Annotated in this window: 52 protein-coding genes and 1 pseudogene (1 of these 53 only partly in view); 27 read left to right on the forward strand and 26 right to left on the reverse strand. The window is 40.0% G+C overall.

Annotated features, from left to right (window positions below; translation table 11 throughout):
• Positions 1-188: 188 nt before the first annotated feature.
• A complete protein-coding gene (gene rpiA / locus G0029_RS08685) occupies positions 189-860 on the reverse strand; it encodes a ribose-5-phosphate isomerase RpiA (protein ID WP_078188646.1) in 672 nt (223 codons plus the stop codon).
• A gap of 107 nt (positions 861-967) precedes the next feature.
• On the opposite strand from rpiA, the gene ilvA reads away from it, so the two are divergent.
• From ilvA to G0029_RS08705, 4 genes are all read left to right on the forward strand, one after another.
• Positions 968-2,506 (forward strand): threonine ammonia-lyase, biosynthetic, encoded by a 1,539-nt coding sequence (ilvA, locus tag G0029_RS08690; RefSeq protein WP_180106451.1) that lies wholly within the window; start codon positions 968-970, stop codon positions 2,504-2,506.
• Between the two features lie 194 nt (positions 2,507-2,700).
• Positions 2,701-3,168 carry a hypothetical protein gene (locus G0029_RS08695; RefSeq protein ID WP_180106453.1) on the forward strand — a complete coding sequence of 156 codons (468 nt, stop codon included), beginning with the start codon at positions 2,701-2,703 and terminating at the stop codon, positions 3,166-3,168.
• Positions 3,169-3,272: 104 nt separating this feature from the next.
• Positions 3,273-3,932, forward strand: a complete 660-nt coding sequence (locus G0029_RS08700) for a potassium channel family protein (protein ID WP_078188649.1) — start codon at positions 3,273-3,275, stop codon at positions 3,930-3,932.
• 52 nt (positions 3,933-3,984) lie between these two features.
• Positions 3,985-5,322 carry a TrkH family potassium uptake protein gene (locus G0029_RS08705; RefSeq protein WP_168378596.1) on the forward strand — a complete coding sequence of 446 codons (1,338 nt, stop codon included), beginning with the start codon at positions 3,985-3,987 and terminating at the stop codon, positions 5,320-5,322.
• A 64-nt stretch (positions 5,323-5,386) separates the two neighbouring features.
• Here G0029_RS08705 and G0029_RS08710 read toward each other — a convergent pair whose 3' ends face one another.
• The 4 genes from G0029_RS08710 to G0029_RS08725 all read right to left on the reverse strand — a co-directional run bounded on the left by G0029_RS08710 (position 5,387) and on the right by G0029_RS08725 (position 11,037).
• A complete protein-coding gene (locus tag G0029_RS08710) occupies positions 5,387-6,544 on the reverse strand; it encodes a phospholipase A (protein WP_180022830.1) in 1,158 nt (385 codons plus the stop codon).
• A 19-nt stretch (positions 6,545-6,563) separates the two neighbouring features.
• Positions 6,564-9,503, reverse strand: a complete 2,940-nt coding sequence (locus G0029_RS08715) for an insulinase family protein (protein ID WP_180106455.1) — start codon at positions 9,501-9,503, stop codon at positions 6,564-6,566.
• A gap of 141 nt (positions 9,504-9,644) precedes the next feature.
• Entirely contained in the window at positions 9,645-10,412 is a 768-nt protein-coding gene (locus G0029_RS08720) for a hypothetical protein (RefSeq protein WP_373685907.1), read from the reverse strand.
• Between the two features lie 175 nt (positions 10,413-10,587).
• Positions 10,588-11,037: a GNAT family N-acetyltransferase gene (locus G0029_RS08725; protein WP_078188654.1), complete on the reverse strand. Its 450-nt coding sequence runs from the start codon at positions 11,035-11,037 to the stop codon at positions 10,588-10,590.
• A 277-nt stretch (positions 11,038-11,314) separates the two neighbouring features.
• Here G0029_RS08725 and G0029_RS08730 point away from each other — a divergent pair, with 277 nt between their 5' ends.
• The 3 genes from G0029_RS08730 to G0029_RS08740 are packed head-to-tail and all read left to right on the forward strand — an operon-like array spanning position 11,315 to position 13,270.
• A complete protein-coding gene (locus G0029_RS08730; protein ID WP_180109708.1) occupies positions 11,315-12,319 on the forward strand; it encodes an adenosine kinase in 1,005 nt (334 codons plus the stop codon).
• Entirely contained in the window at positions 12,319-12,645 is a 327-nt protein-coding gene (locus tag G0029_RS08735; RefSeq protein ID WP_180041404.1) for a Rieske (2Fe-2S) protein, read from the forward strand. Before G0029_RS08730 ends, G0029_RS08735 begins: the two co-directional genes overlap by 1 nt.
• A 16-nt stretch (positions 12,646-12,661) precedes the next feature.
• Positions 12,662-13,270: an OB-fold-containig protein gene (locus G0029_RS08740; protein WP_168378601.1), complete on the forward strand. Its 609-nt coding sequence runs from the start codon at positions 12,662-12,664 to the stop codon at positions 13,268-13,270.
• A gap of 98 nt (positions 13,271-13,368) precedes the next feature.
• Here G0029_RS08740 and G0029_RS08745 read toward each other — a convergent pair whose 3' ends face one another.
• Both G0029_RS08745 and G0029_RS08750 read right to left on the reverse strand, forming a co-directional pair.
• Complete coding sequence (locus G0029_RS08745) at positions 13,369-13,995, reverse strand: YidB family protein (protein ID WP_180106459.1); 627 nt, start codon at positions 13,993-13,995, stop codon at positions 13,369-13,371.
• Positions 13,996-14,106: 111 nt separating this feature from the next.
• Positions 14,107-14,577, reverse strand: coding sequence for a DUF6231 family protein (locus G0029_RS08750; protein ID WP_180106461.1), 471 nt, complete (start codon positions 14,575-14,577; stop codon positions 14,107-14,109).
• Positions 14,578-14,611: 34 nt separating this feature from the next.
• Here G0029_RS08750 and G0029_RS08755 point away from each other — a divergent pair, with 34 nt between their 5' ends.
• A complete protein-coding gene (locus G0029_RS08755) occupies positions 14,612-15,481 on the forward strand; it encodes a DUF2797 domain-containing protein (protein ID WP_180023994.1) in 870 nt (289 codons plus the stop codon).
• A gap of 78 nt (positions 15,482-15,559) precedes the next feature.
• Here G0029_RS08755 and G0029_RS08760 read toward each other — a convergent pair whose 3' ends face one another.
• The 4 genes from G0029_RS08760 to G0029_RS08775 all read right to left on the reverse strand — a co-directional run bounded on the left by G0029_RS08760 (position 15,560) and on the right by G0029_RS08775 (position 19,649).
• On the reverse strand, positions 15,560-16,486 hold the full coding sequence (locus tag G0029_RS08760) for an alpha/beta fold hydrolase (protein WP_180106710.1): 927 nt from the start codon (positions 16,484-16,486) through the stop codon (positions 15,560-15,562).
• A gap of 255 nt (positions 16,487-16,741) precedes the next feature.
• Positions 16,742-18,607 (reverse strand): SurA N-terminal domain-containing protein, encoded by a 1,866-nt coding sequence (locus G0029_RS08765; protein WP_180106463.1) that lies wholly within the window; start codon positions 18,605-18,607, stop codon positions 16,742-16,744.
• 132 nt (positions 18,608-18,739) lie between these two features.
• Positions 18,740-19,012, reverse strand: coding sequence for an HU family DNA-binding protein (locus G0029_RS08770; protein WP_078188662.1), 273 nt, complete (start codon positions 19,010-19,012; stop codon positions 18,740-18,742).
• A 166-nt stretch (positions 19,013-19,178) separates the two neighbouring features.
• The gene (locus G0029_RS08775) at positions 19,179-19,649 is read right to left on the reverse strand and encodes a phasin family protein (protein WP_180007822.1); all 471 of its coding nucleotides are present in this window, start codon (positions 19,647-19,649) and stop codon (positions 19,179-19,181) included.
• Positions 19,650-19,854: 205 nt separating this feature from the next.
• Between G0029_RS08775 and G0029_RS08780 the strand changes: the two genes are divergently transcribed.
• From G0029_RS08780 to fdx, 8 genes are all read left to right on the forward strand, one after another.
• Positions 19,855-20,502, forward strand: coding sequence for a hypothetical protein (locus tag G0029_RS08780; protein ID WP_180106465.1), 648 nt, complete (start codon positions 19,855-19,857; stop codon positions 20,500-20,502).
• 112 nt (positions 20,503-20,614) lie between these two features.
• Positions 20,615-21,088 carry an Rrf2 family transcriptional regulator gene (locus tag G0029_RS08785; RefSeq protein ID WP_078188665.1) on the forward strand — a complete coding sequence of 158 codons (474 nt, stop codon included), beginning with the start codon at positions 20,615-20,617 and terminating at the stop codon, positions 21,086-21,088.
• 1 nt (position 21,089) lies between these two features.
• Positions 21,090-22,307 (forward strand): IscS subfamily cysteine desulfurase, encoded by a 1,218-nt coding sequence (locus tag G0029_RS08790; protein WP_078193480.1) that lies wholly within the window; start codon positions 21,090-21,092, stop codon positions 22,305-22,307.
• Between the two features lie 104 nt (positions 22,308-22,411).
• Entirely contained in the window at positions 22,412-22,798 is a 387-nt protein-coding gene (iscU, locus tag G0029_RS08795) for a Fe-S cluster assembly scaffold IscU (protein WP_078188667.1), read from the forward strand.
• Positions 22,799-22,835: 37 nt separating this feature from the next.
• Complete coding sequence (gene iscA / locus G0029_RS08800) at positions 22,836-23,156, forward strand: iron-sulfur cluster assembly protein IscA (RefSeq protein ID WP_078188668.1); 321 nt, start codon at positions 22,836-22,838, stop codon at positions 23,154-23,156.
• 104 nt (positions 23,157-23,260) lie between these two features.
• The gene (gene hscB, locus G0029_RS08805) at positions 23,261-23,776 is read left to right on the forward strand and encodes a Fe-S protein assembly co-chaperone HscB (protein WP_180034816.1); all 516 of its coding nucleotides are present in this window, start codon (positions 23,261-23,263) and stop codon (positions 23,774-23,776) included.
• A gap of 39 nt (positions 23,777-23,815) precedes the next feature.
• On the forward strand, positions 23,816-25,675 hold the full coding sequence (gene hscA / locus G0029_RS08810) for a Fe-S protein assembly chaperone HscA (protein WP_180106467.1): 1,860 nt from the start codon (positions 23,816-23,818) through the stop codon (positions 25,673-25,675).
• Between the two features lie 16 nt (positions 25,676-25,691).
• Complete coding sequence (gene fdx, locus G0029_RS08815) at positions 25,692-26,030, forward strand: ISC system 2Fe-2S type ferredoxin (protein WP_078193483.1); 339 nt, start codon at positions 25,692-25,694, stop codon at positions 26,028-26,030.
• A 175-nt stretch (positions 26,031-26,205) separates the two neighbouring features.
• Here the strand turns inward: fdx and G0029_RS08820 are convergent, their stop codons facing one another.
• The 5 genes from G0029_RS08820 to aspA all read right to left on the reverse strand — a co-directional run bounded on the left by G0029_RS08820 (position 26,206) and on the right by aspA (position 34,158).
• On the reverse strand, positions 26,206-27,672 hold the full coding sequence (locus G0029_RS08820) for an adenylate/guanylate cyclase domain-containing protein (protein ID WP_078193484.1): 1,467 nt from the start codon (positions 27,670-27,672) through the stop codon (positions 26,206-26,208).
• A gap of 61 nt (positions 27,673-27,733) precedes the next feature.
• The gene (locus tag G0029_RS08825; protein WP_067762788.1) at positions 27,734-28,168 is read right to left on the reverse strand and encodes an HIT domain-containing protein; all 435 of its coding nucleotides are present in this window, start codon (positions 28,166-28,168) and stop codon (positions 27,734-27,736) included.
• Positions 28,169-28,390: 222 nt separating this feature from the next.
• Positions 28,391-31,858 (reverse strand): transcription-repair coupling factor, encoded by a 3,468-nt coding sequence (gene mfd, locus G0029_RS08830; protein WP_180106712.1) that lies wholly within the window; start codon positions 31,856-31,858, stop codon positions 28,391-28,393.
• Between the two features lie 179 nt (positions 31,859-32,037).
• A complete protein-coding gene (locus G0029_RS08835) occupies positions 32,038-32,394 on the reverse strand; it encodes a hypothetical protein (RefSeq protein ID WP_180007827.1) in 357 nt (118 codons plus the stop codon).
• Positions 32,395-32,709: 315 nt separating this feature from the next.
• Positions 32,710-34,158: an aspartate ammonia-lyase gene (gene aspA / locus G0029_RS08840; protein WP_180109709.1), complete on the reverse strand. Its 1,449-nt coding sequence runs from the start codon at positions 34,156-34,158 to the stop codon at positions 32,710-32,712.
• Between the two features lie 423 nt (positions 34,159-34,581).
• Here aspA and putP point away from each other — a divergent pair, with 423 nt between their 5' ends.
• Positions 34,582-36,084, forward strand: a complete 1,503-nt coding sequence (putP, locus tag G0029_RS08845; RefSeq protein ID WP_180109710.1) for a sodium/proline symporter PutP — start codon at positions 34,582-34,584, stop codon at positions 36,082-36,084.
• 61 nt (positions 36,085-36,145) lie between these two features.
• Here the strand turns inward: putP and G0029_RS08850 are convergent, their stop codons facing one another.
• Positions 36,146-36,640 carry an Lrp/AsnC ligand binding domain-containing protein gene (locus G0029_RS08850; protein WP_180063832.1) on the reverse strand — a complete coding sequence of 165 codons (495 nt, stop codon included), beginning with the start codon at positions 36,638-36,640 and terminating at the stop codon, positions 36,146-36,148.
• Between the two features lie 133 nt (positions 36,641-36,773).
• Here G0029_RS08850 and putA point away from each other — a divergent pair, with 133 nt between their 5' ends.
• The 4 genes from putA (at position 36,774) to G0029_RS08870 (ending at position 42,803) form a co-directional block, all read left to right on the forward strand.
• Positions 36,774-40,505, forward strand: a complete 3,732-nt coding sequence (gene putA / locus G0029_RS08855) for a trifunctional transcriptional regulator/proline dehydrogenase/L-glutamate gamma-semialdehyde dehydrogenase (RefSeq protein ID WP_180109711.1) — start codon at positions 36,774-36,776, stop codon at positions 40,503-40,505.
• A gap of 229 nt (positions 40,506-40,734) precedes the next feature.
• A complete protein-coding gene (gene trmA / locus G0029_RS08860) occupies positions 40,735-41,817 on the forward strand; it encodes a tRNA (uridine(54)-C5)-methyltransferase TrmA (protein WP_180109712.1) in 1,083 nt (360 codons plus the stop codon).
• Positions 41,818-42,069: 252 nt separating this feature from the next.
• Positions 42,070-42,294, forward strand: a complete 225-nt coding sequence (locus G0029_RS08865) for a hypothetical protein (protein WP_168378613.1) — start codon at positions 42,070-42,072, stop codon at positions 42,292-42,294.
• A gap of 260 nt (positions 42,295-42,554) precedes the next feature.
• On the forward strand, positions 42,555-42,803 hold the full coding sequence (locus G0029_RS08870) for a hypothetical protein (protein WP_168378614.1): 249 nt from the start codon (positions 42,555-42,557) through the stop codon (positions 42,801-42,803).
• 56 nt (positions 42,804-42,859) lie between these two features.
• Here the strand turns inward: G0029_RS08870 and G0029_RS08875 are convergent, their stop codons facing one another.
• On the reverse strand, positions 42,860-43,636 hold the full coding sequence (locus G0029_RS08875; RefSeq protein WP_227591800.1) for a phosphodiester glycosidase family protein: 777 nt from the start codon (positions 43,634-43,636) through the stop codon (positions 42,860-42,862).
• Positions 43,637-43,771: 135 nt separating this feature from the next.
• On the opposite strand from G0029_RS08875, the gene G0029_RS08880 reads away from it, so the two are divergent.
• A complete protein-coding gene (locus G0029_RS08880) occupies positions 43,772-44,308 on the forward strand; it encodes a lecithin retinol acyltransferase family protein (protein ID WP_111883727.1) in 537 nt (178 codons plus the stop codon).
• 139 nt (positions 44,309-44,447) lie between these two features.
• Here G0029_RS08880 and G0029_RS08885 read toward each other — a convergent pair whose 3' ends face one another.
• Both G0029_RS08885 and G0029_RS08890 read right to left on the reverse strand, forming a co-directional pair.
• On the reverse strand, positions 44,448-44,906 hold the full coding sequence (locus tag G0029_RS08885) for an SRPBCC domain-containing protein (RefSeq protein ID WP_373685906.1): 459 nt from the start codon (positions 44,904-44,906) through the stop codon (positions 44,448-44,450).
• A gap of 83 nt (positions 44,907-44,989) precedes the next feature.
• The gene (locus tag G0029_RS08890; protein WP_180109714.1) at positions 44,990-46,051 is read right to left on the reverse strand and encodes an aldo/keto reductase; all 1,062 of its coding nucleotides are present in this window, start codon (positions 46,049-46,051) and stop codon (positions 44,990-44,992) included.
• A gap of 96 nt (positions 46,052-46,147) precedes the next feature.
• On the opposite strand from G0029_RS08890, the gene G0029_RS08895 reads away from it, so the two are divergent.
• Positions 46,148-47,071, forward strand: a complete 924-nt coding sequence (locus G0029_RS08895) for a LysR family transcriptional regulator (RefSeq protein ID WP_180109715.1) — start codon at positions 46,148-46,150, stop codon at positions 47,069-47,071.
• A gap of 9 nt (positions 47,072-47,080) precedes the next feature.
• Here the strand turns inward: G0029_RS08895 and G0029_RS08900 are convergent, their stop codons facing one another.
• Positions 47,081-47,992, reverse strand: coding sequence for a bestrophin family protein (locus tag G0029_RS08900; RefSeq protein WP_180109716.1), 912 nt, complete (start codon positions 47,990-47,992; stop codon positions 47,081-47,083).
• A gap of 135 nt (positions 47,993-48,127) precedes the next feature.
• Complete coding sequence (locus G0029_RS08905) at positions 48,128-49,855, reverse strand: glutamine--tRNA ligase/YqeY domain fusion protein (RefSeq protein WP_180106484.1); 1,728 nt, start codon at positions 49,853-49,855, stop codon at positions 48,128-48,130.
• 168 nt (positions 49,856-50,023) lie between these two features.
• Between G0029_RS08905 and G0029_RS08910 the strand changes: the two genes are divergently transcribed.
• Both G0029_RS08910 and G0029_RS08915 read left to right on the forward strand, forming a co-directional pair.
• Positions 50,024-50,533: a peptidylprolyl isomerase gene (locus G0029_RS08910; protein ID WP_078193500.1), complete on the forward strand. Its 510-nt coding sequence runs from the start codon at positions 50,024-50,026 to the stop codon at positions 50,531-50,533.
• A gap of 138 nt (positions 50,534-50,671) precedes the next feature.
• Positions 50,672-51,391 carry a UDP-2,3-diacylglucosamine diphosphatase gene (locus G0029_RS08915; protein WP_180106486.1) on the forward strand — a complete coding sequence of 240 codons (720 nt, stop codon included), beginning with the start codon at positions 50,672-50,674 and terminating at the stop codon, positions 51,389-51,391.
• Positions 51,392-51,625: 234 nt separating this feature from the next.
• Here the strand turns inward: G0029_RS08915 and G0029_RS08920 are convergent.
• Positions 51,626-52,885, reverse strand: a pseudogene (locus G0029_RS08920) (acyl-CoA dehydrogenase family protein).
• Positions 52,886-52,897: 12 nt separating this feature from the next.
• Positions 52,898-54,145, reverse strand: coding sequence for an SfnB family sulfur acquisition oxidoreductase (locus tag G0029_RS08925; protein ID WP_180106488.1), 1,248 nt, complete (start codon positions 54,143-54,145; stop codon positions 52,898-52,900).
• A gap of 304 nt (positions 54,146-54,449) precedes the next feature.
• On the opposite strand from G0029_RS08925, the gene G0029_RS08930 reads away from it, so the two are divergent.
• The gene (locus G0029_RS08930) at positions 54,450-55,859 is read left to right on the forward strand and encodes an LLM class flavin-dependent oxidoreductase (protein WP_180106490.1); all 1,410 of its coding nucleotides are present in this window, start codon (positions 54,450-54,452) and stop codon (positions 55,857-55,859) included.
• 51 nt (positions 55,860-55,910) lie between these two features.
• Here G0029_RS08930 and G0029_RS08935 read toward each other — a convergent pair whose 3' ends face one another.
• Complete coding sequence (locus G0029_RS08935) at positions 55,911-56,129, reverse strand: transposase (RefSeq protein ID WP_111883736.1); 219 nt, start codon at positions 56,127-56,129, stop codon at positions 55,911-55,913.
• Between the two features lie 327 nt (positions 56,130-56,456).
• Positions 56,457-57,251 carry a 4-hydroxy-2-oxoheptanedioate aldolase gene (hpaI, locus tag G0029_RS08940; protein ID WP_180106492.1) on the reverse strand — a complete coding sequence of 265 codons (795 nt, stop codon included), beginning with the start codon at positions 57,249-57,251 and terminating at the stop codon, positions 56,457-56,459.
• 252 nt (positions 57,252-57,503) lie between these two features.
• Here hpaI and nfsB point away from each other — a divergent pair, with 252 nt between their 5' ends.
• On the forward strand, positions 57,504-57,671 hold the beginning of the coding sequence (gene nfsB / locus G0029_RS08945) for an oxygen-insensitive NAD(P)H nitroreductase (protein ID WP_078193507.1). It continues 486 nt past the right edge of the window; only the first 168 of its 654 coding nucleotides appear in the window; its start codon is at positions 57,504-57,506; the stop codon falls past the right edge of the window.

Here is a 57,671-nt window from a genome sequence, read left to right on the forward strand (position 1 = left end):
TAATGCATAAAATTGAATTTTAAATATTTTCAAAAATATATTAGGAGTCCCTTCTCCCTTAGGGAGAAGGTTAGGATGAGGGGACTTTTAAATTGACCTCTCCCTAACCCTCTCCTCAAAGGAGAGGGAACTTCCATTAGAAATTTAATATAAATCGAAACTCAATTTACAATTAAATTTTCTATAGATTAAACCGCAGTACGCTCTTCAATACCGTTATCGGTCGCAACAACAGCAATATCCGCTTTGTTTAATGCAAAGATACCGTTACACACTACACCTGGAATGTCATTCAAAGTCTTTTCAAGCTCTAAGGCATTCAGGATATTTAAGTTGTGTACGTCTAAAATTACATTACCGTTATCTGTAACTACACCTTCACGGTACACAGGGTCACCGCCTAAAGAAACGATTTTACGTGCCACAGCAGAACGTGCCATTGGAATCACTTCTACAGGAAGCGGAAATTCACGTGCCAATTGATCAACCCATTTAGAATCATCTACGATACATACGAATTTTTTTGCAATTGAAGCAACGATTTTTTCACGAGTCAACGCAGCACCGCCGCCTTTAATCATGTGCATATGACGGTCAATTTCGTCAGCGCCATCTACATAGGCATCTAAACCGCCAACGTGGTTCATATCAACCACTTCAATGCCTAATTTTTTCAAACGTTGTGCAGTTGCTTCAGAACTCGCAACAGCAGCTTCGAGTTGAAGCTCTGGCAATAATTCGATGAGGAAGTTCACAGTACTTCCTGTACCAACACCCAAAATACCGCCCTTTGGCAAATGCTTTAATGCAGCTTTTGCGGCAGCTTGTTTCTTTTCATCTTGGGTAGCATACAGACTCATAACTTGGCTCAACTATTTTTTGACATTTGTTGCTGATTTTACAGCCCAAATGTACGGGTGTTTGTTACAATGAACGCTTATTTTAAACTGTTAGATGGAAAATTAACATGCTGTCTCGTTTGGTTCGACAAATATTACAGGCAACGGTCTATGACGTTGCAATCGAAACCCCACTCGAAGCAGCGCCACGAATTAGTGAAAAACTAAACAATAACATTCGCTTTAAGCGCGAAGATTTACAACCTGTCTTTTCTTTCAAGCTACGCGGTGCCTACAACCGTATTAGTCAATTACCGAAATCTCAGTTGGAACGTGGCGTTATTACTGCTTCTGCAGGTAACCATGCTCAAGGCGTGGCTTTATCTGGTAAAAAGTTAGGTATCCGTGCCATTATTGTTATGCCTAAAACCACACCAGACATTAAAGTACAAGCGGTTAAACGCTTAGGCGGTGAAGTAGTTCTGCATGGTGATTCTTTTGACGTAGCCAATAAATACGCAATCCAATGTGCAAAAGATGAAGGTATGACATTTATTCCACCTTATGACGACGAACTCGTTATGGCCGGTCAAGGAACCATTGCCAACGAAATTTTGCGTCAATGGCGTGATGTAGACTATGTATTTGTTGCTGTGGGCGGTGGTGGTCTCATTGCCGGTGTAGCTGCTTACTTAGGTGATGTGGCACCGCATGTTAAAGTCATTCCTGTTGAATATGACGAATCAGCATGTTTAAAAGCAGCCTTTGAAGCTAATGAACGTGTCATTCTTCCATCTGTAGGTTTATTTGCCGACGGTACAGCAGTTGCTCAAATTGGTGAAAAACCATTTGAAGTGATTCAGCTACAAAAATCAGATAACTCAGGCCCTATTGTTGAGCGTGAAGTTGTACTGGTAAATACCGATGAAATCTGTGCAGCGATTAAAGATACCTTTGATGAATGCCGCAGCATTGTAGAACCGTCAGGTGCAATGGCGCTTGCAGGTATCAAGAAGTATGTTGCAGAGCATGGTCTAGAAAATAAAAATATGGTGTCGATTGTATGCGGCGCCAATATGAACTTTGACCGTCTGCGCTACATTGCAGAACGTACCGAACTGGGTGAACGTAAAGAAGCGATTTTTGCTGTGACTATTCCAGAAGAAAAAGGTTCATTCCTCCAATTCTGCCGCGCACTACAAGGCCGTAACATTACTGAATTTAACTACCGCGCAAGCAACTCAAGTGCCGCTCAAGTATTTGTGGGTATTAGTCTCAAAAATGGCGAGAAAGAACGTCAGGAAATTTTTGAAACTTTAAAATTCCAATACGATGTAGACGATCTTTCCGATGATGAAGTGGCTAAACTGCATATCCGTTATTTGATTGGTGGTCATGCCGATATTGAAAATGAACGCCTATTCCGCGTGGAATTCCCCGAACGTCCGGGCGCATTACTCACTTTCTTAGAACGTCTAGGCCCAACGCATAACATCACCCTATTCCATTACCGTAATCACGGTGCTGCTGAAGGTCGTGTATTGGTGGGTATGGAAGCAACGGATGCGAAACAAAACCCAGATGGTTTAATTGAGACATTGGAAAATATTACCTATCCATATGTTGAGATTACCAATAACCTCGGTTATCAACGTTTCTTGAAATAAATAAAACGTCTATATGAAAGCTGGGATCTAGGTTCCAGCTTTTTTATTTGCATCAATTCTTTCCTGAATCAAAATAAATAAATTCATCAAATTAATTCATCAACGCTGTCATTGTTGTTAATTTAACCATACCCTATAATCCATTGAAAATAAAACAAAATGGATATTTAAAATTGAATTTTTATGCCTTATTTATGATCGCTATTGTGGGTTTAGGCGGATATTTTTATGCATATCCGGCTTATCAACTTAAGCAAGAGGAAGATAAGATTCGTCAAAGTATGAAACAAATTCCAAATCAGTCCCGTACGCAAAATCTAGAAAATATTTACGGATATACCGCGCAGGCTGAAATGCTGAATCAATATCCAAATTATATTGTATATATTCGCTTTGATGAGCTAAATGATCAAACCGCTCCAGAACCTGTTCAAGCCATCATCCGTGAATTTTCATGCGATGGCTTAAACCGTTTAAAGAATAATTCCGAGCTTGTTCGTAAAGCCACTCTAAATGTCATTAAAGAAGATCAACATCAATTTCAATATATTCTAAAAAATAAACTAGGCTATGAAATTTTTAAATATCAACAAGTTATGGATAATTGCCCCAATATTGCTGAACTTTATGCCTATCAAAACACTGAAGAAATTAAAAATTAGAGCTTTTCGGTTTAGATGGATTATGTAAATTTTCATAGCCGCTCTAGGCTGAACAAGCTAACATCAACATATTCAATACCTTTAGAATAATTTAGGAATACGGCATGGCTCAATTCGCTGTGATTGGCTTAGGAAGTTTTGGCGCAACTGTTGCCACTGAACTCATGGGTTTAAAACACGATGTCATTGGAATCGATAGCAACAAAAAGTTTGTTGAAAGTATTTCGGACCAACTGACCCATGCAGTGATTGCTGATGCAACAGATGAGCACGTTTTACAAGAACTCAATATTCAAAATTGTGAAGCCGTCGTAGTCGCAATTGGTGAAGATATTGAAGCCAGCATCTTATGTGTGCTCCATCTTAAAAACATGGGGATCAACAAAATTTGGGCCAAAGCCAAGTCCAAAGCGCATCACATGATTTTAACCCATTTAGGCATCAGCAAAATCATCCATCCTGAAGAAGATATGGGTGTCCGTGTTGCTCAGTCACTAAGTTATCCAATGGTGAGCCGCTACATGGTGCTCGAAGATGACCATTATTTGGTGAAAGTTGAAATTAAAGAGTCACAACAAGGCACGCGTTTAAATCAAATTATGGATCATGTCCCAGAAGTGAAGACGATTTTGCATAAACGTGGCACCGAGCTTCAATATAGTTTAGATCCGAACCTGATTTTACAAACAGGCGATATTTTAGTGGTTGAAGGTTTACTCGAACATTTACGTCGACTGGCTAAACACTTTAAAGCAACTTTGTAATCAGCGTCGAGCTCCTTTTGCACATAATCACGCAAGATGACAGTAAAAAAACATGAAACTTCACAATAAACAGCGTAATACCATTAATCTCAGCCCACCCAGTATTTTGGCATTGGGTTTTCTTGGGCTCATTATCATTGGCACCTTGCTGTTAAAACTCCCTTATTCACATCATGGTGATTTAAGTTGGATCAATGCCCTCTTTACAGCGACCTCAGCCGTGACCATTACAGGACTTTCGGTTGTAAATGTCGGCGAAGCCTATACTGTGTTTGGTAAAGTCGTGATTATGGGGTTACTACAATGCGGCGGTCTCGGCTTTATGACCTTTGCGATATTGGCCGCTATGAGTTTGTCCCCTAAAATTGGGCTAAAACAACAAATTATGGCTCAAGAAACCATTGGACAAACCAGCCTTGCCAAAGTGACCATGACTATTAAAGGCGTACTGCTTTATTCGCTATTTTTTGAAATGGTGGGAACGGTTATTTTGACCATCGCTTGGATGCAAGAATACAATTTTAACCAGGCCCTGTTTTATGCTGCTTTTTATAGTGTTTCAGCATTTAATAATGGTGGATTTTCATTATTTCCCAATAGTTTAATGAGCTTCGCTGACCGTTATTTCATTACGTTTACCATCAGTATGCTTTACATTATTGGGGGTATCGGCTTTTTGGTACTGATGGACATTAAGCGCAATAAAAGTTGGAAAAAACTCAGTACCAATAGCAAGCTGATTTTATCGACTATTGCAGGTTTAAATGTCTTTGCCTTCATCACCATTTGGTTATTAGAAGCCAATAATGCTGCAACCTTAGCCACGATGTCACTTGGTGACCAAGCCCTCAACGCGTGGTTCCATGCAACTGTTCCACGTTCATCCGGTTTTAACAGCTTACCCATGGAAAGCATGAGCGATGCATCATCACTCGTCACGATGTTACTAATGTTTATTGGAGGTGGTTCTCTCAGTACAGCCGGTGGCATTAAAGTCGGGACGTTTATCATTGTTGTGCTCAGTGTAGTCAGCTTTTTAAGACGTGAAGACGAACTGCGTGTGTTTAACCATTCTGTTTCAGAAAAAACGACCTTCAAAGCATTAGCAGTGATTTTCATTACAGTGACGTTGATTTTCATTGGTTTTTTCAGCCTATTGCTACTCGAACCTGACAAACGCTTTTTAGACTTACTCTTTGAAGCAGTGTCCGCTGCCTGTACAGTAGGCCTATCTCGTGGCATCACCAGTGACTTACAACCTGCCAGTTTAGTCGCCCTGATGTTATTAATGTTCGCAGGCCGACTTGGCCCCTTAACACTGGCCTATCTGATTGCCACACCGAAGAAGAGTCGGTTAAAACACCCTCCTTCTGAGATTCAGATTGGTTGATTTGTACATTTTCTCACAGTTATAAAAAACCACGCCTTAGCGTGGTTTTTTTAAATTCGCATCTTTAGAACCAATTCATTAATGACACACCGACACCGACATAGGTTGCCCGATGGTTATAGTCAATCAGGCTTTCACCATAGCCATCAAACAATTGAACTGTGCCGCGCAATTTACCATTGATTGGGAAAGTCCAATCAAACTGCACAGCACCATGTGAGTCATCACCACCTTTCAGTGAATGACGTAACATCAAACTAAAATCATGATCTTTATGACGATAAAATGCTGTTAAATCCCCACGTCCCACATAATCGGTAATGTCAGGGTTGTTATCATCTTTGGTATCTTCTTCGAAACGATACCAAGGACGTAACATCAGTGCAAAATTGTCACGTTCAAATCCTAGATTTAACATGACACGGTTCCAACTCCGCGATAAGGGATCAGAACGTCCATTAGACTGATGGTTAAAGGTTAGACCCAACATACGCCAATTCAAACCTAAGAGTTCATAGTTGGTACGAAAAACCAGACTGGCTTCAGGTTCATAGTTGGTTTCACGGAATGGTCGTGATTCGTCTTCGTTGTAGACTTGCCAACGAGAAGACTGGGTATAGCCCAACCAGATATCACCATTATCACCAAATAAGTTTTCAACAGCTTTAGTTTTTAATGACAATTGGAACTTGGCTTCCATCGATTTCAGGTTTTGTTCCTGATCGGCTTGTACCGTGTTGTTTTCATTCGGGCTTGATGGACGTTCATTTTTATCCGAAGTCCAATATCCCGGCATTAAATACACAGGTTGATAGCCACGAATATTCCACGTCCCTAATTTACTCTCTGGAGAAAGTTCCCAACGACTATCCAATAATGAAAGATTTGGATTGAGGTTCGGTGCTTCTACAGCAAATAAACGGTCCGTAAACGCATGACTGACTTTTTCTTTGAAAGTCAGCTTCTCGGTCGGTTCAGGCTTAATTTCTTGTGCGGCTTGACGCTCAGAGACCAACATTTCTTTTTCAGCTGGTTGCACTTTAAACAAAGCGTCATAACACGATAATCGCTCTGCATTTGACTCAAGTGCCACACATGCTTCTGCGGTTGCAGGCTTAGCAGCCACATCCGCATTTTGTGCATTTACAGTACTGACATACATTGAACTGAGCGCAATGAGGCTCAGTTGCAATGTCGTACGCTCAAGAGATTTGAACGCCATAAAAACCCCTTTTTTTGTTTTAATTCACTTGTTTTATTTCGAAACCAAGCTCAACCAAAGCATCTCGCTTAGCCACCGGTGCAACCACAGCTTTTGTCGGTTGTTGTTCAACCAAGTACGCTACAGCAACACGTTTTAGATCTTCCAAAGTCACATTCAACAAACGTTCACGTAACATTTGACGGAAAGCTGGCGTGCGTTTATGCAATAAAGCGTAGCAAGCTGTAATAGCTTCACCCGCTGGTGATCCCGGTTTATCCATGCTAGCAATTAGACCCAAAATCGCTTCTTCTAGCTGATGAGGTTGTTGTTCAGCATTCAGTAGCCACTGCACACTTGCGTCAAAATCTTTAAACGTTTCAGCTAAACGTGGGTCACGGTAGCTATAGAAACGGAATGAACATGCATTACCGTCATAGCTTGCACCACCACCATAAGCACCACCTTTTTCACGAATCGCGCTATGCAAGAAGCCATTACGTAGATAAGCCGCCAAAATCATTAAAGGTGCTGCATCTGGATGTGACACTTCCACCGCAGGATATGCTGAAGCGCAGAACTGAACATTGGCTTGAATGAGCCAAGCTTCGTCATTGTTGCTATCTGCAAAATTCACTTGAGTTAAATCATGTGGGTTATCGTCAATCGCCACTTTATCCCAAATGGTTTGAACTTCTTCAACCAATCTGTCTGAATGATGCTCCTCACACACCACCAAGAATTGTTTTGGTGCTTTAAGTAAACGGTTGTGAATTAACTTAAGCTCATCAATCAAGGCATTATAAGCCGTGTCGTCTTGCTCAATTTTGCTGACAAGTTCTGACAGCCAGTTCAGCGCGCCTAGGCCTGTATTATGATAATCACGTAGCGCCAATGCACTATGTTGACGACCTGCAATTTGCATTGCATAGCTATGACCAGAGCCAGAAACACGCGAATGCCAACGTGCTTTACGTTGTTGCAATAACTCTACGATACGGTTTTTCTCATCAAAACGTAGCTGTTCAAAAGCCAATTTCAATAAGCGAATGGCTTCAAGATTATTCACCAATGATTTAGTGGTCAACGTTAGCCAAGCACTAATTTGACCTTTATCGTCCACTTTTGAACGCAGCGATGCACCCATACCTAAACCGCCACTCACAGCTGTTTGCAACTGTTGTAGCTCTAAGTAGTCGTATTCACCTGCACCAACTTCACCCATCAAAATCGACAAGAGGTTGAAATACGGCGATTGCACCACTTCATCAGGAATCTGAATCAAAACTTGTTGGTAATAAAGACCATTGGTGCCTGCGTGGTAAAGATTTAACGGCGTATCTAATCCATTACTGATAATTTCGCGTAATTGACCTTGTACAATCTGTAATTGTGCAGGAACGTCTTCTAAACCTACTTTAGGCAATAGGTTCAAATCATCTGGGGTATCTTGACGAATGTTCAGTGCTTCAGTCTGCGCAATAATCTCTGCTTTTTGCGCTTCAGTTAAGTTCGCAACAATTTCTTTTAAACGTGCTTTTTCTGCTGCCGCTTCCAACGCATTTTTTTCAGCATCTGGAACCAAAGTTAATTGCACACGATGTTGATTATCAAGCAAGTAAGTTTTGATTAAGTTAGATAACCACATTGGGTCTTTCAACTCTTCCTTCACTTGTTCAATGGCCGTATCCACATCCCAGACATCCACAGGGTCTGAATGGTGAATCGCACTGCTTAAACCATTCAGAATTAAGCTTAGGCCATATGGTGTACCATCACCATTGATTTCACGCTGATGCAATTCAATCTGATGTAAAATCGCTTCAACTAAAGCCGGATCAACAGGCTTAGCTGCAACGTCTTCTAATACTTTAAACACGCCATTTTTAAATTGTTCTGCATACTCAGGGTTGGAACCTTGAATTGCACAGTAGAACGTCATTTCATAGTTTGAGTCATCTACGCCCATAAATGGACCAGTCGACTGTGCATAACCACAGGTTTCTAAGTAATGACGTAATGGTGAAGCAGAATCTTCAAGCAATACACCCTCAACCAAACGCATACCTAAACGTAATTTAATATTACTTGCTTCAGGCAATAACCAAGAAAGCACATGATAGGTTTTGTCTTTGAGGTCTTCAGCATCAACTGCATACGTTTCAGTTACAGTTACAGGCGCAGTTAAACGACGCTCAGGTTTTGAATACAGCGTTTGACCTTTTTCAAATTTTGACAAAGCAAGCGTTTCAAACTGTTCTTGTAAGTTATATGCAGGCTCATTACCAAAGGTCATGAACACCGCATTACTTGGGTGATAATGTGATTTGTAGAAACTCACTAGCTCTTCATAGCTTAAGTCAGGAATGTCTTTCGGATCACCACCTGAGTTGTAATGATATGTCGTTTCTGGGAATAAATGATGGGCAAGTTGGTGATACAACTGATCTGAAGGTGAACTCATTGCACCTTTCATTTCATTAAATACCACGCCTTTATATACTGCTTCTCCATTTTCTAGCTCAATACGAATCCCTTCTTGCGCAAAATCAAGCGGGTTCAAATTCGCAGCAAAAGCAGCATCCATATAAACTTCTAACAAGTTTTGGAAATCTTTTTTGTTTTGCGTTGCAAATGGATAAGCCGTCCAATCCGCTGCGGTAAACGCATTCATAAACGTATTGAGTGAACGACGAATCATTAAAAAGAATGGGTCACGTACAGGAAACTTTTCTGAGCCACACAGTGCCGTATGCTCAAGAATATGCGCCTCACCTTTTGAATCCATCGGCTGCGTACGGAAGGCAACTAAAAATACATTTTCATCATGGTTTGTGGCTAAGTGATAATGCACCGCGCCAGTCACTTTGTGTTTATATTCAGACACTAAAATGTCTAAAGCTTCAACATGATGTTGACGAATCAACTGAAACGCGGGATGTACAGTTTGAGAAATGGTTTCAGTGACATCTACAGTCATGTGTGCTCCTAATCTATTCATTTAAATTAGGCAAAGTATACCTTAAAAAATCACAACTAGATTCACCGAAACAACATTTCCAACTGTTTTAATCAACTTGAACTTTAATTTTAAAAATCACTTGTTTTCGCACTAAAACATTTAGACTGGTTTTATGGATTGCCTATCATTTCGTATTGACCAATAGACACAAATCACAATCGCCAACAACAGTACAAAAGAAGCCATAAAGCGACTTAGATCCAATCCACCTGAACTGATGGGCTTGTCTAGAAAATCGCCGACAACTGCGCCCAATGGACGTGTCAAAACAAAAGTGGCCCAAAATATAAACGTCTTTGAGACCCGACTAAAAAAGTACAACAACGCCATCAATAGAATTAAACCACCAAATAGCCAAATGCCACCGCTATAGCCTAATCCTGCACTATCGGAAGTCCAGTCCCCCAAAGCTGTACCTAGCGTTTGAGAAAATGTAATCGTCAACCAATAAAAGATCTGTGTCCGCGGCAAATTCACTACACTTGGATTGATCGATCCTTCGACTCGATACCAACTAAAAAGCGATATGAGCACCAAACTCAGCAACAGCAAACTACCACCCAAGTAGCCAATCCCTAAAGAACGATCTACAAAATCCGCTAAAGTCGTACCTACCGTTGTACTGGCAATAATCGTGGCCCAATATAAATAAGGTTTATAGGCTTTGGACTTTATTTGAAAATACAGCAAACTGATAAATATGCCTGCGAAACTAAAGGTACTGAGTAGATAGCCCAAATTTAAGGACATGGACAATGCATCACCACTGGTTTCACCAAAGGTGGTCGCAAAAATTTTGGTCAACCAAAACAGTGCGGTAATCTCAGGGACTTTTTTAACGTAGTCTTGTAGCTCATACACTTGCATATGCATCACTCTATGCAGTTATTTTGATGCTTATATCTTCGATAACTAAAATGAATTTTTGCTTAAAACTTTGCTTAAAATAAAGCACTCTTTTTTTGAATTACTAAATGAAAAAAAAGCACCCGATATCGGATGCTTCATTTACAGTATTTAGAGTCTATTTTTGGATTTAAAACTAAACTAGATATTTGAAATAATTATAATTTGGATGACTTTCAACATAGACATAATTCTGCTTTTGATAGAATTTTGCAGCATTTTTAAGTTCTGTATTTAAGCACAGTGCAGAAAAATGCTTTTTCGCACCCTTTTCCAATTCCACCAATAGCTGCTTACCCACGCCATGCTGACGGTACTGCGGATGCACATAGAAACGGCGAACTCGTCCAATCCGTTCTTCTACACCAGTATCACCCCATTGCTGATTTAAACCGCCACAAGCAATTAATTTATCGCCATCATAAGCAAGCAATAATTGCTCACCCGTTTGGTCAAAACGATTTTTACCACTTTGATATTCTTCAATTAAACGGTGTATAAATGTATAGCCTTCATGCTGCGCCAAAGCAGCAATATTTTCGATTTGAGCAGGAAGTTGCTCTGCTGGACGAATCGTAATTTCCATATATTCACACTTTTAATCTGTTATCTATTTATGATGACCAAATCATCTTGATTCAGTCTGAACACCCTATAGCTCTATAAAAGTAAAATTTTTCGATTTGCACAATAGCAAAGCTGATTAAAACGGCAACTAATTCAAAAAAAATGTAAAAATATAATGGATTTGCCCGATTTTTATACACACTTGTCCTTTAATTGAATTTTTTTCAACAAACTACAGTAATCCTGAGCATTCGTGTAAACTTAGCACTTTCATTTTTTTGATGTGAACATACAACATGGCAACTGTTGACCTTTTTGCAATTGGTAATGCACTTATTGACCAAGAATTTAAAGTCTCTGACGAATTCCTAATTCAACACAATCTGCAAAAAGGTACGATGCAACTGACAGATGGCGATACTCAAGCAGCCCTTTATAACAATCTAAAAGCCACTCAAGAATATAAAGGTCAAGCTTCTGGTGGTTCTGCAGCAAATACAACGGTTGCTTTTAGTGCTTTAGGCGGAACTGCATTTTATGGTTGTCGTGTCGGCAATGATGACTTAGGTCAAATTTACCTAAATGGTTTAAACGACGCTGGCATCCAAACTGCAACTCAATCAATCAGTGAAGGTGTAACTGGCACATGTATGGTATTGGTCAGCCCTGATTCTGAACGTACGATGCATACTTACCTCGGTATTACTGCGGAATTGACTGATAGCCAAATTGATTTTGGCAGCTTAAATACTGCGAAATGGTTATATATCGAAGGTTATCTTTCAACATCAGACAGCGCACGCCTTGCGGTAAAACAAGCACGCCAAATCGCCAAAGCCAATGGTGTACAAATTGCATTGACCTTATCTGATCCAGCAATGGTGCAATATGCACGTCAAGGTCTAGATGAGTTACTCGATGATGGCGTGGACTTATTGTTCTGTAATGAACAAGAAGCGCTGATGTACACAGAAACAGATCATTTAGATGCTGCACTTGCTAAATTGCAATCACTAAGCAAACACATTGTCATTACATTAAGTGCCAAAGGCGCCTTAATCCATAATGAAGCAGCAACATTTACCGTGCCAGGTCGTAAAGTTACCGCAGTAGATACCAATGGTGCAGGTGATGCATTTGCTGGTGCTTTCCTATATGCACTGAATGCAGGTCATGACTATCAAACGGCTGCTGAACTGGCCATCTTGATTTCAAGTGAAGTTGTGGCTCAGTTTGGTCCACGCCTAGCAGTTGAAGAATATGCTCAGCTTTTACAATCATTTCAAAAGGAATGTGCTTAATGTTTAAAATTTGCATGACGGATGATGTGCCTGAACGTGAAGCACGATCATTCGAAACGCCTGATGGCGAAACGATTTTTATCACCCAACGCGACGGCATGTTTTACGCTTATCAAAATAACTGCCCACACTTGCACGTAGAACTTGAGTTTCTAGAAAATCAGTTTCTAGATCGTGACCAAGAATTTATTGAGTGCTCAACACATGGCGCCCTGTTTATGGTCGAATCTGGGGAATGTATTTCTGGTCCATGCCAAGGTCAAGCCCTTGAAAAAGTGAACATTAACGTGCATTCTGATGGTGGAATCTACCTCACAGAAGAATAAACACTGGAATACAACCATGTCCGCATTTTTAACAGACTATAACTTAATACCCTTTCATTTAAGTTTATTGGCCGTACTGTTATTGGGCATGGTTGAAACCATTGGCTATTACATCAATATTAGTCCTAGCCAAGTTTTGAAAAGAATTGCCCCACAGCGCATACAAGAATTGGCATTATTGAATGTCAAATTTTCCAAGACTCTGATTTTGTTTTTCCTACTGATGAATTTTAGCTTTGCAGGCTATGTACTTCAGTTCTGTATACATGCCAAAGAAGGTCAATTCGTTCCTGCTTATTATCTTATTTTACCTGCGTTGATTATTGCCATATTCTTTACGGTATTTATGATTCATTGTTTGGATCAGGTTGTCCCGCCCAAATATAAAAAACAAACGGTTAATTTACTCGGTCGTCTAGCCACCATTTCAAGTGGAAATGCCCGTCCCGGCTTTTCAGCTCAAGCGCGGGTGCGTGATGAGTTTGGTCAACTACATTATGTGCAAGTTGAGCCAGAGTTTGGTGAGTTAGAGTTTCAGTCGAAAATCATTTTGATTCGTCAAAAAAAATCACACTATATTGGCAAAAAAATCAGTGTGTCGAACCGTTTATTTAATCCATCCTAATGACAATCTAAACGTCACATTGTTATCATTTTTCAAATCATAAAAAAGCCAGTGTTCACTGGCTTGTATTCAATCAAATACCTAAATCGATATTTTGATTAACGCTTCAGGAAACCTGAGACCAAATTCATCACTTGTTGAATATCAGCATTCGCTTCTTGCTGATTGGTTTGTCCAGCTTGTGGCGTCAATGAGTCAATAATTTGCGGCAATACCCTTGAAATTGCGCTATATACATCTTGTTTCTGAGTTTGTGTTTCTTGTGCAACTTGCTCCACTTCGGCATCATCAAATAAATTTTGTACTTGTTGATTAGTCACAGCAGCATTATCACCAGGGCCTGTAGATACCCAATCATCAACCTGACTGCTCAAGCCCTGTCCACGTAATTTATCCAAAGCACCTTGTAGGCCACCTTGTTTTTGAATCCAAGCCAGCACCAGAGGTAACACTGCTACTAAAATGGTTGATGCATTACCACCGCTACTACGTTGCTGCGGCTGCGCTGAACCACCCAGTTGGCCCAACACAGAGCCTAAAATTCCACCTAAACCACCTGCTTGGTTTTGAGCATTCGTTTGGGTATTTTGAGTGCCTGCATTTGCGCCCAATTGACCCAGCACCGAACCTAAAATACCACCCAGACCACCTTGTTGATTTTGATTGTTTGCACCACCAAGGGCCTGCTTTGCTAAAATCTCAACAATATTATTTAAATTTGTCATTTTATTTTTCCCAGTGAAACCTAGATAAATTCATTACAGCATACGTGGGAAAACACAGATTTATCATAAATGTTTGTTAATTTTTGCAATTTCTCGCAGGCTAAGTATTTGTTACCAACGGAATTTATCCCAGTTTTCAGGATTTGCCCAAAATTTAGAGTTAAACCAATCTGGAATATGTTTATAAGTCAAAATATTAAACTGCCATAAAGCAAAATCACTTTCATGCATGGTTTTATCAATGAGCTGAGTAAAGCCTAAAGCACGTAATAATTGTTCATCGTGTAACTTACTCACCACCACGATGCGTTTGGCAAATAGGTCACGCAATTTTACCAACATCTGCGTTTTCTGCTGCTGATCCAAACTCAACATGGTTTCAGTATCAAGAATCACAAATCCAAGGTCAAAACGCTGGGTAAAAGGCAGATTTAAAAACTCAGTTACGTTAAAATGTTGCCATTGAATTGGATGAAATTGATTGTATTGCTCAAGATCCTGACCAATACAGATTGCGGTTGAAATGGGCTGCTCTTTTGACAAATCGTCTAGCATAGAAGTGATGACATTTTGTTCAGCCATTGACCGCATCCTTAATAATGAAGTGAGTATTCGTATGGAACTACAAGGCATTTGCCATAAAATGCATGCAGGTCTTAAAGACCTTAGTGTAACTGATCAACATACACACAAGGCAAATGTTGAGTATAAATTTATTCTAGATCGCTCAGAAGTTGATCTACCGTTTAGCCTTGGCCAAGAAATTGAAATCGAAGCCACGGGAAATATTTACTGTATTTCTTGCGGCGCAAAAACGCCTAAATCGTATTCACAAGGTCATTGCTTCAAATGCATGAAGACTAAGGCTTCTTGTGATATGTGCATTATGAAGCCTGAAACCTGTCATTATCATCTCGGGACTTGCCGTGAAGATGATTTTGCCCATGAAGTTTGCTTTCAACCGCATATTGTCTATTTAGCCAATTCAAGTGCCTTAAAAGTTGGGATTACCCGATTGGGTCAAATGCCTACACGTTGGCTGGACCAAGGTGCGACGCAAGCTTTGCCTATTATGAAAGTTGGTTCACGTCGTCTATCTGGTCAGCTTGAAGTCATGTTTGGAACGCAAGTGGCCGATAAAACTGATTGGCGTAAATTGCTCAAAGGTGAAGCAGAACCCATCAACCTGATCGAAATTCGCGACCAATTGGTAGAAGAATTCGCACCTAAAATTCAGACCATTCGCGAAGAATTTAGCCAAAATTTAGAGTTTAATGAAACCGTCGAACTGTTAGAAGATGAGTTACCACGCCAATTTATCTACCCGGTAGAAGAATATCCTGAAAAAATCAAATCACATAATTTGGACAAAACACCGATTATTCGAGGAAAATTACAAGGGATTAAAGGTCAGTATCTGATTTTGGATACCGGTGTGATCAATATTCGTAAATACACGGGCTATGAAATTAAAGTACGTACTTAAATCGACTTAACGTGTCTAATTAAGTTTAAAAAAGCGAGCTATTTCTCGCTTTTTTTTCACACACTTTACCGATTTTATTCATTGAACAGTTGAAAGAAACTTTAAATATGGCAGCGCCATTAACTGCTCCGCTTCTAAGATAGGCATATGACCAACATGGTCTAAAATCAGAGGCTTTTCGGCTTTTTTAAATAAGCGTCTCAGCTCTTCTGCCACTTCAACATTGATAATCTGATCTTGCTTCCCCCAGATAATAAACACAGGTGCATCAATGCCTCGTGCAGCCAAAGCAAAGGACTCCGGCGTATACAAGGTCGCCATTTTTTGCAGTTGCTCCACCATTTTATTGGTTTGTTTAGACTGAACTATCATCAACTTTTCTTGCCCAATTTTTAATTCTTGTGGAATAAAAGGCGGGGATTGCATCACGATCTTCATCACGCGATCAAAATCACCAGTTTTTCTGACCACTAGCTCTGCAAGCTTTGCCGTATCTTTTAAATACACTGTATTACTCGACTTAAAGACACCTGCCGAATCCACCAACAATAAAGATTTCACTTCTAAGGGATACTGAGCGCTATAGAGCATGGCAATTGCACCACCCATCGAATGCCCTGCGATATGTAAATTTGGATCTAACTTTGTAGCATCAATAAATCGTCGTAATTTTTCAGTTAAATTTGGAATCGATAGATCAAATTGATCTGCGACAATAGTTTCTCCATGTGCTGGCAGATCAGGAATAATGACATGATAGTTGGCCGTTAAATAACGGGCAACGCGGTTCCAATTATCACGCGTGCCTGACAAACCATGCAGCAACAACAGCGTCGGTTTTCGTGGATCTCCTCCTTCACTGTATGTCCATTCGATTTCATTATTTTTGACTTTTTTACTGGTCAAGCCCGCCCAAGCTCTTTCCTGCTCTAGAACATTTTGAAAGTTTCGTTCTGCAGCTTGAATACTACTTGCAACGCAAATCGTTAATAGCATTAATATCATGTGCTTAAAATAATGATCTATCCATCGCAATAACGGGTTCTTTAAACGTTTAAATTGAGGCATATACAGAAATGTCATCCGCTTAATCCTTTGTCGTGATGAGTTATTTCTTCTTCATATTATTTTTTTGAGAACACCAATCTACGATGCTAGAGTCGATATTTCATTTGCCAAATCTTTAAAATAAAAATTATATCTGTCAATTTAAGCCAAAAAAAACCAGCTCGAAAGCTGGTTTTTTTAAAGCTACCTTAATTATTTAATTTTGGCATGATCTTTTAGATAACGTGTGTAGTCATCAAATTCTTGCTGACCACGAAGCTGTTGATAAAGTTTTTTTAACTCATCTAACTGCTCACCCGTTAATGCCTCATCAGATTGTTTGTTCACTGCAGTCACAGCAACCACAACCAACTCATTTGGTAGATTGGTTGTAGTAACAGACCAATGACCTGCTTTCGGCGCTTTTACGCTAAATGCAGCACGTTGAATTTCGCGTTTCAACAAACCATCAGCACGAGTGAAGGTACCCGCATTTTCAAAGTTTAAATTGCCTTTCGCGACTGAAGCAGCAGGTTTTGCAGCAAACTCTTTCAATGTCGCTTGAATCTGGGCTTTTGCAGCATCAGACGCTTTCTTTTCAATCAGCTGAGTTTTCACATGCGCTTTCGCTTCAGCTAAGGTTTGAACACCTGCAGCATGGTAGTTACGCACTTTCACCCAAACTACATCACCGTTTTTCAACTGAATGCTCGATGAAACATTACGTTCACCATTTTTAACATCATCGTTAAACAATTTAACTTTGACGTTTGCATCACTTAAAACTGGATGTTGCGATGCTAATGTTAAGCCATTCAATGATTGTACTTTTACGCCTTTCACTTCTTGACCCACGACATCAAGGGCATCACTGCTCACAACCATATCATTGAGGCTGTTTACAGTGTCAGAAAAAACATTGGCTTTTTTCGAAGCAGCGACTTCTGCTTGTAGACGTGCCTTTTCCTGTTCAAATGAAGCCACTTTTACAGCTGGCGCCACTTTTTCGATCAAGTGATAACCACTGTCTGTTTTTACTGGAGCAGTCACTTGACCAGCTTGAGCACCTTCAACTGCAGCATCAAACGCATCACCAAACACACCTTTTTCATAAGCAACCAGTTCACCACCTTTTGCTTTAGATTCAGGATCTTCAGAGAATTGCGCAGCAGCTTGGTTAAAGCTTAAACCCGCTTTAATTTTAGCTTGAACACTTTCAGCCAGTTTTTTAGCTTCGGCATCTGAACGATTGTCCGCAGTGATCATGATGTGCTTTACGATAGGTTTAACTGACTTCTGTGCATTCTCAACAAAGCTGTTATACGCTTCTTTCAGTTCAGCATCAGTTGCAGCTTCTACAGGTGCAGTAATATTGGCAGGTGTTAATACGACAAAATCTGCATCAACACTAGTTGCTTGCTTAAATTTGTTTTTATGTTGCTCATAATAAGCCGCAATTTCTGCATCAGATACTTTTACATTTTTCTTGTAATTTTCAAGATTAATGCTTGCCAACTGAATACTACGTTGTTCCGTTTGTAAGTTCGCAATTTGCAAGATATCAAGCTTACTCACCAATGCATATTCCATAAATGTTGTAGACAACATTTTTAAAGCATGGTCTTTACGTAAATTATCAATGAATGTGCGGTTCGTCATACCAATCGATTCAAGGTATCTTCCAAAAGCTTCATCTGAAAATTGACCATTGACTTGAAAGCTTGGCTGCTGATGAATCATTTGCACAATTTGTGCATCACTCAAGCTAATGCCTAATTTATCAGCTTGTTGCAATAGCAATTGGCGTGAAACCAAAGTATCCATCGCTTTATTGCTAATGAAATTTTGATTCAATAATGTTTCATCACCCTGAGCATATGCCAGATATTGTTCTTTTAATGAGTTCGTCAGTGCCTCGAGTTCTTTTTGAGAAATTTCAGTACCGTTTACAGTCTTTGCTGCATCTTTAGATCCACCACTAAAATATCCTTCAATACCTACAAGTGCTAAAGGGGTCAAAAACAAAACGAGCAAGACCTTGCCCAGCCAACCCTTAATGACTTTACGAAACGATTCCATAAGTATTCCAATATTTTATTTGCGGTGAATTTTAACCGAAAACCCGAGATGAATGAATGCGATATATCAATTAATCACATTTACCAATAAAAAACGCGCCAATTTATGGCGCGTCTCATGTGCTTAATAAGATTAAGCTACAGAATCTTTCAAGCCTTTACCCGCTTTGAAGCTAGGAACTTTGCTTGCTTTGATTTCTAAAGTCGCACCAGTTTGTGGGTTACGACCAGTACGTGCAGCGCGTTCTTTAACACTGAATGTACCGAAACCAACTAAAGTAACTGTATCACCAGCTTTTAATGCATTGGTAACTGCAGCAATTGTAGCATCTAAAGCTTTACCGGCATCGGCCTTAGATAATCCCCCATTTTCGGCAATTGCATCAATTAATTCTGATTTATTCATGAAAATTACGTCCTCTTAATATCGTTTATTTAAGGTTCAAGAATTTGTATAAAACGCCATAACGCCTTTATAGCAATGGTTTAGGGTTAAACGCAATACTCCTCAACCTCTTTTTATAGAATTTTTTGACGAAAAAAACCTTGAAAATTCGATAATATTAAAAAAGTTAGTGTTTTTTTAATATTTCGGCCCTCAGTTGGGCATTCTCTTCGGCCAATTGGTCAACTTTAGTATGTAATTGAAGTATAAGCCTTTCTAAGTGCTGTAAATCCTTTACAGTCACCAATCCTAAACGGTTTAAAGAATGATTAACACCATTATCTAAAATTTTTTCTACTTTATCTTTCGTATCGGTTACAGATTCCTTGGCTTTTTCTGAAACTTTTTCGACAGTTTGATCTGCAATATCAATCGTTTTGGACTCAAGCTCCTCTCCAACTTTGACTAAAGAGTCAAAAAGCTTATTTCCCTCTCCCTCAGCACGTGAAAAAGCACCTAATCCAGCCAACCAAATCTGTTTGGTATATTTGCGAAAATCCATTTTAGAGCGTCGATCAGAATGACTACGTACGCGAGTTTTAGCTGGCTTTTCTGATGTTTCTTGTGCATCGTCAATTATGCTTTCTGTATTTTCCATAATCCGCACTTCTCCTGATTATTTTATGTGCACATCAACATGTGATTCTTCATTTTAACAACATAATAGCAAACATATAACTTGATAGATTGATTAAACTGTTCTACAAAGCTAGTGAATTACCAACTTTTTGGTATATTCTAAGTTCCTCTAGAGCAGGACGCTCAGTTTCCAGTGCTTTCAGATTTTAACAAGGACATTTTTTATGAGCGATACGCAACAAACACAAGCTCAACCACATTTGTTGCTTACTATGACCCTGATTGTTTTAGAAACGATTTTTACCTTCATCTTAAAACATGACCGTGTTGTAGCATTACAAGCTAAAAAATTTGTTGATCAAAAAGTCGCACTAAAAATAAATAGCTACATCCCTTATTTTGACTTTTATGTTCAGTTTACTGAGCACGGTATCCTGTTCGACACGAAATCTCCAGATAAAGCCATCGACCTTGATGTCCGCACGACACTAATGGATTTGGTGAAAATTTTTGTATTTGGTAATCGTAAGAGCATCAAAACCATGCGTATCGATGGCGATGTAGTTTTAAAAGATGAATTTCGTGATTTGGTTTCTTTATTTAGTGTGCCGAAAATTTTATCTGACTGGAAACACTGGTTGTCTGAACCTGTCGAAGAAAACGATATCGTTGCATCTAAAAAACGTATTGCCCCACTTTTAGAAAAAATTGAACAGCAACGCTCTAAAATAAACACGCTACAAGTTGAAGTTAAACAATACAAAAACCGTATTAAGCGTATCGAACGTCGTCAAAAGCGGATTAATATCGCTTTTAGTCTAATATCTGTTCTTTTAATAACGTTATTAGTGTATAATGTGTGTTTCAAATAAATACATAATTTTTCAGACAAAATAAAACAAATAAACAATCTCAAAAAAACTTGACTATTTTAGTCAGGATTCATAAAATCTGCACATCTAGACTTAACATGTGTATCGAATCATGCGCTTAACAACTCGCGGTCGCTACGCAGTGACTGCTCTACTTGATCTAGCTTTGCAGCCAACTGAACAAACGATCACTCTTGCAGAAATTGCAGCTCGTCAAACCATTTCAGTGGCCTATCTTGAGCAGTTATTTGCAAAATTAAAGCGTCACGGCTTAGTTTCCAGCATCCGTGGAGCAAACGGTGGTTACCACCTTGCTCGTAGTGCTGAAGACATCACTGTTTTGGAAATTATTGAAGCTGTAAATGAAACAGTTGATGCAACCCGTTGTGACCACAAAGGCAACTGCCAAAATGGTGCAATGTGCTTGACTCACGATTTATGGCAGGAACTCTCCCACCACATTGCCGATTATCTTGCAAAAATCACCCTTGCTGACCTTGTAGCACGCGATAACGTTCAAACCGTATCAATTCGTCAAAATTCAGCAAACTTTGATTCAGCCCTTTTATCGGTTACAGGTATTTGACATGAAGCGTCCTATTTATCTTGACTATGCAGCAACTACACCTGTAGACCCTCAAGTCGCAGAACGTATGATGGAATGTCTAACGTTTGACGGTACTTTTGGTAATGCAGCTTCTCGTTCTCATGCTTACGGCTGGCAGGCAGAAGAAAAAGTAGAATATGCACGTGAACAAGTTGCTAATCTAGTAAAAGCTGATCCACGCGAAATCGTTTGGACTTCTGGTGCTACTGAATCTGACAACCTTGCGCTTAAAGGTATTGCTCAGTTCTATGCATCTAAAGGCAAACACATTATTACAAGTAAAATTGAACATAAAGCAATTCTTGATACTTGCCGCGAGCTTGAAGAAGAAGGCTTCGAAATTACTTATCTTGAGCCAGAAGCAAAAACTGGTTTAATTACACCTGAAATGGTTCAAGCTGCCCTTCGTCCAGATACAATTCTTGTATCTTTGATGATGGTGAACAATGAAATCGGTACAACTACAGATGTAGCTGCAATCGGTGAATTGACTCGTGCAAACAAAACTTATTTCCATGTAGATGCTGCGCAAGCTGCTGGTAAAGTAGAAATTGATCTTTCAACAATGAAAGTTGATTTGATGAGTTTCTCTGGCCACAAAATCTATGGTCCTAAAGGTATTGGTGCTCTTTATGTACGTCGTCAACCACGTGTACGTATTAAAGCGCAAATGCACGGTGGCGGTCATGAACGTGGCATGCGTTCAGGTACGTTAGCGACTCACCAAATCGTGGGTATGGGCGAAGCGTTCGAACTTGCCGGCAAAAACCTGCATGCTGAACAAACTCGTATTCGTGTACTTCGTGACAAACTTTGGAATGGCTTGCAAGATCTTGAACAAGTCTTCCTCAACGGTCACCCAGAATACAACGTTGCAAATTATCTAAACGTCAGCTTTAACTTTGTTGAAGGTGAATCGTTAATGATGGCACTTAAAGATTGCGCAGTATCTTCTGGTTCTGCATGTACATCAGCAACTTTAGAACCATCTTATGTACTTCGTGCATTGGGTCTTTCAGACGAATTGGCTCACAGCTCGATTCGTTTCAGCTTTGGTAAATACACCACTGAAGCCGATATTGACCACGTACTTGAAATTACCAAAGCAGCAGTTGAAAAACTACGTGATCTTTCACCGCTTTGGGACATGTACAAAGAAGGTATCGACCTTAATTCTGTAGAATGGGCTGAACACTAATTCATCCCGGTGAGATAGCTTTTATTTTAAGGCTATCTCATTGATTAACGTAATTTCACCCCCATATTAATCTTAAGGCTGACCCCGAGGTTTGGAGAAGCATCATGGCTTATAGCGAAAAAGTAATTGATCATTACGAAAACCCTCGTAATGTTGGTGTTTTAGACAAAAATGCAGAAAACGTTGGTACAGGTATGGTCGGTGCACCAGCTTGTGGCGATGTTATGCGTTTACAGATCCAAGTTGATGACAACGGCGTAATTGAAGAAGCTCGCTTCAAAACTTACGGTTGTGGTTCAGCAATTGCATCTAGCTCATTAGTAACAGAGTGGCTAAAAGGCAAAACTCTTGATGAAGCTCAAGCAATTAAGAACATTGATATTGCAACTGAACTTGCACTTCCACCAGTAAAAGTACACTGCTCTGTACTTGCTGAAGATGCAATCAAAGCTGCTGTAGAAGACTACCGTAGCAAGAAAGTAAAAGCTTAATTGTTTACGTGTTTTAAAAAAGATTAACGGAGTTTTCATGATTCATTTAACTGAAAATGCTGCAACTCATATCAGCAATTACATCAAGAATCGCGGTAAGGGTGAAGGTATTCGCGTTGGCGTGAAAACTTCTGGCTGTTCTGGTTTAGCTTATGTACTTGAGTTTGTCGATGATATTGACACGCATGACCAAGTATTCGATCAGTTTGGCGTAAAAGTATTCGTTGATCCAAAAAGCTTAGTTTATCTTGAAGGTATGGAGATGGACTATGTGAAAAATGGTTTAAACGAAGGTTTTGAATTTAATAACCCAAATAAAAAAGGCGAATGTGGCTGCGGCGAATCGTTTACGGTTTAAGCCATTTCCACGCTCCTTTTTCGCATTAAAACAGTGTAAAATTCACTGTTTTAATTGCATTTAAAGCAACACTTTTTGCACCTCTATTGCGGACACCATCTCCCATGAATCATTTTGAGTTGTTTAACTTACCTGTAGCACTCGATATTGATTTAGCAGTTTTAAAAGCTGAATTTTTAAAGTTGCAGCAACAATATCATCCAGATAAAGCCGAAGACAAAGATCTAGCCCTGATAAAATCTAGTGAGATTAATCAAGCATTTAAAGCTTTATCCAATGTTGATAGCCGCGCTGCATATCTTTTAAGTCTCAAAAAACAAGATTATCACCTTGATCAATCGATTAGTGATTTTGAGTTCCTACAAGATGCCTTAGAAATTCGTGAACAGTTAGATGAGGCAGGCTCTGCTGATGACCTCACTTCACTTAAAACTGAAGTTCAGCAATGGATTGACGGTTTGGTTCGTGAATTTAAAATTGATTATGACGACGAAGACTGGGCTGAAGCACGTGATACCGTACGTAAATTACGCTTCTTCCAAAAAGTAATGGCTGACATCGATAAAGCTGAAGATCGCTTCTTAGACGACGATAGCTTTGATTTAGACGATGATTTTTAATTTATTTTTTATATTTGACGTTCAAAGGATGTAACACACATGGCTCTCTTGCAAATTGCAGAACCTGGTCAATCAAGTGCGCCGCATGAACACCGCATCGCAATTGGTATCGATCTTGGGACTACACACTCTTTAGTAGCCACGGTACTTTCTGGTAAAGCGAAAGTGCTTAACGATGAACATGGTCGTGTGTTACTCCCTTCTATTGCACACTATGGCGAATCCACTACGCAATATGGTGACGACGCAAAGGCATTCTTAACGACTGATCCTAAAAACACCATCGTTTCTGTAAAACGCTTTATGGGTCGCTCTAAGGCAGATATTAAATTCCAACACCCGTACAACTTAGTCGGTGAAGCGAATGAAATGCCTGCTTTTGAAACTGCACAAGGTCGTAAAACACCAGTTGAAATTTCTGCTGAAATTTTAAAACAACTTAAAGACCGTGCAGAAATCAGCTTAAACAATCCAGTAAATGGTGCTGTCATTACAGTGCCTGCCTATTTTGATGAAGCACAGCGTCAAGCAACGCGTGATGCGGCTCAGCTTGCAGGTTTAAATGTACTACGTCTATTAAATGAACCTACTGCTGCTGCAGTGGCTTATGGCTTAGACCAAGACACCAATTTTGCACATGATCAAAACTATGTGATCTATGATCTGGGTGGCGGTACTTTTGACGTTTCAATTTTACGTTTCTCTCAAGGTGTTTTTGAAGTTCTAGCAACGGGTGGCCACACGGCGCTTGGTGGTGATGATTTAGACCGTCTGATTGTAAAATGGGCGAAAAAACAACTGAATATTGAAACTTTAGATGATTCTGAATATGCACATTTCATCGTTTCTGCTCGTAAAGCAAAAGAAGCTCTAACCGAGGCTGAATCTGTAGAGCTTAAAGTTCTTGATCAATCATTGACTTTAGACCGCCCTACTTTTGAATCCATCATCAAAGTTGCTTTAGATAAAACCATCAGCGTTTGTAAACGTGTCATGCGTGATGCCAAGCTTGAGCTTAGCGATATTCAAAATGTGGTATTGGTCGGTGGTTCTACCCGTTCATATGCTGTGCAAAAAGCTGTTCAAGATGTCTTCAATCAAGAACCACTCTGCACAATTAACCCTGATGAAGTTGTGGCCATTGGCGCGTCGATTACTGCGAACCAGCTTATTGGTAACTCTAAAGATGGTTCATTGCTTTTAGACGTCACACCGCTTTCTTTAGGTTTAGAAACCATGGGCGGTTTGGTTGAGCGCCTTATTTCGCGTAATACAGCTATTCCAGTGGCTCGTCGCCAAGAATTCACAACCTATCAAGATGGTCAAACAGCGATGTTGATTCATGTTGTACAAGGTGAACGTGATCTGGTTGAACATTGCCGTAGTCTAGGTCGTTTCGTGCTTCGTGGCATTCCACCGATGACTGCGGGTCAAGCACGCATTGAAGTGACTTTTCAGGTCGATGCTGATGGTTTACTCACGGTGTCAGCCAAAGAAACCACTTCTGGAGTACATGCTCAAATTGACATCAAACCATCTTATGGTTTATCTGATGCAGACACTGAACGATTACTAATTGATGGTTATAAGTTTGCTGAAGAAGACAAAAACTTACGTCATCTTCAAGAAACCAAAGTGGAAGCAAAACGTGAACTTGAAGCACTTGATCAAGCACTTAAAGTGGATGCTCAACTTCTCAGCCAAGAGCAACTCAGTTCCCTCACTGCAGCACGCACTGTTTTAGATGCTGCACTTGAAACGACAGATATTAAAGCTATTGAACATGCTGTAGAACAGCTTAAAATACATAGTGATGCATTTGCTGCAGCTCGTATGAATCAGCACATTGATGCCGCACTGAAAGGCACAAAACTCGATGACTGGTCAAACTCAAATTAATTTATAGGTCAAGATTATGCCACGTATTAAAGTACTGCCTCACGCAACAATCTGCCCAAACGGCGCTGAGTTTGAAGTCGAATCAAATGCTAACCTTTGCGAAAGCATGTTAAAAAACGGCATCAAAATTGAGCATGCATGTGATATGTCTAAAGCGTGCACCACTTGCCATGTGGTTGTACGTAAAGGTTTTGATGGTCTAGATGAAATGGATGATGTCGAAGCAGATCTTCTCGATCGTGCTTGGGGATTAGAACCAGACTCTCGCCTGTCATGCCAAGTAAAAATTGAAGATGAAGATTTGGAAATTGAAATTCCTAAATACACCATCAACCATGCTTCAGAAAATCATTAATTTATAGATAATTTTCTATAATCAAAAAGCCAGTTCATCGTAACTGGCTTTTTTATGCATAAAACTATTCAACAATTTAAAAAAAAGAAGACGTTTTGATAAAAGAATGAATTGAGTTATTTTTACAATTTAAGGCAATACGATTAGATCTAATTTTTATAATGTATATATGAAATTAAGAGTGAGATTCAGTTTTTTTGACTTCTTCGATCACTTCGTCTTCTAAATTCAGTTTAACAATACCAGCAGAATTGGTCATTTTTTGCTGAGTTTGTAAGCGTTGAATCATACGTTCTAAAACATGTATTAGTTCAGGATATTCAAAGTTTTGTACTTCATCTAAGTTCAACAATAGATTAAAGCCTTTATATTCGTAGTCGAACCAACGCTGATAATCTGTTTTCTGTGAGGTGTATTTTTCCATCACTTGCCAAGTACGTACTGGGCCTTTGATACCTTTTAAGAAGATCGGTGCTTTGGGCGCACATAAATAGTCATTTTTAACTAAATGATGCGTATCGTCTGAAATCAAAATTTCATCGACTTCGGCCGCACTTTGTAATCTTGCAGCCAAGTTTGCATCACGTCCAACGATGGTATAAGCCATACGGTGAGCCGCACCATAGTTCCCAACGTGACAATACCCTGTAGAAATACCCATACGAATGTGTAGCGGCGGATAACCCATTTTAATCCAGCGTTCACGCAGTAACTTCATTTGCTGACGCATAACCATTGCCATCTCTAAACAGGTTTTTGCATCTTGCTCTACACCTTGGCTATGTGGATCACCAAAGAAGATTAGAATTGCATCACCCATAAATTTATCGACAGTCGCTTCATACTGTTTGGCAATCTCAGTCATATGACTCAAATAGTCATTGAGTAGAAATGCTAAATCGTCTGGGATTAATGTTTCAGAAAGTTCTGTGAACCCTTGGATATCTGAAAAGAAAATCGTGAGTTTTTTACGTTTATATTCGATTTTAGCCTCAGACTCACCTTTCATAATCGATTGCCAAAGCTGCATTGGCGCATAACGACTCAATTGATTGGCGAATTCCATATAACGATTCATCTGATCATAATAATGGTTCTTTTTATTGCTTAAAGACTGAACTTGGGTGTGTTGATAAAATGTCCCCACACTGAAATACGTAATAAGGCACAAAAAACCTAGAACGGTTAACTCACTGCTGGTTGACTCAAAATATTCTTGAAAACCAAAGACATAAATATTACATAAATAAAATACAGTGACGCCTACAATCCCGGCCAAGGACATCATTAAGAAATTAATTTTGTTATAAATGGTTGTATATAGCAGCGCAAAGACCGCAAGAAAAGTTAAAACAAGGCTTAAATGTACTGCAGACATCAGTACAGCAATTACTATGATATCGATCAGAAAAAGCACATTACGCTTAACTTGATTGCTATATCGATAAATTAACCAATGAGAAAACTTAGGAACGACTAAAATCAGAAAAAATAAAAATGCAGGAATATAGATTTGATATTGCGTATCTGGCTGAGTGTAATGATAGACAACAATCACCAAAGACAGCATGATATATCCCATCAAACGATGAAAATATTCAAACTGTTTAGGCTCTTTGCTGATTAAATTGTCTAACGGCACTCGATCGCCCCCATACGGACACTCATTCTTCTACTATCCTGATATTGTCCGTAAATCGGGATTAGTCCATACGCCAATCAAAAGGCATATCACCTTGACCACGTAGTGCAAGCATCAGTGTTTGGCGCATGTGTGCCAAGACATCATTGTTATAAGGAACTGCTGGCGTACCCCAAACTGGTTTCGGCCAAGCCACATCATTTTGATAACGAACAACATGATGAAAATGTAATTGTGGAACCATATTACCCAATGCAGCTACATTCATTTTGTCTGCACGGAATACACGTGACAATTGGCTTGATAACCAGCTTGACTCACGTAAAAATTGCTCTTGGTCTGCCTGACTTAATTCATAAAGCTCTGTAATTCCCGGAACACGTGGAATCAAAATAAGCCACGGGAATTGCATATCATTCATCAAACGACATGTTGACAGAGGAAAGTCGCCTACATAAAACGTATCTTGAGCAAGTTGTGGATGTAAACTAAACATATCTTTATAAATGATGCAAAATTAGAATGATGGCTAATACTATCACATCCTTATGGGTGTGAATATTCTGTACAGAACGTTTCATTACAAATAAACTGTATTTGAATAAAACGTTGCTTGCTTATGACTCTAATAAATTTTTCAAAAAAATCAAGCGTTTCTTCTATATAAAAAACACGCATAAAATCTACTCATTCTAAACAAGCAATTTATACGCCAAATCTAGTGATTTGGCGCTAATTCCTTCAGTAAACTGTCTAATAAGTCATTTATAAATTGAATGCGTTTGTCATATTCTTCGAGCATGACCATCACTTTTAGACGCTGTCCACCTTCCATTCGGAAGAAAGTCGGATGCTTTTGCATCATTTGGATGATGGATATGGCTTGAACTGGTGTATCTGGCGAGAACTCAATACTGCCGCCATGTGAGCTGATATCAATTTTAGTAATACCCAATTGTTCCGCTTTTAAACGCAACTGATGGACAGAGAATAACTGCTTAACTGCTTGTGGTGGTAAGCCAAAACGATCGATCAACTCCATACGAATGTTATCGAGTTTCTCTTGAGTATCCGTATTACTAATACGTTTATAGAACAATAACCGTTGATGTACATCACCTAAATAATCATCTGGAATTAAGGCTGGTATATGCATGCTAATTTCAGCCGTTAATGATAATGGTGAGTCAAAATTAGGTGTTTTGCCTTTTTGAATGGCTTTGGTGGCTTTTTCAAGCATTTCCATATACAGGCTATAACCGATGGTTTGCATTGAGCCACTTTGCTGTTCACCTAGCAACTCACCTGCGCCACGAATTTCTAAGTCTTCTGTAGCCAACATGAAACCCGCACCCAAAGTCGATGCACGAGAAATGGCATCTAGGCGTTTTTCAGCATCACCTTTTAGACCTTTGAGCGAAGGCACTAGTAAATAAGCATAGGCTTGATGGTGCGATCGACCAACACGACCACGTAGTTGGTGCAACTGCGCTAGTCCAAGTTTATCTGCACGCTCAATCAAAATGGTATTGGCGTTTGGTACGTCAATCCCAGTTTCAATAATGGTTGAACACACCAGTACGTTATATTCTTTGTGATAGAACTGTTGCATGATTTGCTCTAGTTCACGCTCACGCATTTGACCATGAGCAACCGCAACACGTGCTTCAGGAACCAATTCCCGTAAGGTTTCTGCCGTACGTTCAATGGTCTCGACTTCGTTGTGTAAGAAATACACTTGTCCACCACGTAGCAATTCACGCAAGATCGCTTCTTTAATCGAATCTCCAGTATGCTCTTGTACAAAGGTTTTCACAGCAAGTCGACGTGCAGGCGGCGTTGCAATAATAGATAGATCACGCATGCCACTAAAAGCCATATTAAGCGTACGTGGAATAGGCGTTGCAGTTAGCGTTAGCATATCAACATCGGCACGTAAGGCTTTAATTCGCTCTTTATCACGTACACCAAAACGGTGCTCTTCATCCACGATCATGAGGCCGAGATTTTTAAATTGCACACTTTCCTGCAAGATTTTATGTGTGCCAATCACAATATCCACTTTGCCTTCTGCGAGGTCTTCAATGGTTTTGGTATGTGATTTTGATGAACCAAAGCGTGATAGGACTTCAATACGTACAGGCCAGTCCGCAAAACGGTCTTTGAAAGACTCGTAGTGCTGCTGTGCCAACAGCGTCGTTGGAACAAGTACAGCCACTTGTTTGTTATTTTGTACTGCCACAAATGCAGCACGCATGGCCACTTCTGTTTTACCAAAACCGACATCACCACAAACCAAGCGATCCATCGGCTTCGCTTGTTGCATGTCATACAGTGTCGCTTCAATAGCATTGGCTTGGTCTAAAGTTTCTTCATAGGCGAAGCCACTGGCAAACTGCATATAGAGACTTTGATCCAGTTCAAATCCATAACCCGGTTTCGAATGACGACGTGCTTGAATATGCAAAAGTTCTGCCGCCACATCATGGATCTGCTCTAAAGCCTTGCGTTTGGCTTTAGACCATGCATCTGTGCCTAATTTATGTAATGGTGCTAGATCAGGGTCACCACCGCTATATCGGCTAATTAAATGCAGGTTTGTTACAGGGACATACACCTTAGCTGCATCGGCATAGTCTAACTGCAAAAACTCATGGTCTTGGTCATCGATACTCAAGGTAATTAAACCTGCATATCGCCCCACACCATAATCAATATGAACCACAGGTGCGCCAATACTGAGCTCGGTTAAACTACGAACAAGAAACTCTTCTGATACTTCCTGTTGGCGTTTACGACGACGTTGAACCACACGGTGTTCATAAAGCTGATTTTCAGAAATTACACTGAGTTTGTCAGTTAGCAATAAACCACGATCTAAGGGCGCATTGGTGATCGCAATCGCATGCATAGAATGCATAAAATCATCAAAACTTTCGACCGTCGGGATATCACCCAAATTTGGACGCAATGCATCTTTTAAGGTTTCACGTCGACCTGCGCTTTCAGCCACCAATAGCACTGGATAATTTGCCGCATCTATATATTGCTTAACCGCAGAAAATGGCTTTTCACGTTTTGGATCGACAGGTAAACGGGGTGGAATCTCAGCTGCAAGATTGATCACGCCAGTGCGTTCATCAAAAGCCTCAGGCGAAGCCACGATACGACGGCAAAGATTTAATTGTTCTAACACTTGATTTGGTTGTAGGAAAATCTGCTCTGGCGGCAAAATCGGTTGGTCGACATTATGACGGCGGTCTTCATAACGACGCACAATATCCGACCAAAACTGAATCAATGTGTCATCAATAGCTTTATCTGTAATGACAATGCCATTCTCTGGTAAGTACGAAAATAGCGTACTTTGCTCTTTCATGGCTTGTTCAGAGAAGAACAACGGAAAATAAAACTCAATACCCGGTGAAGCTATGCCATCTTGTACATCCTGATAAATTGGATTTTTCTTTGGATTTGCCGTCGGAAAATTTTCCGCATATCGATCACGAAACAGTGAGCGCGCTTCTTTTAATGGAAATTCTTTTGCAGGTAAAACCGTAAAATGATCTAAGTTTTGGGTGGTTCGCTGAGTTTCAGGATCAAAGAATTTGAGGGTATCGATTTCATCATCAAATAAGTCAATACGAATCGGTGAACTTTGCCCCGAAGCGTAAATATCCATGATGCTGCCGCGTACTGCAAATTCACCATGATCATAAACGGTATCCACCAAGTGATAGCCCGCTTGTACTAATCTTAATTTTTGTTGTTCGATATCAAATTTTTGACCCACTTTAATATCAAAGTGTTCACCTAATACCCAAGATGCAGGCGCAACTCGCTGCGCTAAAGTTGTTGCTGAAACCAACAACACACCTTGCTGTGGCATATTGGACAAAATCGCCAAGCGCTCAGAAACGATGTCTTGATGTGGCGATAGGCGGTCATAAGGTAAAATTTCCCAATCAGGGAAAATAGTCGGCTTAATTCCGTAAAATTCCAGCTCACTTTCTAACTGCCCGAGATGCTGATTATTACGTGCTACAATCACAAACAACTGTTTCGATTGTTTGCTAATTTCTTTAAATAATAATGCAGCAGATGAGCCCTGTAAGTTTCCGACCCACCGCTTTTCGCCAGCTTTGAGCTGTTTAAGATTGAGTTGTGAAATTTCTTGCTGGAACATGATGTAAATAGCTTTTAATGTTTTAATCACTTAGTGATCATATTAACACGATGCTTTTTACATTCCGAGATTTAAGCAACTATATACAGTGTTTTAACCAATGTGGATTTGCGATTGTATTTTCTATTGATGAGTACCCTAAACGCACCCATCAAACTCAAACACTGCAGTCCATTCACTTACTTACGATCACGGATGAATTGACGATAATAATCATTCAATAGTTTGACATAGTGTTTAAATTGCAAAAGATTTTCTTCAGTATTGCCTAATCGTGCAACAAAGCGTTGATTTGCAATTTCCAAGTCTATTTTTTCATTGATAATCATTGCAGTGGCATAGAGCTGTTTTAAATCATCGAAATTTGTCATTTTTCTATTCGACAAGTATTCCATACGTTCAGACAAAGTATTTAAAACTACGCCTTCAATGATATAGCCCTGAGTTTCATCATATTGAATGTGGTGTTGTTCTAAGTAAAGTTGCTCAGGCGACTCTTTAGCGCCTTTGAATAAATCGACTAACTTATTAAACATCTGACTATCTACAACATGATAAAAAACCTATTGTACTTCGATTACATCCTTTTTTGGGCAAGTTAAAGTATTTCTGACTTTATCTATGCGCTAAATTTTTCATCCAAACCTTCATGACTATATAGAACTATAATTACGATCTTAAGCAAATATAGCGTTTTATTTTCAACCCAATACTTTCTTTTAGAAATCTAAAACATCACTGCCATCAGATTAGTTTTCTAGATTTACCACTGATTTCTTCAAATAAAAAACGAAGGATTAACCTTCGTCATTTACTCATCATGGGGCTATTTAAAAGTCTTAAATAAGCATTTAACTCACTTGAGCGAGTGGCATACTAAATGGTGTCACTTCAGAAACTAAATTTTCAATCGAGAAAATTTCATCCAATTGACTTACAGTTAACAGCTCTTGCTCTAAAACCACTTGGCGAATGGTTTTATTTTCGGCAATACATTGCTTACCGATTTCATCACATTTTGCATGACCTAAATATGGATCGAGTAAGGTCACGATTCCTACACTACGCATCACAGCATCAAAACATGCTTGCTCATTTGCCTGAATTCCTTGGATACATTTGCTATCTAATGTTTTTACGGCATTCACCAAAAGCTCAATCGATTCATTCATGGACAATGCAATGACCGGCTCCATGACATTTAATTGTAATTGCCCTGCTTCTGCGGCTAAAGTTATGGTTAAATCATTGCCCATCACTCGAAATGCAATTTGGTTGACCACTTCAGGGATCACAGGATTGACCTTTGCAGGCATAATGGACGAACCTGCTTGTAACTCAGGTAAACGAATTTCCGCTAAACCTGTTCGTGGCCCCGAACTTAAAAGACGTAAGTCATTACAGATTTTAGAAAGTTTGACAGCTAAACGTTTTAAGCAGCTGGATAATAAAATAAATACGCCACAATCGCTGGTTGCTTCGACATAGTCTTCTGCACCTTGCAATTTTAGACCGGTCAAATGAGCTAGATTTTCAACGGCCTTCGCTGCATAACCCGCAGGAGAATTCACGCCAGTGCCAATTGCCGTCGCACCTAAATTAATTTCCAATAGAAGCTGTCGATTTTGCTCAATCAACTTCAAATCTTCTTTTAATAATGTTGCAAATGCTCGGAACTCTTGCCCCAAAGTCATCGGAACAGCATCTTGTAACTGTGTACGCCCCATTTTGATGACATGTTTAAACTCATCGGCTTTAATATGTAAGCTTCCAATTAGCTGATTTAAAACCACAAATAAAGCATCAAAAGCGCTAAATGTTGCTAGACGCAGCGCTGTTGGATAGACATCATTGGTGGATTGTGACTTATTAACATGGTCGTTGGGATGAATCCGTTGATAACTGCCTTTCGCATCTCCGAGCGACTCAAGGGCAATATTGGCAATGACTTCATTGGCATTCATGTTAATAGAAGTGCCTGCTCCACCTTGATAAATATCAATTGGAAATGAATCTGCCCATTGTTCAGGATGATCAATCAATGCATCACACGCCTGCTGAATCGCTTGGCGAATATCATCTTGTATTAAGTTAAATTGATAATTGGTTTCTGCTGACGCTTTTTTTACCTGAGCAATAGCGCGTACAAAGTTTAAATTTTGTCCGACATGCTGCTTTGATATTTGAAAGTTTTCGATGGCACGCAATGTATGTATACCGTAATAACATGACTGCGGGACTGCTTTATCCCCCAATAAATCATGCTCTATTCTCGTTTTTTCCATTTGAACCGTTGTCACTGCGCATTCCCTCTAATTACGCACCAAGACTGTGCATACCTCATATTCGACCTGTTCAAATCATCTCACTACAGATGATGTGATGCACATTTGCAACAAAATATTTCAAATGCACATTTCTTGTTCACCATGTAACATTGTGTAATTTTTACCTAATTTCATTAGTTCTCTTTTTGTGATGAGAAGTCTTAGGTAGAGTTACTTACCAAAATTTAAATTCCCTTCTGGACAACATTTCAGCAGCACAATAAAAAATTCGATTTGTAATAAGAAAAAATATCATTTACATAAAACATACATAAAATATGCTTAAAGGTTACAGAGTGTAATTTTTAAATCGTGCTTGAATCTGCGACTTACGACAGAAGTACAAATTTTCATCTAGGACAGAGATGATTTGCTTTCATTAAGGACGAACCGCCTATGAGCCATTTAAACCCGACATTAGTCACCTTTATTTTTTATATTCTTGCAATGCTTGCCATTGGTTTGTATGCCTACAAAGCTACGCATAACTTTGACGAATACATTTTAGGTGGACGAAGTTTAGGAAGTGTTGTGACTGCACTTTCAGCAGGTGCATCCGACATGAGTGGTTGGCTACTCATGGGTCTCCCTGGTGCAATTTATCTATCTGGTCTTTCCGAAGCTTGGATTGCAATCGGCTTAATTATCGGTGCTTGGTTGAACTGGTTGATCGTTGCTGGTCGCTTGCGTGTTCATACCGAATATCAAAATAATGCCCTGACCCTGCCCGATTATTTCACGAGCCGTTTTGCAGACCGTAAAAAGATTTTACGTATCATTTCAGCTGTAGTGATTTTAGTGTTCTTTGCGATTTACTGTGCTTCTGGCATGGTGGCTGGCGCACGACTTTTCGAAAGTTTATTCGGTTGGAACTACACAACAGCACTGTGGATTGGTGCAATTGCAACCATTAGCTATGTCTGTATTGGTGGATTCTTAGCGATCAGTTGGACCGATACTTTCCAAGCGGGTCTGATGATCTTTGCACTGCTGATCACACCGATCATCGCCTACCTTGCTTTAGGTGATAACAGTCAAAATCTTGCTGCTATTTTGGAAACAGCTCGCCCGCAAGCTTCTAATTTATTTGAAGGTTTAAGTACAGTTGCGATTTTATCCAGCATGGCATGGGGCTTAGGCTATTTTGGTCAACCGCATATCTTGGTTCGCTTTATGGCAGCCGATTCTGTTAAAACCATTCCAAATGCACGTCGCATTGGAATGACATGGATGATCCTATGTCTAGGCGGTGCTGTAGCAGCGGGTTATATCGGTATTGCTTACTTCCAAGTCCACCCAGAACTTGCAGGTGTCGTTAATGCCAACCCTGAAACGGTATTTATGGAATTGACTAAAATTCTATTCAATCCGTGGGTTGCAGGGATTATTTTAGCCGCAATTTTAGCTGCGGTGATGAGCACACTTAGCTGTCAGTTATTGGTTTGCTCAACCACCTTGACGGAAGATTTGTACAAAGGATTTATTCGTAAAAATGCATCGCAAAAAGAATTGGTTTGGATTGGACGTGCGATGGTCTTGGCAATTGCCGTATTTGCAATCACCTTTGCAATGAACCCTGCAAGTAAAGTTTTAGGCTTAGTGGCTTATGCATGGGCAGGTTTCGGTGCTGCATTTGGCCCACTGATTATTCTTTCATTGCTGTGGAAACGTATGACGCTTAACGGAGCAATCATTGGCATGATCGTAGGTGCTGTGACTGTCATCGTGTGGAAAAACTACTTAGGCCACCTTGGTTTATACGAAATCATTCCAGGCTTTATTTTCTCTGCGATCAGTATCGTTGTGGTGAGCTTATTGGGCAAAGCACCAGAGGCGGATGTGGTTGAACGCTTTGAAAAAGCCGAAGCGCAATATCAAAAAGAAATGTCTGAAATCTAAAATTTTTGACACTAAAAAGGGGCTAAATGCCCCTTTTTAGTACTCAATTATTGATGATTAGCTACTTCGGCCGAGCCGCAGGTTTCAGCTTAATTTGCATACTTTCTTTGATCACTTCCATCACAGGATAACTACGCGTTTCCTTGATACCAGGTAATTGCCAAAGCACCTGCCCTGAAATTTTTCTAAATTCTTCCATATTTGCACAGCGTATTTTCACTACAAAATCAAAACCGCCGCTGATCATATGACATTCTACAATTTCTGGAATTTGACGCACTGCATCCGAAAAATCTTCCAATACATTGGGCGTAGTTTTATCTAGTAAAATCTCCACAAAAACCACAAATCCATTATTGAGTAAGACCGGATTTAAACGTGCTTCATAGCCTAAAATAAAGCCTTCTTTCGATAATTTTTGCACACGTGCCAACGCCGCAGTGGGTGATAAATTCACCATTTCTGCAAGCTTAATATTGGACAATTTTCCGTCGTCTTGCAGCAGCTCTAAAATTCGAATATCTATACGGTCTAAGCTCAAATATGGGCTAGTCATCTGAATTTTTCTCTAAATATTATTAAAACTATAGTGAGTTATTCGCTAAATATTCTGTGATGATAAATTAAATAAAGGATCAAGCTCAAGATTTATTTGCTCGTCATAGAACTTTGACACGGAAAATTGAAACATGAATGGAAAAGTATTTGAAGTCACGGGAAGCGATGACTACATCACTGAATTTAAAGACAAGAATAGCTTTGAACAATTGATTAATACAGCATGGCGTCGTGCTGAAACTGAGTGCATTGAAAACTTATTAGCACACATTGAAATCCCTTCCCCGATCAGCGATCAAATTCAACAATTGGCTTTTGACTTAGCCCATTCATTACGTGAACGTAAAAGCGGTACAGGTAAAGCAGGCATTGTACAAGGCTTGCTACAAGAGTTTTCATTGTCTTCTCAGGAAGGCATCGCGCTCATGTGTTTAGCTGAAGCGCTACTCCGTATTCCAGACAAAGCAACACGTGATTTACTGATCAAAGATAAAATCAACCAAGGTAACTGGAAAGATCATGTTGGCCAAAGTAGCCTCATGTTCGTTAATGCTGCTGCTTGGGGATTAATGCTGACGGGCAAACTGATGGAAACCCCTCAACAAAAAAGTCTGTCTAGCCTACTGACCGGTATTTTAGCACGCAGTGGACGTGGCATTATCCGCAAAGCTGTCGACGTGGCTATGCGTATGATGGGCGAACAGTTTGTCACAGGCGAAACCATCAATGAAGCGCTTAAACATGCAGAAGCATTAGAAGACAAAGGCTTCCGTTATTCATATGACATGTTGGGTGAAGCAGCATTAACTGAACCTGATGCAGAACGTTATTATCAAGACTATACCGATGCGATCCACGCGATTGGTCAAGCTTCTGAAGGTAAGGATGTTTATAACGGCGCAGGTATTTCGATCAAATTATCTGCCCTACACCCGCGCTATCAACGTTCACAGATCGACCGTGTGCATAACGAACTTTATGGCAAAGTGCTTGAACTTGCAGTATTAGCCAAGCATTACAATATTGGTCTAAACATCGATGCTGAAGAAACTGACCGCCTAGAAATTTCTTTGGAACTACTTGAGCGCCTGTGTTTCGAGCCTAAATTAGCAGACTGGAAAGGTATTGGATTTGTGATTCAAGCCTACCAAAAACGCTGTTTCTATGTGGTCGACCATATTATTGACCTCGCTAAGCGTAGCCAAAAACGTTTAATGATCCGCTTAGTGAAAGGTGCATACTGGGACAGCGAAATTAAGAAAGCGCAAATTGAAGGTATGAGTGACTATCCTGTATTTACGCGCAAAGTTCATACCGACCTGTCTTATATTGCATGTGCTAAAAAACTTTTAGCAGCACCTGAGCAAATTTATCCTCAGTTTGCAACACACAATGCGCAAACCGTTGCTACGATCTACCAATTAGCACAGCCAGAGCTTTACTATCCAGGCCAGTATGAATTTCAGTGCCTTCACGGCATGGGTGAACCCCTCTATGAACAAGTGGTGGGTTCGAAGTCTGATAACAAACTGGGTGTGCCTTGTCGTATTTATGCACCAGTGGGTAACCATGAAACCTTATTGGCCTATTTAGTTCGACGTTTACTGGAAAATGGTGCGAATACCTCTTTCGTCAACCGTATTGCAGATAAAAATTTAAAAATTGAAGATTTAATTGAAAATCCAAGACAAACGATATTAGCGGCTGCTGAAAAAGAAGGTGTGACTGGCGCTAAGCATCCATCCATCCCATTTCCGCAAGATTTGTATGGCTCAGAACGTCGCAACTCAAAAGGACTCGATTTAGCCAATGATCGCGACTTATCTCAGCTCAATACCACGGCAGTACAGCATGCACATACCCAGTGGCATGCTAGTGCAATGGGCGCTAATTTAGAAGAAATTCATACTGCAAGTATCAACATTACAAACCCTGCAAACCGTAGTGATGTGGTCGGTAGTGTCAGCGAAGCCAGTTTAGAACAAGCGGAAATCGCTCTCAATAATGCGGTAAATGCCCAAGGTTCATGGAAAACTTTAGACAAAGATCAGCGTGCAGCATGCTTAAACCGTGCGGCGGATTTGATGGAAGCACAATTGCAATCTCTGATGGTGTTGTTGTCACGTGAAAGTGGTAAAACTTATGCCAATGCTATTGCTGAAGTCCGTGAAGCTGTAGATTTCCTACGTTATTATGCAGCTCAAATAATTGATCTAGCAGAGAATACGCAAATTGAACCCCTAGGTACTGTGCTGTGCATTAGCCCATGGAACTTCCCGCTTGCTATTTTCACAGGTCAAATTGCTGCAGCCTTGGTTGCAGGTAATACCGTGATTGCCAAGCCTGCTGAACAAACGCCTCTGATTGCTGCTCAAGCTGTACATATTTTATGGGAAGCAGGTGTTCCCTTCGATGTATTGCAACTTCTCCCTGGCCGTGGCGAAACCATTGGGGCCAAACTCAGCGCGGACTCACGTGTCCAAGTCATCATGTTTACAGGCTCAACGGAAGTCGCACGTATCTTGCAAAAAACCGTTGCACAGCGCTTAAACCAATTTAGCGAAAGTGTGGTTTTGATTGCTGAAACTGGTGGTCAAAATGCCATGATTGTTGACTCATCAGCATTGACAGAACAAGTGGTATTGGATGTCGTTAACTCTGCCTATGACAGTGCAGGTCAACGCTGTTCTGCCCTGCGTATTCTCTGTGTGCAAGAAGATAATGTGGACGTAGTCCGTACCATGTTACAAGGTGCGATGAAGCAACTTCGTGTCGGAAATCCTGCACTTTTAGCAACTGACATTGGCCCAGTGATCGACCTTGAAGCACAACAAAATATTGAAAAACATATTGAGAAGATGCGTAGCAAAGGCTATCCCGTACATCAAATCATGTTTAATGCTGATAGCAATGCGTTAAGTACGGGAACTTTTGTTGCACCAACTTTAATTGAACTTCCACATTTAAATGATTTAGAACGCGAAGTTTTTGGGCCAGTATTGCATTTAATCACCTACAAATATGGTGAGATTGAAAACCTATTAACGCAAATTAATGCCAAAGGTTATGGTTTAACCATGGGCTTGCATACACGTATTGATGACACGATTCAAAAAGTTATCGGTCATGCAGAAGTTGGCAACCTATACATTAACCGTAATATTGTAGGCGCTGTGGTTGGTGTACAACCTTTTGGCGGCGAGGGCTTATCAGGTACTGGTCCAAAAGCGGGCGGTCCTTTATATCTTTACCGTTTAATGCATCAAGTTTCTGAGAAAAAACTGGCTACACCTTATGCTGCTCAGGCAGAAACACAAGCTGCACACTTCCCTGCATATGAAGCTTTTAACGCTTGGGCGAAGCAGCATTTTTCAGGCATTGCGATTCAAACACCACAGGCCATAGCCGCAGGACAAAGTTTTGAACTGCAAGGACCAACCGGTGAAAACAACCAATATACCATTTTGGCACGTAAGGGTGTGCTTTCATTAGCTAATAATGATGCAGATCAACTGAATCAAATTGCTGCGATTTTATCGGTGGGTAGTCAGCCCGTCGTACTTGCAGACAATACTTTTGTGTTGAAACACTTAAATAGCATGCCAAAAATCCTCGTGGACCAATTTAAAGTGATCACGGATCTTTATCATGGCAATTTTGATGCAGTTTTACATCATGGTGAAAAAGCTGAGTTATTAAAAATTCAACAAGTCATTGCATCTCGTGAAGGTGCAATTATTGGCATTACGCATTTAGCTTCAGGCCAATATGACATCCCTGTAGAGCGTTTCGTGATTGAGCGGGCAATCAGTGTCAATACAGCGGCAGCCGGTGGTAATGCTAGCTTAATGACAATGAATTAAACACTGAATTGAACTCCAACTAATCAGTTCCTCACTTAGCTCAATCTTTATGAATGTTCCATAAAGATTGAGCGTTTTTTTAACTTCCCCTCGATAAAAGTTCTGTTTAGCGTATTCAGACTCATTTTCTCGACAGATAAATACAGCCAAAAGTGGAATTAATTTAGTCTTATAAGGTGAATTTTGCTAACATGACTTTTTTTAATATGTTTGCGATTTTTTACTGCATATGACTTCAACTTATCAGCAACAACTTGATGCCAAAGTTGCCCGCATTACGGCTCAATTTTCAGAATACAACCCTCCCTCTTTAGAAGTTTTTCCTTCTGCTGAACAAAACTTTCGTATGCGAGCGGAATTCCGAATTTGGCATACTGAAAATGATATGTTCTATGCAATGTTTGAACGCAATTCAGACAATGAAAAACAAGTTGTCGAAATTAAAGATTTCCCGATTGCAGATAAAAGCATTAATGATTTAATGCCCTTATTATTAAATGAACTCAAGGCGCAAAAGATCTTATCTAGCCGTTTATTTGAGGTTCATTTCTTAGCAACGCTGAAAGGTGAAATGCTGGTTTCATTGGTTTACCGTTGCCCACTCAATGCTGAATGGGAAGTTGCTGCCAAAGCGCTGTCTGAAAAGCTCAATATCAAGATTTATGGCCGTAGTCGTGGTCAGCGCGTGATTTTAACTGATGACTATGTGGTTGAAGAACTCCAAGTATTTGACCGTAAATATCAGTATAAACAAATTGAAAGTAGCTTCACACAGCCAAATGCCGGCGTATGTCAAAAAATGCTGGAATGGGCATGTCAGGCTGCCGATCACTCTGATAAAGACTTACTTGAGCTTTACTGTGGTAATGGTAATTTCACACTGCCTCTTTCAACACGCTTTAATCGCGTTTTGGCAACAGAATTAGCCAAGTCTTCAGTCTATGCCGCACAGTGGAATATTGAGCAAAATGGCATTGATAATATCCAAGTGGCTCGTCTATCAGCTGAAGAGTTCACCCAAGCCTACAATGCTGAACGTACATTCCGCCGCCTTGAAGAAGCTGAAATTGAAATTACGAGCTATAACTTCAATACAGTATTTGTCGATCCACCGCGTGCAGGTATCGATGATGAAACACTAAAACTGTTGCAACGTTTTGAACGCATTATCTATATTTCATGCAACCCAGATACTTTGCATGACAATCTCAAACTACTTTCACAAACGCATAAAATCAGCAAATTTGCCTTATTTGATCAGTTCCCTTATACACACCATGTAGAGTCTGGCGTGTTTCTTGAGAAGATTTAAACAAATTATTTCAAGTCATGTTGCTGTCATAAAAGGAGCTTTCTAAAAGCTCCTTTTTTATATTCTAAAAAAGCTTTATTTTCTCGTCACATGCATATTTATGAACAGCTTTAAGAACAAATAAGTTAAAGATTTTAAAAGTCCAATCGAAAAAATGATGATTCAAGTGGCTAAAATTTCACTTTAGTAGTCTTGCTTTATTTATTGGATTGGTTATATTTCGTCCTATGTTAGGTCGCAAATGAAGGCTCTATGAGTTTTTGGCATAAGTTGTTCGCTAATGAACAGCAAAACGGGCATAAGAATCAAATTGCCTGTGTTGAAAATGATTGCTCTTGTAAAACCAATGAACAGCTTATTGCTGCTCTTACAAAGGCAACGGATGAAGATGTTATCCTCGGTATTAAAAAAGTACTCGCTTCGCGCGGTTATAGCCGTAAGGAATTAAATGAAATCCAGCATCTACCTCTACAGTAGAGTCTGAACATTCAATGTTCAAACAAGGCATTCTGTTTTACAGAGTGCCTTTTTCATTTTTAGTCTAATCAAAAGTATGCCGCTTATTTACAGATCAGGTTTGTGGATTGGCCACATCACTATTTACAGCTTTTATGCTATGCTCCAAGGCAAATCAGTAATGTCTATTTTTAAACACACGACAATAAAACCTAATATTGCATCAAATAAGAGGCAGATGACCTCTAAACAGCATTGATATAAAAATTAAAGGAATGAACATGAATAAATTAACAAGTTGCCTTATTGCCTGCTGCATACTTAGTCTAAGTGCTTGTAGCCAAATCCCCAAAGAATGCGAAGAATCTTGGGATAAGCTCGAAGCCCTATCGAAACAAATGGGCTTAAACGAAGAGCAAATCAAAGAACAGAAAAAACAGTTTGAAGAAAGTATTAAGCAACAATCTAAAGAACAAGCCATTCAAATGTGCCAAACCCAAAGTACCTTTTTAGGTTTAGTCGGCAAATAAACAGTATTTTCTATCCATCTAAAGATCGTATACATGAAGCCCGAATATTCGGGCTTTTATTGTTTGCATTGAGATGCTGTTGTGTAGGCTACAATTGGCCCTAAAGCTTTCAAACTCGAATCATGTCTATTCAACACTTGGATATCTGCACTAGACACAGATCCATCTAAATACAAGGCATTGTTAATCGATAATTGCTGCTTAAAATATTGTGAAAATGCATAAAACGACACGCCTTCACGACTGATCACAAAATACAACTTGCCGTTCTTGATCCCCACACCATTGCGGATTTTCAATGAATCTGACTGTGGGATAAAGTTTGGATTGATTTTTCCATCTACCACCAGCATTGGACCTGACTGCGTTGCATAACGTGCCTTAAAATCTGTGGAAGCATATTTTTGTGTAGTTAATATCACCGCTTGCTTGTCATTCCATGCCAGAACACCATTCGGCTGAATTAAAAAATTACCAAAGCCTCGTGTTGCACGATTCAAGGCTTTTTTCTGCAGCCCATTTTCAACATAAAGACCAACAGGCGCTAAATCTGCATGATACATCCCTGCATTCATTGCGAAGTTCATCGTATTACATTTACGCGCTAATGCCTGCTTTAAACGCTGTAAGTCTCGATATGGCTGCTGCTCTGCATCATATAAATAGAGCTTTAGTTGACTCAGATCCGAAATTTCAACCACATCCACGGCAATAGGCTGACTGACACGTTTCGCTTGAATATTGGCATAGGAAATACTCGGTGAGAAAATCAGACCGAGCAGCATCATAAAGCGCATTTTTTTAAACATTGAGGTTAATTGAAGACCAAGCATGACCCTATCCATAGCGCACGTTAAAAATCGAACAAATTTTAGCTAAATCATCGCTAAAATAGTCGATTAATTCACAGATTAAAAGTAGACTAATCTTTAAAAATAATTCGGATTTAAAGTAGGACTGGTAAATACATGCATGTGCAGAAAGATGGTTTTCCTCTTGGAACACATCTGATTGTTAAACACTTCGGTTATAGCCATCATGGCATATATGCCGGCCGCGGTAGAGTCATTCACTACTCAGGTTTTGCACACCTTTTCAAAAAACATCCGATTGAAATGACTTCTATCGAAAATTTCAGTCACGGCAAAAAAATCATCGTTCAGTCGTACAGCAATCCAAAATTTAAAGGGCGTAAAGTGGTGCGTCGCATGCGCTCACGTATGCATGAAAACAACTATCATCTGATTATTAATAACTGCGAACACTTATGCACATGGGCCATTACTGGTGTTGAAAGTAGTCCTCAGGTGTTTCGTATGATGAACCGACTCACCACGATTGGTTATGTCAGTTCTCTGATGAGTTTTATGAGTAGCATGATGCTGACCGTGACCACTACTTGCTTTGCACTGGTGTTCTATATCAAAAAGAAACTGCGCGAAAAAGCCAAAATGCAGATGCCGGTTTATACCTATTTAAAGCGTGAAGAACATAAAAATCGTTAATCCACTACAGCATCGTTGAACTGTGGCTTTATCAAATTTCAGTAGATCAGCACATTGCTTAGAGATCCTGTGCCAATACACAAGCTTTTTATTTTAGCGTATCAGATGTAATGCTTAATCTTGGTCACTCTTCACATTGCTAAAAGTTCGCATTGCTAAAAGGTGGAAATTTATCTTCAACCAAATTGCTTTGCAGGCCATGTTCTAAATAAATTTTGGCTGCATCCAAAACCGTTGTAAAACCACCTGTACTATCAATAATAAAATCAATCAATGCCTGACCTTGCAGAGGAATCTTTGAATTTTTGATATGAACGTAGGTTTCCATCGGGCTAATCTGCTCAAAAATAAAATCGACTTGAGTTTTTGGTTCTCCCCACTGTATTTGAATTAATTTGTTTTCCTTAATACTCAGCACGTCTACATCGGCGACTGCATTATATTTCTGCCAAGTCCATTGCACGGTTTTACCTTCTTCTAGATAGCCACTCGATGCACTAAACCAAAAATGCTGTGTTATTAAAGGATCAACAAAAGCATTAAATACGATATTGATGGACTTACGAATTAACATCTGGGTTTCAATCACGACACTCATCAGCATTCCTACAGTATTTTAATTTTATTCAGTGATAGCACAGAGAACTGATCATTGCCTACCACTGAATTGTTATTGCCCTATTATGCTGTATGTTCTGTAATAAATGCTGATGTCACTAGCGTGGGATTCTTCTCTGTAAATTGCCCATTCCAATAGGGATAGTATGGATAAGGTGGATACACTGCACTGACTGCGTCTAATCGGGCTAACTGCTCTACGCTTAACGACCAATCTTTCGCCGCAAGGTTATCCAACAGTTGCTGTTCATTACGTGCGCCTATCAAAATGCTAGAAACTGTCGGTCTGGTTTTCAGCCAATTCAATGCAATCTGCGGGATAGAGTGCCCTGTTTCCATGGCTATTTCTTGCATTACATCTAACACCGCATATAACTTCTCGTGTTGAACTGGCGGTGCGAATTGTGCTGTTTCATGCAGCCGGCTTTGCTTTGGAATCGCGTGCTCACGATCAAATTTCCCTGTTAATCTCCCCCAGCCCAGCGGACTCCAAACCACTGCACCAATCTGTTGATCATGCTGCGCAGGCATCAACTCCCATTCATAGTCACGTCCAATCAAAGAATAATAGACTTGATGCACACTTAGCTTTTCATAGCCCTGCTGTTGGGCAATCGATTGTGCTTTCATAAGCTGCCAGCCTGAAAAATTCGATGCACCGATATAGCGAATTTTTCCACTACGTACCAAGTCATCTAAACTGCGCATCAGCTGCTCAAGTGGCGTCGTGCTATCAAACTGATGCAGCTGCAGCACATCAATATAATCTGTGCCTAACCGTTTTAAACTCGCCTCCACGGCTTGTATTAAATAGCTTCTAGAATATCCACCTTGATTGATTCCATCATTCAATCGGATACCCACTTTGCTGGAAATAATCACCTCTTGGCGTTTTGAATGAAGTAATGCACCTAGCATCTGCTCTGAGGCACCATTTGAATAAGCATCTGCGGTATCGAAATAATTCACGCCTTGATCAATACAGAGATCAATCATGCGCTGAGCATCATTTAAGCTCGCTTGCCCCCATGCAGAGAAAATAGGGCCTTGCCCGCCAAATGTACCTGCACCAAAGCCGAACTCTGAAACTTGTAAGCCAGATTGCCCTAGGTTGTGATAGTTCATGGTGAATTCCTGTGTTTGATTTATACACAGAATAGGCACAGATGTTTATCAGAAAAACCCTAAATATCAAGAAAGACTTTCTTGATTATATTGATAATGCTAACTGAAGATTTCGACTTATTCACACGAATGGCGATACTGGGTTCAATCAGTCAAGCCGCTAAAGAAGCCAATCTCTCTGTTTCTGTCGCTAGTAGCCGTCTACACAGACTTGAACAAAGTTTAGGGCTGCGCTTATTTCATCGCACTATACGGCAGCTACATTTAACACAGGAAGGTGCTGTTTTATTGCAGCAAGGTTTTCCCTTATTCGAACAATTTAATTCTCTCCTGAGCCAATTTCAGCCTGAACCACAACAACTTAGTGGGGTATTAAAAATCACCTGTTCAGAAGTTTTTGGTAATCGTATCTTAGGGCCAGTATTTGCAGCCTTTGCCAAGTTGCATCCAACATTGACTTTGGATATTGAACAGACCGATCAAAATTTAGATTTGGTCTCTGCAGGTTTAGATGTTGCGATACGTATTGGACAGTTAGAAGACTCATCACTGATTGCTAAACCGCTCAGCTTAAACCGTCGTATTTTGTGTGCCTCGCCTAGCTATATCGAACAACATGGCGAACCTCACTCCCTAGAAGAGCTCTCTATACACCAATGCATTTTACAGAAATACCCTAAGGGTGTTTCGCAGCTTTGGACATTCGTCCAAGATCAACACAACATAAATATACCTGTTTCAGGACAAGTTCATATCAACTCAGGTGAAGGCGTACGCCAAGCAGCACTTGCAGGTTTAGGCATCTCAAACCACTCCATCTGGCATGTGGATGAAGATTTACAATCTGGCCAGCTCATCCAAGTTCTACCCAAGATCCCTGTTCAAAGTACTGCAATCTATGTGGTAATTCCGCATCGACATTTTGTTCCGCCTAAAGTACAGGCTTTTATGCGACACTTGGACGATTATTTTCAGCATCAATATGCTTGGTACGTATCGCCGAATTTATCTGAAAATTAGGCCAAGAATTTATCTTAAATTACTGTTAAAAGTCTTAATCAGCGGCGGAAGTTCAACTTCTAAGCTGCTATACATTTCACGCTCAATGTTTCGTACAATCGAGTCCAGCGGTAAATCATTTTCCTGCAAGCCAAAAGGCTCTTCCAGTTCTGCACTTAACGCATCCAAACCTAAAAATAAATATGCAATCAAAGCCACAATGACAGGTGTCCATATCCCTAAACTGGCCTCTAGGCTAAATGGCAAAATCAGACAAAATGAATACACTGCGCGATGTAAAAGCACCGAATAGGAAAATGGTAATGGCGTGGTCATAATACGGTCACAGCCTGCATGGATATCACCCATCGCTACAGAATGACGTGTGAGCGTGCTGTAAATAATGTCTGTAATCTGACCTTGCTTATAGGCTTTGACTAAATCTTTTTGAATAATTTCAAGTAAATACTGTGGTGCATTGATATTGTCTCGGCATTGCTGCCATTGCTGATCCGTCAAAGCTACGCCGTCTTTAAAATGTGCAATATCTTGTGATTCATAGCGTAAGCGATCACGTAACAAATTGCAAAACAGCATGATGCGGTACATCAACACGTTTCTTTGCTCATCTTCAAGGACATGGCTATTACGAATCATGTGGCGTGTATTGGCAATCAATGAGCCCCAAAGCTTGCGCCCTTCCCACCAACGGTCATAACAGGCAGTATTTCGAAAGCTCAAAAAAATCGACAGAATCACCCCAAAGATGGTAAATCCGATGGCTGGAACTTCAGGCGTATTCAGGTAGTGTGCAGCGCTTAGATACACCAAAATCGCCGACAAACTCACGACGATAGCCAACGCAGGCATGACTTTTGGGAGTATCGTGCCATGCCATGCAAATAAAAGTTTAAAGCTATTATTTTTATTTCGAATGATCACTTATTTCCCCTCTGTACTGCCTTAATGAACCATCTCAAGCATGAAAAAAGCCCAACCGAAGTTGAGCTTAATCTTAACCTACTTGATCTTAACCTATTGGGGATTCAAAGATGAATCCCTTTAAAAACTAAGATTTTATTTACCCGGTTTAAAACTGTCTTTCAAATCTAAGATGCGGTTAAACACTGGTTTTTCAGCTGTATGATCAAACTGATCTGCAACAAAGTAACCTTCACGTTCAAATTGGAAACGATCTTCAGGTTTTGCTTCTGCCAATGCAGGCTCAATGACCGCTTGAACCACTTTAAGTGATTCTGGATTTAAGTTTGCAAGGAAGTCATCACCCACTTCAGGGTCTGATTCAGTGAATAAACGGTCGTAGATACGAACTTCCGCAGCAATACCCTTGCTTGCAGAAACCCAATGTACAACACCTTTCACTTTACGGCCTTCAGGGTTTTTACCTAAAGTTTCAGGGTCGATTGAACATTTCAATTCAACCACTTCACCGTTCTCGTCTTTAATCACTTCAACACACTTAATCACATACGCATGACGTAAACGCACTTCACCGCCCGGAATCAAACGTTTAAAGCCTTTAGGCGCAACTTCTTCAAAGTCTTTACGATCAATGTAAATGTCTTGAGTCAACGGAATGATACGGTCACCCATGTCTACATTTGGATGACGTGCATGCACCAAATCCATTGCTTCAGGCAAGTTAGTTAAAGTCACTTTGAGTGGATTCAACACAGCCATACCACGAGCAGCAGTATTTTCTAGAGACTGGCGGATGCAGTATTCAAGCATTGCAACATCTACGATACTGCCATCAACTTTCGTTACACCTACACGTTTACAGAAGTCACGTAGACCTTCTGGAGTAAAGCCACGACGGCGCATACCCACAACGGTAGGCATACGTGGGTCATCCCAACCATTCACAAAACCACCTTCAACCAATTTACGTAATTTACGTTTAGAGGTAATGGTGTAATCTACATTTAGGCGGCTTGATTCATACTGATGTGGTACAGATGGTGATTTAACTTTCTCGACAACCCAGTCATAGAATGGACGGTGATCAACAAACTCTAGTGTACACAGTGAATGCGTAACCCCTTCAATGGCATCTGATAATGGATGCGCATAGTCGTACATTGGGTACATTTTCCATTTATCACCAGTTTGGTGATGTTCAGAATGCAAAATACGATACAAAATAGGATCACGCATATGGATGTTAGGTGAAGTCATATCAATTTTGGCACGTAGTACTGCCTGACCTTCTCCCAACTCACCATTACGCATTTGTTCAAAACGCGCTAAGTTTTCTTCTACGCTAGCATCACGTTGCGGCGAATTTTTACCCGGCTCCACAAAATTACCGCGGTTTAGTTTGATTTCTTCAGGGCTCTGCAAATCCACATAAGCATCACCTTGTTCAATCAATTGAACTGCCCAAGCGTAAAGTTGATCAAAATAGCTCGATGCATAACGTGGCTCGCCGTTCCACTCAAAACCTAGCCATTTCACGTCATTGGCAATACCGTCTACATACTCTTGCTCTTCGGCATCCGGGTTTGTATCGTCAAAACGGAGGTTACATAGACCTGCGAATTCTTGAGCAATACCAAAGTTTAGGCAAATAGCTTTTACATGACCAATATGTAGGTAGCCATTTGGCTCTGGTGGAAAACGTGTTACAACTTGTTCGGTACGACCTGCAGATAAATCATCTGTAATGACTTGACGTACAAAATCTAAGCCTGGCTGTTGTTCCTGCTGCGCAGCTTCGACAGGGGCATTGTTCTTGGTTGTCGGATTTTTAGGCAGGGATGAAACAACATCGTTTGGCTTCATGGTAATAAAATCACTTCTATAAAGATAAAATTAGGATAATTAAAACGCTTTTCTTTATTTTTAACAAAGAAAGTAACGTTTTTACTTGCCTTGTAGTTTACAGTTTGCTTATGCTTCTCACAACCAAAAAACCCATGGCTTTCATGTCCATGTACAGGAGATTACACAATGAGTTTTCCTCAAGTCGAATTAAACACCAATAAAGGTCGTATTGTTCTTGAGCTTAACACTGAAAAAGCACCTAAAACTGCTGAAAACTTCTTACAGTATGTTCGCGATGGTTTCTATGACGGCGTGATTTTCCACCGTGTTATTGATGGTTTCATGATCCAAGGCGGCGGCATGGATGAAAACTTCAAAGAAAAAACAACTCGTGATTCTATTGAAAACGAAGCTGACAACGGTTTAAGCAATGATGTTGGTACGATCGCTATGGCACGTACTCAAGCACCTCATTCTGCTTCAGCTCAATTCTTCATTAACGTGAAAAACAACTCCTTCCTTAACCACACTGGTAAAACAGCGCAAGGTTGGGGCTATGCAGTATTTGGTAAAGTAGTTGAAGGTCTTGACGTTGTTGACGCAATCAAAAGCGTTCGCACTGGTAACCGTGGCTACCACGCAGACGTTCCTCTAGAGAACGTTGTAATCGAATCAGCTAAAATCATTTCTGAATAATTTTTAAATCCTCCCTGAGTAGCATTGCTGCGCAAGTCCCTTTAATAAAGGAGGGAGTTTCAATATGAAATAAATGTCGAAACTCCTCCCTTTTCCAAAGGGAGGCTGGGAGGGATTTTTAGAATAAGGAAAAGATTCGTGACCTATCTGTTTATCGCTGATTTACATTTGTCACCTGAACACCCTCGACTCGTTCGGGGGTTTTTAGCTTTGTTAGAACAATACAAAACTCAAAATACCCAGCTGTATATTTTAGGTGATTGGTTTAATGCTTGGATTGGTGATGACTTTACTGCCCCATGGTTAGACGAAATCATTGCAGCGCTTAAAGATTTTACTGCGTTGGGAAATCAAATTTATTTCCAAGTGGGTAATCGTGACTTTGCATTGGGTCAAAAGTTTTTAGATAAATTTCACGGTCAATTATTACAAGACGTAGATTATCTCCACATTGGCAACTATAAAATTCGCCTCGAACATGGGGATTTACTTTGCACCGATGATGTGTCTTACCAAAAGTTTCGTAAAGTGATTCGTAATCCTTTGCTTTTAGGTTTCTTAAAAAGCTTACCGCTTAGCATTCGACAAAAAATCGCCAATGGCTTCCGCAAAAAAAGTACAGAAACCAAGCAAGTTAAATCTTATGAAATCATGGATGTAAATGCCGAAGCTGTAGAAAAAGCTTTAGAGCATGCCGATCTACTAATTCATGGACATACCCACCGGCCCCAAATACATGATGTGCATGGCAAACTACGTATCGTTTTAGGGGACTGGCGCGCAGAACAAGCTCAAATATTAGAGGTTGGTGAAAACCCATATGTGAGTGATTTAAAATTAAAAAAATGGTCTTACTAACCCTTAGACTTTAGTTAATCCTGTCGTCAAATTTGGTTAAAACAACACATCCATATATCAAGACATAGCCTTTTACCAGACTATCTCAACAGATTATCAATTGAACTGCATCCTACATATAGCAGATTAACGTCATTTAAAATCTTAAAAAAACAAAGTTTAAACTTAAAAATAATTTCACAAGGAATTCACTATGGACTACTTTCATCCACAGTGAACATCTTCAGATATTAATTAAGCAGCAATGACAGGTTGCTTAACTGCTGGACTATTACCAATTTGCCATACATATGGTAGCGGCGTTTGATTAATCTCCCAATCACCAATGACTTTCTGTTTATAAATAAGTGGATTATGCGATGACACTACACGAGCATTACGCCAAAAGCGGTCTAACTGTTTAGTTGTCGAGCTTGCTGAAGCGCCCAAGGCATTAAACAATTCACTACTCAAATTTAGTACCAACTCTGATATGACCACTTGCCCTTTAGAGGATTCAAGCTCCGCACGGTCATTCGCTTGCTGATCCAACTGGGTATCAGACTGAAAATGACTTAAATATGCGACATCCAAAGCTTCTGCTGCACGAAGTGTAATTGCTTCAGCTGCATAAGACTGTGCCGACGCCTTACCAATCACTTGTAAAATTTGTGCATCATCTCGAACTAAATCAGCATTACCATGGCTGTAAATACGTGTGCGTTCACGGACTTCATTACTGAAAACGTCCACAGCATTTTGTGCTATACCTGCCAGCGTTGCCAAATGCACGACCTGATAGAACGCCGTTTGATATTTAAAGCGCTGATCGAACGGCAAAATATGATCACGATCAATGCTGACATCTTGAATATTCAGTGTGCCACTGCCTGTGGTTTTTTGGCCAAAGCCATCCCAATCATCGTATACTTGTATGCCAGCGTCATGTGTTGAAACTGCGGCTATAACATGTTGATTCGTTGTTTCATCTAAAGCGAATAGATCGATCCAATCTGCAAAGATTGTTCCGGTAGAATAGTATTTTTGACCATTGACCCTTAGCTGACCTTGCACATTTTAAGTAACTCGGGTAACAACATCTCCAATTTCAACTTTTCCGATTTCTGTCCAAGCATTACCGACCAAATCGCCTTGCAGAAAGCGCTTAAACCAAACTGTTTGATCTTGTGTTTTTTGCGCATTTAAACGGTCTTCTACAAAAGTAAAATGACCTCTTAATGCCTGTACAACATTAGAATCGGCCTTAGCCAATTCAATTAACAGCTGAAACAACTGTTTTTGTGAAACCCCTTCACCGCCAAAAGCCACGGGTACACGGACCGCACCAAATCCAGCTTGTTTTAACCATGAAATTGCATCATACGGCAGTTTCCTATTTTGTTCCCGCGCCAAAGCGCCTTCTGCAATTCTCTGAAAAATCGGACGGAACTTAGCGGCCACTTGATCATAGTCAGCACCTAAAGATAAGGGCTGTTTATTATTTTGAATCGTCATAATCTTCTCCTCTTAACTCCAAGCATGGCGCGGCGGTGTTACATCATTTAAATAGTAGTTGCCTACAATATTCAGCTTCCAACGTACGGGATCGTGCAAAGTATGCGTGCGCGCATTACGCCAATGACGGTCTAAATTCAGCTCAGACAATGTTGATCGTGTGCCTGAGAGTTCAAATAGTTTATTCGCCGCAAGTAACGCAATTTCAGTCGTCAGGACCTTAGATTCTGCTGTCAGTAGTGTTGCCTCTGACACCGTTTCTTCTGTTGGGTTCTCTACGGCTCGGTCTATCGCTTCACCCGCCAAAGCCAACACTGCCTCTGCAGCTCGGAGTTTAATTTTCAACTCACCGATGTTGGCAATCGTATACGGATCTTGCACCGCCTTTTCTAAGCCCGAATCAATCCAAGGACGTGCATGCTGGCGCACATATTGAATCGTTTCATTAATCGCACCGCGCGCAATACCAGCATCGACAGCAGATTGAATGAATTGAGAAATAGCGCCCGCAGCCGTTGGACGTTCAAAAGCTTGATGAATGGGTACAATGTGATTTAAATCCACTTTGACATTGTCCAACAGTACAGAACCGCTGACTGTCGTTCTTTGTCCAAAACCACTCCAGTCGTTAATAATGGTTAAACCCGGCGTATGCTGGGGTACTAAGGCTGCATAAGGCTTTCCATCATTCACAGCAACAACAGGTATCCAATGTGCAAGCAAAGCGCCTGTTGCAAAGAATTTTTGACCATTAATGAGCGCATGATCATCTTTAAACTCAATGGCTGTTGTTAATTCTGCAACTGTTTTGGAACCTTTTTCTGAAAATGCATTGCCAAAGCGTTTACCTTGTAAAACTTGATCAAAGAAAAACTCTTGCTGTGATGGATTTGCATCCAAACGAATATGCTCGACAAAGGCCCAATGGTTTTGAGCAATTTGTCCTAGGGATGAGTCTGCACTAGAAATAATTTTAACCACTTCTGCAAGGGTTTTATAACTCACTCCTGCACCACCAAATTGACGCGGTACAGTAATGCCCCACAAACCTGATGCTGAATATTGCTGTACTTCCTGTAAAGGTAAGCGGCGTTCATGATCGCGTTTAGCTGATTCTTTTGTAAATTCCACTGCTAATTGTTCAGCAACCTCGATAGCTTCTTGATCAGATCGAATAATATGCGCTAAACCGTTAGATTGATAGAAATCGCGCGGAATGTTTTGCGCCTCTTTTAGTTTAATTTCAATTTTTGAAGTCATTCTTAAAATGCTCAGTTTAGATATTATTCAAATAAGCTAGCACTTTTTATTTTGATTATTTATAGAATTATCATCAAAACAAATCAGTTTTCATGACATGGAATTTACATTTTTAATTGTCAAACAAAATCTTTATAAGCCGTACCAAACAAAAAAAATATCTGCTTATCCATATGAATATATGAAGTATTCAAAAATTATGATTAGCATTTATTCAGATTTGTTTTTGACTTTTTATTAATAAATGCAGCTGTATTTTTATATACCCTCTTATGCAAGAGATTAAATAACCTAGTAAAAAATCATGTCTAAAAATATTCGCTTCAATGCCTTTGAAATGAACTGTATTGCACATCAGTCACCCGGTCTATGGCGTCATCCATTAGACCGTTCTACAGAATACAAAGACCTAGAATATTGGACCGACTTAGCTAAAATTTTAGAACGCGGAAAATTTGATGGTGTCTTTATAGCAGATGTTTTGGGTATCTATGATGTCTATCATGGTTCTGCTGAACATGCGCTGACTGGCGCAGTGCAAGTGCCAGTGAATGATCCTTTGCAAATTGTTCCCGCAATGGCAGCCGTCACCAAACATTTAGGCTTTGGTGTCACGACTTCAATTTCATTTGAACATCCCTATCCTTTTGCACGACGTATGAGCACTTTAGATCACCTGACGAAAGGCCGTGCAGGTTGGAACATTGTGACTTCTTATCTAGAAAGTGGCTCTAAAAATCTAGGTCTGAAAACCCAAGTCAGCCATGATAACCGCTATGACATTGCAGATGAATATTTAGAGGTCCTCTATAAACTCTGGGAAGGTTCTTGGGAAGATGATGCTGTGCTACGCGATAAGCAAAAAGGGATTTTTGCCGATCACCGTAAAGTGCATCCAATTCAACATGAAGGAAAATACTTTACAGTTCCTGGCATTCATATTTGCGAACCTTCACCCCAGCGTACACCGGTTTTATATCAAGCTGGCGCTTCAGCACGCGGACAACAGTTTGCTAGTCAAAATGCGGAATGTGTTTTCATCTCTGCACCAACTCAAATTGCTGTAAAAAAACTTGCAGATGGTATTCGGCATAATTTAGTAAAAGAAGGCAAAGATCCGAATTCTGTTCTGATCTATACCATGCTGGCCATAGTGGTTGATGAGACCGATGAAAAAGCCCAAGCAAAATTCTGTGAATATCAGCAATATGGCAGCTATGATGGTGGTTTGACGCTTGCTTCGGGCTGGTCAGGTGTCGACTTTTCGCAGTTTAAACCAACCGATCAAGTTGAATACATTCAGACCAATGCCATTCAATCCATGCTGCAATCTTATGTAGAATCAGATCCTGATAAAATTTGGACGATTGAGGAAATTGCAAAATGGACCAGTGTCGGCGGTAACGGCCCAGTCATTGTTGGCTCACCAACTACCGTGGCAGACCGCTTACAAGAGTGGATTGAGTACACTGGTATCGATGGCTTTAACTTAGCCTACATATTGGCGCATAAGAGTTTTGAAGATATTGTGGAATACGTGGTACCAGAATTACAACGTCGTGGTGTATATCAAACAGAATATGCTGACGGAACCTTGCGTGAAAAACTCTTCGGCCAAGGCGCGAAATTGCCCGACAACCACCGTGCGGCGCAATACCGATATAAAAATCACGCTCAAGTTGCGAACAAGCATCAACACCTTGAAATGGCTTAAGCCACTTTTTTTAGGCAAAAAAAACAGCAGATGATCTGCTGTTTTTTGCTTTCAGGCTAAGCGATATAGCTGGTTTGGGCCAGTATAGAAGCTTTTACCATCTAGATTCAGGTTAAATGTCTCACCTGTTTCTAATTCAATCATTTGCCCAACATCAACCCAAATTAAACCAGCATTGGTATTTTGTTGACGTTTCAAAGGCACCAATTTCACATTAATTTCATCGCCATTTACAGCTTTGGCAGTTTGCCAAGTATTTAAAATATTCAAAAGATTTACTCAACATGTGAGCTTTTTGTGACAGAACAAAGAGATTAATCAATCGGGTTTGGAATAATAATTCTGTAGTTACAAAGATAAGATTCAAGTCAGAAGCTTGAATACAGATAAATCACAATCAGCTAAATAAAAAAGATAAGCAGGAACATTACCCGCTTCGAGTTAAGCAGAAGTATACAATATTGTGCTTTGATTAGCAAAAGTAGAGTTTACATATACTCTAAGCCACTACTTTTGCTAAAATTATTGAATTAAAATTTTAACCATCGAGTAAATTAATTACCCATACAGTGAATAATATAACGAAGGCTGTATCGCTTAGTAACCACCTTCTGTTTTCGTTACTGGGGTATCATTTTTGTATTTCGATAAAAGTTCACGTAACGAATTCATGAGCACACTGGTATCGACACCCACGGCAACAAATTCTGTGCCTAACTCGATATATTTCTGAGTCACATCATGTTGTGTCGACAAAATACCTGCAGCTTTACCCGCCTTACGTATGCGCTGAATCGCATCAATCACGGTTTTTTGTACTTCAGGATGATTCGGATTCCCTTGATAACCCATCGTCGCCGACAAATCCACGGCACCAATAAACACCCCATCGATGCCATCAATTTTCAATATTTCATCTAAGTTTTTAATCCCTTCAACCGACTCAATCTGAATCAGTAAACAGATATTTTCATGTGCATTTGCATAATAGTCAGGAATACTGTTCCAACGTGTTGCACGTGCTAATGCTGCACCAACGCCTCTAATACCCTCGGGTGGATAACGTACTGCCTTAACCATAAGTTGAGCTTGTTCAACAGTTTCGACCATAGGGATGAGCAAGGTTTGCGCACCTATATCCAACAATTGTTTAATCAGTTGCACACTACCAATTGGAGGTCGAACCACAGCCTGCGAAGGATATGCTGCAATACTTTGCAATTGCGACAATGTCGTCCGCAAGTCACTTGGCGCATGCTCACCATCAATGAGCAACCAGTCATAACCTGCATTTGCAGCTATTTCAGTACCATAAGCATCGGCTAAACCGACCCACAAACCAATCTGCTGTTCGGTTTTTAATTTTTTCTTGAAATGATTGGTGTAATCCATCGCTGCTGTCTCATGCTTAAACTATGATTAACTACAATTGATTAAACGCCTTTTGGCAAAAACTACCAATAGCATTTATCTATCTTATGATTTTATATAACTCTAATTCGCACTTCATACAGCTTAAATCTGTTAATTTTTAGCCATTGAGTCCTGCATATACGACTAAGATCTATCCTTGGAAAATTTTCTCCTTAGACCATTTGTCCATTTATCCGCTAAACTACAGCAAACTATATCTGGAGATATTCGATGGATCTGTTAAACGTATCAAAACAACGCTATACCACGAAAGCATATGATCCTGCTAAAAAAATTCCACAGGAACAATTTGAGCGTTTATTACAAATACTCCGTTTAACACCATCTTCCATCAATATTCAGCCTTGGCATTTTTTTATTGCAGATCATGATGCAGCC

This window comes from Acinetobacter sp. YH12138 (assembly GCF_015218525.1).
GTDB classification, from domain to species: domain Bacteria; phylum Pseudomonadota; class Gammaproteobacteria; order Pseudomonadales; family Moraxellaceae; genus Acinetobacter; species Acinetobacter amyesii.

Excerpts from the sequence above, each read along its gene's own strand:
- G0029_RS08850 (WP_180063832.1), bottom strand. The coding sequence starts at position 36,640 with ATGACTAGCCCATATTTGAGCTTAGACCGTATAGATATTCGAATTTTA.
- G0029_RS08925 (WP_180106488.1), bottom strand. The coding sequence starts at position 54,145 with ATGACTTCAAAAATTGAAATTAAACTAAAAGAGGCGCAAAACATTCCG.
- G0029_RS08930 (WP_180106490.1), top strand. The coding sequence starts at position 54,450 with ATGTCTAAAAATATTCGCTTCAATGCCTTTGAAATGAACTGTATTGCA.
- G0029_RS08905 (WP_180106484.1), bottom strand. The coding sequence starts at position 49,855 with ATGAAGCCAAACGATGTTGTTTCATCCCTGCCTAAAAATCCGACAACC.
- G0029_RS08770 (WP_078188662.1), bottom strand. The coding sequence starts at position 19,012 with ATGAATAAATCAGAATTAATTGATGCAATTGCCGAAAATGGGGGATTA.
- G0029_RS08885 (WP_373685906.1), bottom strand. The coding sequence starts at position 44,906 with ATGAGTGTCGTGATTGAAACCCAGATGTTAATTCGTAAGTCCATCAAT.
- iscU (WP_078188667.1), top strand. The coding sequence starts at position 22,412 with ATGGCTTATAGCGAAAAAGTAATTGATCATTACGAAAACCCTCGTAAT.
- G0029_RS08910 (WP_078193500.1), top strand. The coding sequence starts at position 50,024 with ATGAGTTTTCCTCAAGTCGAATTAAACACCAATAAAGGTCGTATTGTT.
- G0029_RS08890 (WP_180109714.1), bottom strand. The coding sequence starts at position 46,051 with ATGAACTATCACAACCTAGGGCAATCTGGCTTACAAGTTTCAGAGTTC.
- hscA (WP_180106467.1), top strand. The coding sequence starts at position 23,816 with ATGGCTCTCTTGCAAATTGCAGAACCTGGTCAATCAAGTGCGCCGCAT.
- G0029_RS08720 (WP_373685907.1), bottom strand. The coding sequence starts at position 10,412 with ATGCAAGTGTATGAGCTACAAGACTACGTTAAAAAAGTCCCTGAGATT.
- G0029_RS08745 (WP_180106459.1), bottom strand. The coding sequence starts at position 13,995 with ATGACAAATTTAAATAATATTGTTGAGATTTTAGCAAAGCAGGCCCTT.
- G0029_RS08785 (WP_078188665.1), top strand. The coding sequence starts at position 20,615 with ATGCGCTTAACAACTCGCGGTCGCTACGCAGTGACTGCTCTACTTGAT.
- G0029_RS08735 (WP_180041404.1), top strand. The coding sequence starts at position 12,319 with ATGTTTAAAATTTGCATGACGGATGATGTGCCTGAACGTGAAGCACGA.
- fdx (WP_078193483.1), top strand. The coding sequence starts at position 25,692 with ATGCCACGTATTAAAGTACTGCCTCACGCAACAATCTGCCCAAACGGC.
- G0029_RS08740 (WP_168378601.1), top strand. The coding sequence starts at position 12,662 with ATGTCCGCATTTTTAACAGACTATAACTTAATACCCTTTCATTTAAGT.
- G0029_RS08780 (WP_180106465.1), top strand. The coding sequence starts at position 19,855 with ATGAGCGATACGCAACAAACACAAGCTCAACCACATTTGTTGCTTACT.
- G0029_RS08875 (WP_227591800.1), bottom strand. The coding sequence starts at position 43,636 with ATGCTTGGTCTTCAATTAACCTCAATGTTTAAAAAAATGCGCTTTATG.
- G0029_RS08725 (WP_078188654.1), bottom strand. The coding sequence starts at position 11,037 with ATGGAAATTACGATTCGTCCAGCAGAGCAACTTCCTGCTCAAATCGAA.
- G0029_RS08880 (WP_111883727.1), top strand. The coding sequence starts at position 43,772 with ATGCATGTGCAGAAAGATGGTTTTCCTCTTGGAACACATCTGATTGTT.
- rpiA (WP_078188646.1), bottom strand. The coding sequence starts at position 860 with ATGAGTCTGTATGCTACCCAAGATGAAAAGAAACAAGCTGCCGCAAAA.
- mfd (WP_180106712.1), bottom strand. The coding sequence starts at position 31,858 with ATGTTCCAGCAAGAAATTTCACAACTCAATCTTAAACAGCTCAAAGCT.
- G0029_RS08700 (WP_078188649.1), top strand. The coding sequence starts at position 3,273 with ATGGCTCAATTCGCTGTGATTGGCTTAGGAAGTTTTGGCGCAACTGTT.
- G0029_RS08775 (WP_180007822.1), bottom strand. The coding sequence starts at position 19,649 with ATGGAAAATACAGAAAGCATAATTGACGATGCACAAGAAACATCAGAA.
- G0029_RS08750 (WP_180106461.1), bottom strand. The coding sequence starts at position 14,577 with ATGGCTGAACAAAATGTCATCACTTCTATGCTAGACGATTTGTCAAAA.
- hscB (WP_180034816.1), top strand. The coding sequence starts at position 23,261 with ATGAATCATTTTGAGTTGTTTAACTTACCTGTAGCACTCGATATTGAT.
- G0029_RS08895 (WP_180109715.1), top strand. The coding sequence starts at position 46,148 with ATGCTAACTGAAGATTTCGACTTATTCACACGAATGGCGATACTGGGT.
- G0029_RS08710 (WP_180022830.1), bottom strand. The coding sequence starts at position 6,544 with ATGGCGTTCAAATCTCTTGAGCGTACGACATTGCAACTGAGCCTCATT.
- trmA (WP_180109712.1), top strand. The coding sequence starts at position 40,735 with ATGACTTCAACTTATCAGCAACAACTTGATGCCAAAGTTGCCCGCATT.
- hpaI (WP_180106492.1), bottom strand. The coding sequence starts at position 57,251 with ATGGATTACACCAATCATTTCAAGAAAAAATTAAAAACCGAACAGCAG.
- G0029_RS08765 (WP_180106463.1), bottom strand. The coding sequence starts at position 18,607 with ATGGAATCGTTTCGTAAAGTCATTAAGGGTTGGCTGGGCAAGGTCTTG.
- G0029_RS08715 (WP_180106455.1), bottom strand. The coding sequence starts at position 9,503 with ATGACTGTAGATGTCACTGAAACCATTTCTCAAACTGTACATCCCGCG.
- iscA (WP_078188668.1), top strand. The coding sequence starts at position 22,836 with ATGATTCATTTAACTGAAAATGCTGCAACTCATATCAGCAATTACATC.
- G0029_RS08870 (WP_168378614.1), top strand. The coding sequence starts at position 42,555 with ATGAATAAATTAACAAGTTGCCTTATTGCCTGCTGCATACTTAGTCTA.
- G0029_RS08730 (WP_180109708.1), top strand. The coding sequence starts at position 11,315 with ATGGCAACTGTTGACCTTTTTGCAATTGGTAATGCACTTATTGACCAA.
- G0029_RS08835 (WP_180007827.1), bottom strand. The coding sequence starts at position 32,394 with ATGTTTAATAAGTTAGTCGATTTATTCAAAGGCGCTAAAGAGTCGCCT.
- putA (WP_180109711.1), top strand. The coding sequence starts at position 36,774 with ATGAATGGAAAAGTATTTGAAGTCACGGGAAGCGATGACTACATCACT.
- putP (WP_180109710.1), top strand. The coding sequence starts at position 34,582 with ATGAGCCATTTAAACCCGACATTAGTCACCTTTATTTTTTATATTCTT.
- G0029_RS08695 (WP_180106453.1), top strand. The coding sequence starts at position 2,701 with ATGATCGCTATTGTGGGTTTAGGCGGATATTTTTATGCATATCCGGCT.
- G0029_RS08790 (WP_078193480.1), top strand. The coding sequence starts at position 21,090 with ATGAAGCGTCCTATTTATCTTGACTATGCAGCAACTACACCTGTAGAC.
- ilvA (WP_180106451.1), top strand. The coding sequence starts at position 968 with ATGCTGTCTCGTTTGGTTCGACAAATATTACAGGCAACGGTCTATGAC.
- G0029_RS08760 (WP_180106710.1), bottom strand. The coding sequence starts at position 16,486 with ATGATATTAATGCTATTAACGATTTGCGTTGCAAGTAGTATTCAAGCT.
- G0029_RS08865 (WP_168378613.1), top strand. The coding sequence starts at position 42,070 with ATGAGTTTTTGGCATAAGTTGTTCGCTAATGAACAGCAAAACGGGCAT.
- G0029_RS08705 (WP_168378596.1), top strand. The coding sequence starts at position 3,985 with ATGAAACTTCACAATAAACAGCGTAATACCATTAATCTCAGCCCACCC.
- G0029_RS08825 (WP_067762788.1), bottom strand. The coding sequence starts at position 28,168 with ATGTTTAGTTTACATCCACAACTTGCTCAAGATACGTTTTATGTAGGC.
- G0029_RS08755 (WP_180023994.1), top strand. The coding sequence starts at position 14,612 with ATGGAACTACAAGGCATTTGCCATAAAATGCATGCAGGTCTTAAAGAC.